General features: G+C 60.6%; 48 protein-coding genes and 1 pseudogene. 31 read left to right on the forward strand and 18 right to left on the reverse strand.

Annotated elements, in window-relative coordinates; all coding sequences use genetic code 11:
• Positions 1-204 precede the first annotated feature (204 nt).
• The 9 genes from recC (at position 205) to ACP7EW_RS28645 (ending at position 14,953) form a co-directional block, all read left to right on the forward strand.
• Positions 205-3,657, forward strand: coding sequence for an exodeoxyribonuclease V subunit gamma (gene recC, locus ACP7EW_RS28605; RefSeq protein WP_426221492.1), 3,453 nt, complete (start codon positions 205-207; stop codon positions 3,655-3,657).
• Complete coding sequence (gene recB, locus ACP7EW_RS28610; protein ID WP_426221495.1) at positions 3,654-7,328, forward strand: exodeoxyribonuclease V subunit beta; 3,675 nt, start codon at positions 3,654-3,656, stop codon at positions 7,326-7,328. Before recC ends, recB begins: the two co-directional genes overlap by 4 nt.
• Complete coding sequence (gene recD / locus ACP7EW_RS28615; RefSeq protein WP_426221497.1) at positions 7,325-9,394, forward strand: exodeoxyribonuclease V subunit alpha; 2,070 nt, start codon at positions 7,325-7,327, stop codon at positions 9,392-9,394. The genes recB and recD overlap by 4 nt, the downstream gene beginning before the upstream one ends.
• A 142-nt stretch (positions 9,395-9,536) precedes the next feature.
• A complete protein-coding gene (locus ACP7EW_RS28620; RefSeq protein ID WP_038847144.1) occupies positions 9,537-10,112 on the forward strand; it encodes a YfiR family protein in 576 nt (191 codons plus the stop codon).
• Positions 10,109-11,371: a diguanylate cyclase domain-containing protein gene (locus tag ACP7EW_RS28625; protein ID WP_426221499.1), complete on the forward strand. Its 1,263-nt coding sequence runs from the start codon at positions 10,109-10,111 to the stop codon at positions 11,369-11,371. The genes ACP7EW_RS28620 and ACP7EW_RS28625 overlap by 4 nt, the downstream gene beginning before the upstream one ends.
• A gap of 4 nt (positions 11,372-11,375) precedes the next feature.
• Positions 11,376-11,867, forward strand: a complete 492-nt coding sequence (locus tag ACP7EW_RS28630) for an OmpA family protein (RefSeq protein WP_177059864.1) — start codon at positions 11,376-11,378, stop codon at positions 11,865-11,867.
• 289 nt (positions 11,868-12,156) lie between these two features.
• Complete coding sequence (locus ACP7EW_RS28635; protein ID WP_426221502.1) at positions 12,157-13,104, forward strand: TauD/TfdA family dioxygenase; 948 nt, start codon at positions 12,157-12,159, stop codon at positions 13,102-13,104.
• Between the two features lie 53 nt (positions 13,105-13,157).
• Positions 13,158-14,006 (forward strand): EamA family transporter, encoded by an 849-nt coding sequence (locus ACP7EW_RS28640; RefSeq protein ID WP_426221504.1) that lies wholly within the window; start codon positions 13,158-13,160, stop codon positions 14,004-14,006.
• A complete protein-coding gene (locus tag ACP7EW_RS28645; RefSeq protein ID WP_426221506.1) occupies positions 14,006-14,953 on the forward strand; it encodes a LysR substrate-binding domain-containing protein in 948 nt (315 codons plus the stop codon). Before ACP7EW_RS28640 ends, ACP7EW_RS28645 begins: the two co-directional genes overlap by 1 nt.
• 45 nt (positions 14,954-14,998) lie before the next feature.
• Here the strand turns inward: ACP7EW_RS28645 and ACP7EW_RS28650 are convergent, their stop codons facing one another.
• Both ACP7EW_RS28650 and ACP7EW_RS28655 read right to left on the reverse strand, forming a co-directional pair.
• Positions 14,999-15,289, reverse strand: a complete 291-nt coding sequence (locus tag ACP7EW_RS28650; protein WP_426221508.1) for a DUF3077 domain-containing protein — start codon at positions 15,287-15,289, stop codon at positions 14,999-15,001.
• A gap of 314 nt (positions 15,290-15,603) precedes the next feature.
• The gene (locus ACP7EW_RS28655) at positions 15,604-16,551 is read right to left on the reverse strand and encodes a LysR family transcriptional regulator (protein WP_426221510.1); all 948 of its coding nucleotides are present in this window, start codon (positions 16,549-16,551) and stop codon (positions 15,604-15,606) included.
• A 129-nt stretch (positions 16,552-16,680) separates the two neighbouring features.
• Here ACP7EW_RS28655 and ACP7EW_RS28660 point away from each other — a divergent pair, with 129 nt between their 5' ends.
• Positions 16,681-18,198 carry a CoA-acylating methylmalonate-semialdehyde dehydrogenase gene (locus tag ACP7EW_RS28660; RefSeq protein ID WP_426221512.1) on the forward strand — a complete coding sequence of 506 codons (1,518 nt, stop codon included), beginning with the start codon at positions 16,681-16,683 and terminating at the stop codon, positions 18,196-18,198.
• 15 nt (positions 18,199-18,213) lie between these two features.
• A complete protein-coding gene (gene mmsB, locus ACP7EW_RS28665; protein ID WP_177109957.1) occupies positions 18,214-19,101 on the forward strand; it encodes a 3-hydroxyisobutyrate dehydrogenase in 888 nt (295 codons plus the stop codon).
• 47 nt (positions 19,102-19,148) lie between these two features.
• On the opposite strand, the gene ACP7EW_RS28670 is transcribed toward mmsB, so the two are convergent.
• Positions 19,149-19,859, reverse strand: coding sequence for an SIR2 family NAD-dependent protein deacylase (locus tag ACP7EW_RS28670; protein ID WP_426221515.1), 711 nt, complete (start codon positions 19,857-19,859; stop codon positions 19,149-19,151).
• 153 nt (positions 19,860-20,012) lie between these two features.
• Here ACP7EW_RS28670 and ACP7EW_RS28675 point away from each other — a divergent pair, with 153 nt between their 5' ends.
• Both ACP7EW_RS28675 and ACP7EW_RS28680 read left to right on the forward strand, forming a co-directional pair.
• Positions 20,013-20,549: an N-acetyltransferase gene (locus tag ACP7EW_RS28675; protein ID WP_426221516.1), complete on the forward strand. Its 537-nt coding sequence runs from the start codon at positions 20,013-20,015 to the stop codon at positions 20,547-20,549.
• 39 nt (positions 20,550-20,588) lie between these two features.
• Positions 20,589-20,759, forward strand: coding sequence for a hypothetical protein (locus ACP7EW_RS28680; protein WP_178951242.1), 171 nt, complete (start codon positions 20,589-20,591; stop codon positions 20,757-20,759).
• 63 nt (positions 20,760-20,822) lie between these two features.
• On the opposite strand, the gene ACP7EW_RS28685 is transcribed toward ACP7EW_RS28680, so the two are convergent.
• A complete protein-coding gene (locus ACP7EW_RS28685) occupies positions 20,823-21,167 on the reverse strand; it encodes a cupin domain-containing protein (RefSeq protein WP_010206533.1) in 345 nt (114 codons plus the stop codon).
• A gap of 240 nt (positions 21,168-21,407) precedes the next feature.
• Between ACP7EW_RS28685 and kynB the strand changes: the two genes are divergently transcribed.
• Entirely contained in the window at positions 21,408-22,058 is a 651-nt protein-coding gene (gene kynB / locus ACP7EW_RS28690) for an arylformamidase (protein ID WP_426221519.1), read from the forward strand.
• Positions 22,055-22,912, forward strand: a complete 858-nt coding sequence (gene kynA / locus ACP7EW_RS28695; protein WP_016974893.1) for a tryptophan 2,3-dioxygenase — start codon at positions 22,055-22,057, stop codon at positions 22,910-22,912. Before kynB ends, kynA begins: the two co-directional genes overlap by 4 nt.
• Before the next feature lie 144 nt (positions 22,913-23,056).
• On the opposite strand, the gene ACP7EW_RS28700 is transcribed toward kynA, so the two are convergent.
• The 4 genes from ACP7EW_RS28700 to antA form a co-directional block, all read right to left on the reverse strand.
• Positions 23,057-24,457 (reverse strand): amino acid permease, encoded by a 1,401-nt coding sequence (locus tag ACP7EW_RS28700; protein ID WP_426221521.1) that lies wholly within the window; start codon positions 24,455-24,457, stop codon positions 23,057-23,059.
• A gap of 71 nt (positions 24,458-24,528) precedes the next feature.
• Complete coding sequence (antC, locus tag ACP7EW_RS28705) at positions 24,529-25,536, reverse strand: anthranilate 1,2-dioxygenase electron transfer component AntC (protein ID WP_426221523.1); 1,008 nt, start codon at positions 25,534-25,536, stop codon at positions 24,529-24,531.
• Positions 25,537-25,673: 137 nt separating this feature from the next.
• The gene (antB, locus tag ACP7EW_RS28710; protein WP_426221525.1) at positions 25,674-26,165 is read right to left on the reverse strand and encodes an anthranilate 1,2-dioxygenase small subunit; all 492 of its coding nucleotides are present in this window, start codon (positions 26,163-26,165) and stop codon (positions 25,674-25,676) included.
• Positions 26,165-27,556 (reverse strand): anthranilate 1,2-dioxygenase large subunit, encoded by a 1,392-nt coding sequence (antA, locus tag ACP7EW_RS28715; RefSeq protein WP_426221527.1) that lies wholly within the window; start codon positions 27,554-27,556, stop codon positions 26,165-26,167. The genes antB and antA overlap by 1 nt, the downstream gene beginning before the upstream one ends.
• Before the next feature lie 310 nt (positions 27,557-27,866).
• Here antA and ACP7EW_RS28720 point away from each other — a divergent pair, with 310 nt between their 5' ends.
• Complete coding sequence (locus ACP7EW_RS28720; protein WP_426221529.1) at positions 27,867-28,853, forward strand: helix-turn-helix domain-containing protein; 987 nt, start codon at positions 27,867-27,869, stop codon at positions 28,851-28,853.
• Here the strand turns inward: ACP7EW_RS28720 and ACP7EW_RS28725 are convergent.
• Entirely contained in the window at positions 28,850-29,725 is an 876-nt protein-coding gene (locus tag ACP7EW_RS28725; protein ID WP_426221531.1) for a LysR family transcriptional regulator, read from the reverse strand. The genes ACP7EW_RS28720 and ACP7EW_RS28725 overlap by 4 nt on opposite strands.
• A 114-nt stretch (positions 29,726-29,839) precedes the next feature.
• Between ACP7EW_RS28725 and ACP7EW_RS28730 the strand changes: the two genes are divergently transcribed.
• From ACP7EW_RS28730 to catA, 3 genes are read left to right on the forward strand one after another with little or no spacing between them, the layout of a single operon-like run.
• Positions 29,840-30,967 (forward strand): muconate cycloisomerase family protein, encoded by a 1,128-nt coding sequence (locus ACP7EW_RS28730; protein WP_426221533.1) that lies wholly within the window; start codon positions 29,840-29,842, stop codon positions 30,965-30,967.
• 12 nt (positions 30,968-30,979) lie between these two features.
• Entirely contained in the window at positions 30,980-31,270 is a 291-nt protein-coding gene (gene catC, locus ACP7EW_RS28735; protein ID WP_426221535.1) for a muconolactone Delta-isomerase, read from the forward strand.
• 41 nt (positions 31,271-31,311) lie between these two features.
• On the forward strand, positions 31,312-32,241 hold the full coding sequence (gene catA, locus ACP7EW_RS28740; RefSeq protein ID WP_426221537.1) for a catechol 1,2-dioxygenase: 930 nt from the start codon (positions 31,312-31,314) through the stop codon (positions 32,239-32,241).
• A gap of 122 nt (positions 32,242-32,363) precedes the next feature.
• On the opposite strand, the gene ACP7EW_RS28745 is transcribed toward catA, so the two are convergent.
• A complete protein-coding gene (locus ACP7EW_RS28745) occupies positions 32,364-32,837 on the reverse strand; it encodes an Lrp/AsnC family transcriptional regulator (RefSeq protein WP_016974903.1) in 474 nt (157 codons plus the stop codon).
• Positions 32,838-32,981: 144 nt separating this feature from the next.
• Between ACP7EW_RS28745 and kynU the strand changes: the two genes are divergently transcribed.
• Positions 32,982-34,232: a kynureninase gene (kynU, locus tag ACP7EW_RS28750; RefSeq protein ID WP_426221539.1), complete on the forward strand. Its 1,251-nt coding sequence runs from the start codon at positions 32,982-32,984 to the stop codon at positions 34,230-34,232.
• A 49-nt stretch (positions 34,233-34,281) separates the two neighbouring features.
• Positions 34,282-35,688: an amino acid permease gene (locus ACP7EW_RS28755; protein ID WP_016974905.1), complete on the forward strand. Its 1,407-nt coding sequence runs from the start codon at positions 34,282-34,284 to the stop codon at positions 35,686-35,688.
• Here ACP7EW_RS28755 and ACP7EW_RS28760 read toward each other — a convergent pair.
• The gene (locus tag ACP7EW_RS28760; RefSeq protein WP_426221542.1) at positions 35,634-36,524 is read right to left on the reverse strand and encodes a LysR substrate-binding domain-containing protein; all 891 of its coding nucleotides are present in this window, start codon (positions 36,522-36,524) and stop codon (positions 35,634-35,636) included. The genes ACP7EW_RS28755 and ACP7EW_RS28760 overlap by 55 nt on opposite strands.
• Before the next feature lie 82 nt (positions 36,525-36,606).
• Here ACP7EW_RS28760 and ACP7EW_RS28765 point away from each other — a divergent pair, with 82 nt between their 5' ends.
• The 5 genes from ACP7EW_RS28765 to ACP7EW_RS28785 all read left to right on the forward strand — a co-directional run bounded on the left by ACP7EW_RS28765 (position 36,607) and on the right by ACP7EW_RS28785 (position 41,646).
• Positions 36,607-37,371, forward strand: coding sequence for a sulfite exporter TauE/SafE family protein (locus ACP7EW_RS28765; protein WP_426221544.1), 765 nt, complete (start codon positions 36,607-36,609; stop codon positions 37,369-37,371).
• Positions 37,372-37,491: 120 nt separating this feature from the next.
• On the forward strand, positions 37,492-38,082 hold the full coding sequence (locus ACP7EW_RS28770) for an NAD(P)H-dependent oxidoreductase (RefSeq protein ID WP_426221546.1): 591 nt from the start codon (positions 37,492-37,494) through the stop codon (positions 38,080-38,082).
• A 30-nt stretch (positions 38,083-38,112) separates the two neighbouring features.
• Positions 38,113-39,009, forward strand: a complete 897-nt coding sequence (locus ACP7EW_RS28775) for a LysR substrate-binding domain-containing protein (protein WP_426221548.1) — start codon at positions 38,113-38,115, stop codon at positions 39,007-39,009.
• A 103-nt stretch (positions 39,010-39,112) separates the two neighbouring features.
• Positions 39,113-40,006 carry an NAD-dependent epimerase/dehydratase family protein gene (locus tag ACP7EW_RS28780; protein WP_426221550.1) on the forward strand — a complete coding sequence of 298 codons (894 nt, stop codon included), beginning with the start codon at positions 39,113-39,115 and terminating at the stop codon, positions 40,004-40,006.
• A gap of 194 nt (positions 40,007-40,200) precedes the next feature.
• Complete coding sequence (locus tag ACP7EW_RS28785; RefSeq protein WP_426221552.1) at positions 40,201-41,646, forward strand: SulP family inorganic anion transporter; 1,446 nt, start codon at positions 40,201-40,203, stop codon at positions 41,644-41,646.
• A gap of 4 nt (positions 41,647-41,650) precedes the next feature.
• On the opposite strand, the gene ACP7EW_RS28790 is transcribed toward ACP7EW_RS28785, so the two are convergent.
• Complete coding sequence (locus ACP7EW_RS28790; RefSeq protein ID WP_016976197.1) at positions 41,651-42,031, reverse strand: lysozyme inhibitor LprI family protein; 381 nt, start codon at positions 42,029-42,031, stop codon at positions 41,651-41,653.
• 248 nt (positions 42,032-42,279) lie between these two features.
• Here ACP7EW_RS28790 and ACP7EW_RS28795 point away from each other — a divergent pair, with 248 nt between their 5' ends.
• Genes ACP7EW_RS28795 through ACP7EW_RS28810 form a run of 4 tightly spaced genes read left to right on the forward strand, consistent with a single transcriptional unit; the run spans position 42,280 to position 46,365 of the window.
• Positions 42,280-43,629, forward strand: a complete 1,350-nt coding sequence (locus ACP7EW_RS28795) for a gluconate:H+ symporter (protein WP_038842258.1) — start codon at positions 42,280-42,282, stop codon at positions 43,627-43,629.
• 12 nt (positions 43,630-43,641) lie between these two features.
• Entirely contained in the window at positions 43,642-44,502 is an 861-nt protein-coding gene (locus ACP7EW_RS28800; RefSeq protein ID WP_033896183.1) for a MurR/RpiR family transcriptional regulator, read from the forward strand.
• 1 nt (position 44,503) lies between these two features.
• On the forward strand, positions 44,504-45,967 hold the full coding sequence (locus ACP7EW_RS28805; RefSeq protein WP_426221555.1) for an N-acyl-D-amino-acid deacylase family protein: 1,464 nt from the start codon (positions 44,504-44,506) through the stop codon (positions 45,965-45,967).
• A complete protein-coding gene (locus ACP7EW_RS28810; protein ID WP_426221557.1) occupies positions 45,967-46,365 on the forward strand; it encodes a glyoxalase superfamily protein in 399 nt (132 codons plus the stop codon). The genes ACP7EW_RS28805 and ACP7EW_RS28810 overlap by 1 nt, the downstream gene beginning before the upstream one ends.
• 639 nt (positions 46,366-47,004) lie before the next feature.
• Here ACP7EW_RS28810 and ACP7EW_RS28815 read toward each other — a convergent pair.
• From ACP7EW_RS28815 to ACP7EW_RS28825, 3 genes and pseudogenes are all read right to left on the reverse strand, one after another.
• Positions 47,005-47,868: a methyl-accepting chemotaxis protein gene (locus tag ACP7EW_RS28815; RefSeq protein WP_370636473.1), complete on the reverse strand. Its 864-nt coding sequence runs from the start codon at positions 47,866-47,868 to the stop codon at positions 47,005-47,007.
• Positions 47,860-48,924, reverse strand: a pseudogene (locus tag ACP7EW_RS28820) (methyl-accepting chemotaxis protein); the annotation flags it as partial. The gene ACP7EW_RS28815 and the pseudogene ACP7EW_RS28820, both read right to left, overlap by 9 nt.
• Positions 48,925-49,093: 169 nt before the next feature.
• Positions 49,094-54,766, reverse strand: a complete 5,673-nt coding sequence (locus tag ACP7EW_RS28825; protein WP_426221559.1) for a membrane-targeted effector domain-containing toxin — start codon at positions 54,764-54,766, stop codon at positions 49,094-49,096.
• Between the two features lie 178 nt (positions 54,767-54,944).
• Here ACP7EW_RS28825 and ACP7EW_RS28830 point away from each other — a divergent pair, with 178 nt between their 5' ends.
• On the forward strand, positions 54,945-55,562 hold the full coding sequence (locus tag ACP7EW_RS28830) for an FKBP-type peptidyl-prolyl cis-trans isomerase (protein WP_017531131.1): 618 nt from the start codon (positions 54,945-54,947) through the stop codon (positions 55,560-55,562).
• A gap of 60 nt (positions 55,563-55,622) precedes the next feature.
• Here the strand turns inward: ACP7EW_RS28830 and ACP7EW_RS28835 are convergent, their stop codons facing one another.
• The 3 genes from ACP7EW_RS28835 to ACP7EW_RS28845 form a co-directional block, all read right to left on the reverse strand.
• On the reverse strand, positions 55,623-55,880 hold the full coding sequence (locus ACP7EW_RS28835; protein ID WP_003194088.1) for a hypothetical protein: 258 nt from the start codon (positions 55,878-55,880) through the stop codon (positions 55,623-55,625).
• A gap of 161 nt (positions 55,881-56,041) precedes the next feature.
• Positions 56,042-56,383, reverse strand: coding sequence for a zinc ribbon domain-containing protein YjdM (locus ACP7EW_RS28840; RefSeq protein WP_008022504.1), 342 nt, complete (start codon positions 56,381-56,383; stop codon positions 56,042-56,044).
• Between the two features lie 116 nt (positions 56,384-56,499).
• The gene (locus ACP7EW_RS28845) at positions 56,500-57,468 is read right to left on the reverse strand and encodes a polyprenyl synthetase family protein (RefSeq protein WP_005791318.1); all 969 of its coding nucleotides are present in this window, start codon (positions 57,466-57,468) and stop codon (positions 56,500-56,502) included.
• Between the last annotated feature and the right edge of the window lie 42 nt (positions 57,469-57,510).

Below are 57,510 nucleotides of genomic sequence, written 5' to 3' on the forward strand. Positions count from 1 at the left end.
ACGATGCATCGCCGATGGTAGTGTGGGGTTTCCCCATGTGAGAGTAGGTCATCGTCAAGATTAAATTCCGAAACCCCATTTGCGAAAGCAGATGGGGTTTTGTTTTGGGCGGTCGAAAAGACAGCTAACATCCCAATTCCGCCAACAACTGCCCACAGTGCTAAAGTCGCACCCTCGATTTTTGCTTTTCCCAAGGAAGCCGTTATGCCGGATGCGACGTCCCTCAGCCCTGGATTCATGGTGGTTCACGGCAACCGCCTGGACGAACTGCGCAGCCTGGTGGTCAGTTGGATGCGCCGCTATCCCCTCGCGCCCCTGGAAAACGAAATCGCCCTAGTCCAAAGCAACGGCATCGCCCAGTGGCTCAAGCTGGCCCTGGCTGAAGATCCGGAAGACGACGACATGGGCGGTTGCGGCATCGCCGCAGCAATCGATGTTCAACTGCCCGGCAGCTTTATGTGGCAGCTCTACCGCATGGTCTTAGGCAAAGATGAAATTCCGCCCAAGTCCCTGCTCGATAAAGCACCGCTGACCTGGCGCCTCATGCGCCTGCTGCCGGAGCTTATCGATCAACCGCACTTCGAGCCGCTGCAGCGCTTTCTCACCCACGACACCGATCTGCGTAAACGCTACCAACTCGCCGAGCGCCTGGCTGACCTGTTCGACCAATATCAGGTCTACCGCGCTGATTGGCTCGAAGACTGGGCTGCCGGCCGCCACCAACTGCGCAACGGTCGAGGCGAATTCAAACCGCTCAATCCGGCCAATTGCTGGCAAGCCGAACTATGGCGCGCACTGCTGCTGGATGTCGGTGAAGAAGGCATGGCCGAAAGCCGCGCCGGCGTTCACCAGCGTTTTATCGAGCGCATCAATACACTGGAAACAGCGCCCTCGGGCCTGCCATCCCGAGTCATTGTTTTCGGCATCTCTTCGTTGCCCGCCCAGGCACTGGAAGCCCTCGCCGGCCTCGCGCGATTCAGCCAAGTCCTGCTCTGCGTGCACAACCCCTGCCGTCACCATTGGTCTGACATCGTCGCCGATAAAGACCTGCTACGTAACGAATACAAACGCCAAGCGCGTAAAGCCGGCATGCCGGTCACCATCGACCCACAAACCCTGCACCAGCACGCCCATCCGCTGCTGGCCGCCTGGGGCAAACAAGGCCGTGACTACATCAGCTTGCTGGACAGCTACGACGACCCCAACAGTTACCGCGCAGCATTCCGCGATGGCCGCATCGACCTGTTCAGCGACAGCGAGCCCACCACACTGCTCAACCAGCTCCAGGACGACATCCTGGAACTGCGCCCACTCAATGAAACCCGCGAGCGATGGCCTGCTGTCGACCTGGAACGTGATACCTCCATCCGCTTCCACATCGCCCATAGCGCCCAGCGTGAAGTGGAAATCCTGCACGACCAACTGCTCCAACGCTTCAGTGCCGACCCCTCGCTGCGTCCGCGAGATATCATCGTCATGGTCCCGGATGTCGACAGCTATGCGCCGCATATCCGCGCCGTGTTCGGCCAACTCGAACGCAATGACCCACGCTTCATCCCGTTCACCCTGACCGACCAAGGCCAACGCGGCCGCGACCCGCTGCTTATCGCCGTCGAACACCTGCTGAAACTGCCTGACAGCCGCTTCCCGGTGAGCGAGATCCTCGACCTGCTCGACGTGCCGGCCCTGCGCGAACGCTTCGCCATCCAGGAGCGCGACCTGCCGACGCTGCATCGCTGGATCGAAGGCGCCGGCATCCGCTGGGGGCTCAACGCCGAACAACGTGCCGGCCTAGGCCTGCCAGCAGAGTTGGAACAAAACAGCTGGCGTTTCGGCCTGCGCCGCATGTTGCTTGGTTACGCCGTAGGCACCGGTGCCGCGTGTGAGGGTATCGAGCCCTACGATGAAATCGGTGGCCTCGACGCAGCGCTCATTGGCCCTCTGGTCGCTTTGCTCGACGCGCTCAACGACGCACATCAAGCACTGTCGCTACCTGCGGCTCCTGCGCAATGGGGTGAGCGCCTGCAACGCCTGATGCAACTGTTCTTCCTGCCCAGCAGCGAACACGATGACTACCTCCTGGGCCAACTCGAACAACTCAGGGAAACCTGGCTGGAAACCTGCGAATCCGTCGGCCTGCAGGACGAGTTACCTCTGACTGTAGTCCGCGAAGCTTGGCTCGCAGGTCTGGACCAAGGTCGCCTCTCCCAGCGTTTCCTCGCCGGAGCTGTCAATTTCTGTACGTTGATGCCCATGCGAGCGATCCCATTCAAGCTCGTTTGCCTGCTCGGCATGAACGATGGCGATTACCCGCGCGCGCAACCCCCACTGGACTTCGACCTGATGGGCAGCGACTACCGCCCCGGTGACCGTTCACGCCGTGAAGACGACCGCTACCTGTTGCTCGAAGCGCTCCTGTCAGCCCGCGACCAGCTTTACATAAGCTGGGTGGGCCGCAGCATCCGCGATAACAGTGACCGCCCTGCGTCGGTACTCATCGGCCAACTGCGTGACCACCTCTCCAGCGGCTGGCACCACGCTAATGGCGATGAATCGCTCATCGACGCCATGACACAAGAGCACCCACTGCAACCGTTCAGCGCCCGTTACTTCCATGAGGGCGACGCGCTGTTCAGCTACGCCCGTGAGTGGCAATTGCTGCACGAAACGCCGGATGCGATCCAGAAAGAAGACGGACTCACGCCGCATCAACAGGACGAGCCCCTGAGTCTCGGCCAGCTTCAAGACTTCCTGCGCAATCCGGTCAAACACTTCTTCAGCCAACGCCTGAAAGTGTTCTTCGAGGCCGCCGAAGTGCCACTGGCCGACGAAGAACCCTTCGTTCTCGACGCCCTGCAACGCTACAGCCTGAGCGACAGCCTACTGAGCGCCGCACTCACCCAACCCGATCATCTCGACCAAACCCTGAACGCCCAGGCCCTGCGCCTGCAAGGCAGTGGCCTGTTGCCGATGGTCGGTTTCGGCGAATGCCTGCGCAACGAACTGATCGAACCGTTACCCGATCTGTTGCGACGCTATCAGCAACTGCTCGTCCTCTGGCCCACCCCGCACACCGGCGCCGAACCGGTCAGTTTTGAGCATAATGGCGTGCAGTTGGAAGGTTGGATCAGTGGTCTGCATCGACGCAGCGATGGTGGGTTGCTCAGCGTTACCACCATCCCCAACAGCATCGGCTCGATCAAGACCCGCAAGTGGCATCGCCTGATTCGCCCCTGGGTCAATCACGTGGTTGCCTGCGCCTGCGGCCTGCCGCTGAGCACCGGCTTGGTGGCCAGCGATGACACCCTGCTGCTGCCGCCCCTGGATAAAACCAATGCCCAGGAAATCCTCGGTAACCTATTGTTGGCCTGGCATACCGGCATGAGCCAACCCTTGCCCGTCGCCGTCAAAACCGCTTTCGCTTGGCTCAGCCAAACTGACCCCGCCAAGGCTCAGGCGGCGGCCAGCAAAGCCTACGAAGGCGATGGCCTGACTACCGATGGCGAACGCCGCGAAACCCCGGCGCTCACCCGGCAATTCCCCGACTACGCCACGCTCATCGCCAGCGAAGAATTCGAAGGTTGGTGCGAAACCCTGTATCGCCCGCTGCTCAACGCCCCGTGGCGATCACTTACAGGCGAGGAGGCCGGCACATGACCAGCAAACCCTTGGCCCTGGCCTTCCCGCTCAAAGGCAGCCAGCTGATTGAAGCCAGCGCCGGCACCGGCAAGACCTTTACCATCTCCGCCCTCTACCTGCGCCTGGTCCTCGGCCACGGTGGCGATGAATCAGGCTTCGGCCGCGAACTGCTGCCGCCGCAAATCCTGGTGGTGACCTTCACCGATGCCGCCACCAAAGAACTGCGCGAACGCATCCGCATCCGACTGGCTGAAGCAGCACGCTTCTTCCGCGAAGAAATTGAACAGCCCGACGCCCTGATCGCTGATCTACGCGACGAATACCCGCTCGAACAATGGCCCGCCTGCGCCAACCGCCTGGACATCGCCGCGCAATGGATGGACGAAGCCGCCGTCTCGACCATCCACAGTTGGTGCCAGCGCATGTTGCGCGAGCACGCGTTCGACAGCGGCAGCCTGTTCACCCAAACCCTGGAAACCGATCACAGCGACTTGCTCGGCGAAGTGTTGCGCGATTACTGGCGACTGTTCTGCTACCCGATGCACGACGACGCACTCAATTGGGTACGCAGCAACTGGGGTGGCCCCGCCGCATTGATGCCGCGAGTGCGCGCGTTGTTCGGCAGCGAACGGCCGACGGATGAAACCCGCGAGCCCGCAGAACTGATCACGGCCTGCCTGCAAGAGCGCCGCGAAGCGCTGACCGCCATCAAGGCGCCCTGGCAACAATGGGCCGCCGAGCTGCGCGACATCTGCCTGCAAGCCGTTGCCGCCAAAGCTGTCGACGGTCGCAAGATGCAAGCGCGTTACTTCGAGCCCTGGTTCGAAAAGATCAGCGCCTGGGCCGCTGACGAAACCCTCGAACAACTCGACATCGGCACCGGCTTCACCCGCTTGACGCCCGACGGCATGGCCGAAGCCTGGAAAGGCGAGCCGCCGCAGCATCCTGGCATCAACGCCATGGCTGGCCTCAAGGCGGCCCTTGATGCGCTACCAACTCCCGACGCCGCCGTGTTGCAACACGCGGCCGGCTGGGTCGGTAAACGCTTTGAAGAAGAAAAACGCCGTCGCGCCGAAATGGGTTTCGACGACATGCTCATCCGCCTCAACGCTGCACTGCAAGCCGACGGCGGCGAACGCCTGGCCAGTGTGATCCGCGAGCAATTCCCGGTAGCCCTGATCGACGAGTTCCAGGACACCGACCCGGTGCAATACGCCATCTTCGACAGCATTTACCGCATCGAAGAAAACCACCTCGACAGTGGCCTGTTCCTGATCGGCGACCCCAAGCAAGCGATCTACGCCTTCCGTGGCGCCGATATCTACACCTACCTGCGCGCCCGTCAGTCCACCACTGGCCGTCATCACACGTTGGGCACCAACTTCCGCTCCAGCCACGCGATGGTCGAGGCGGTGAACCACGTGTTCCAGCGAGCGGAAACAGGTCGCGGCGCATTCCTGTTCCGCGAGCCCAATGGTGAAAACCCGGTGCCGTTCCACTCGGTACTGTCCCAGGGGCGCAAAGAACAGTTGCAGGTAAATGGCCAAACGCTACCAGCCATGAACCTCTGGCACTTGCCTACTGACCAGCCGGTTTCCAACGTGCTGTATCGTCAGCAACTTGCGGCGGCCTGTGCCACGCACATTGTTGAATTGCTCAACGGCGGGCAGCAGGGCAGCGCAGGCTTCTTACAACCGGACGGCAGCTTCAAAGGCGTGCGTCCGTCAGACATCGCCATTCTCGTGCGCGACGGCAAGGAGGCCCAGGCCGTGCGCGCCGAGTTGGCCGCCCGTGGCGTGCGCAGCGTCTACCTGTCCGACAAGGACTCGGTCTTCGCCGCCCAGGAAGCCCACGACCTGCTGGCCTGGCTCAAGGCTTGTGCCGAGCCGGATGTGGAACGTCCGCTGCGCGCCGCACTGGCTTGCGTCACCCTGAACCTATCACTGCCGGAACTGGAACGTCTGAACCAGGACGAACTGGCGTGGGAAAGCCGCGTCATGCAGTTCCGTGGCTACCGTGCGATCTGGCGTACTCAAGGCGTGCTGCCGATGCTGCGTCGTCTGCTTCACGACTTCAAACTGCCGCAAACCCTGATCGCGCGCAGTGATGGCGAACGTGTTCTGACCAACCTGCTGCACCTCAGCGAGTTGCTGCAACAGGCCGCATCGGAACTGGACGGTGAACAGGCACTGATCCGCCATCTGGCCGAACACCTGGCACTTTCTGGTCAGGCGGGTGAAGAACAAATCCTGCGCCTGGAGAGTGATGAGCAACTGGTCAAGGTCGTGACCATCCACAAATCCAAAGGCCTGGAATACGACCTGGTTTTCCTGCCCTTCATCTGCTCAGCCAAACCCGTGGATGGCAGCCGATTGCCCCTTCATTACCATGATGAAACCGGCAAATCCCAGGTCAGCCTGCGTCCTACGCCTGAGCTGATCGCAAAGGCAGACAATGAGCGTCTGGCCGAAGACCTGCGCCTGTTCTACGTCGCCCTGACACGCGCCAAGCACGCCTGCTGGCTAGGCATCGCCGACCTCAAGCGTGGCAACAGCAACAGCTCCGTGCTGCACCTGTCGGCGCTGGGCTACTTGCTCGGTGCAGGCGCCTCGTTGGGTGAGTCCGCCGGCTTGGCACGCTGGCTCCTGGACCTTCAAGAAGGTTGCACCGCCATCAACTACGCCCAGGTGCCCGAAGCGCAAGACATCCTTTTCCACCCACCGCGCAACGAAGCCACGCTACGAGCGCCGCTCCTGCCCAAGCGCAAGGCTGCGGAAAACTGGTGGATCGCTTCCTACAGCGCCTTGCGCATTGGCGACAGCATGAGCGCCGCCCCGCTCGAAGCTCCGGAAAGTCCACAGGCCCAGAAGTTGTTCGATGACGAACGCCTCGACCCCGATGCACCCCGCGAAGTGGCGGCGTCCGGCGGCGATATTCACCGTTTCCCACGCGGTCCTAACCCAGGGACCTTCCTCCACGGCCTATTGGAATGGGCAGGGGAGGACGGCTTTAACGTTACGCCCGAGGCCATCGAAAAAGCCGTGGGCGCCCGCTGCAACCGGCGCAACTGGGAAGGCTGGATCATCACCCTCAGCAGCTGGCTCGGCCATCTGCTGCAAACGCCGCTGCCTGTGGATAACGGTCACGTCTCCCTCAGTGGTTTGCAGCAGTACCAGATCGAGATGGAGTTCTGGTTCGCCAGCCACAAGGTTGACGTACTCGCCGTCGACAAGTTGGTGTGCCAATTCACCCACAACGGCGCTTCCCGCGTTGCCGCCGAGCCTGTACTGCTCAACGGCATGTTCAAGGGCTTCATCGATTTGACCTTCGAACACGATGGCCGCTATTACGTGGCCGACTACAAATCCAACTGGCTGGGCCCCGACGATTCGGCCTACACCTTGGATGCCATGGAGCAGTCGATCCTTGATCATCGGTACGACCTTCAATACGTACTTTACCTACTGGCCCTGCACCGCCAACTCAAGGCGCGCCTGCCGGACTACGACTACGACCGCCATATCGGCGGCGCGCTGTACATTTTCCTGCGGGGCACGCAGTCCGCGAGCCAGGGTGCGTATTTCACCCGACCGCCGCGGGAACTGATCGAAGGCCTGGACCTGCTGTTCCAGGGCAAGCCCATCCCGCCCAAGGTTGAGCCCGCCTGGGAACAAGGAGTGTTGTTATGAGCCTGTCGCCGCTACCGCTGGAGGCGCTGATGCCCCTCAGCCGCGCCGCTGACCTGGTGCAACTGCTGGAGCGCTGGGTCGATCGTGGCTGGTTGCGTGCCTTGGACAAAGCCTTCGTGGGTTTCCTGCACGAGCTTGACCCTCAGGCCGACCCGCTGGTGCTGCTGGCCGCCGCGCTGACCAGCCATCAATTGGGCCATGGTCACGTCTGCCTCGACTTGTTCGAAACCCTCAAGGCGCCGGATTTTGCCCTGTCCTTGCCGCCAGAGGGCGATCTGCAAACCGGCGCCATGTTGTTGCCGTCGCAGTTATTGGAAGGCCTGGACGGCGCCCACTGGTGCCACGCACTGGCCGCCAGTCACCTGGTGGCGCTGGCGGTCGATGGCAGCGAATCCGCGCAGAGTCGTCCTTTGGTACTGTCCGGCAAGCGTCTGTACCTGCGCCGCTACTGGACTTACGAACGGCGCATCGACAGCGCCTTGCGCCTGCGTCTTGCCACCCAGGAAAACGTGGCCGTCGATTTGCCGCAGCGCCTCAACAGCCTGTTCGATCAACCGCCGCCTGACGGTGTGATCGACTGGCAAAAACTCGCCTGCGCCCTGGCCACACGCGGCGCATTCAGCATCGTCACCGGCGGCCCTGGCACTGGCAAAACCACCACCGTGGTGCGCCTGCTCGCGCTGTTGCAGGCGCCGGCTGTGGAATCCGGCAGCCCATTGCGCATTCGCCTGGCCGCCCCCACCGGTAAGGCCGCCGCACGCCTCACCGAGTCCATCAGCCAACAAGTGCTGTCGCTGAAAGTGCCGGACAGCGTGAAGGAAAAAATCCCGACCCAGGTCACCACCGTCCACCGCTTGCTGGGCAGTCGCCCAGGCACACGGCATTTTCGTCATCACCTCGGTAACCCATTGCCCTTGGATGTGCTGGTGGTGGACGAAGCCTCGATGATCGACCTGGAAATGATGGCCAACCTGCTCGACGCCTTGCCGCGCCATGCACGCCTGGTGCTGCTGGGTGACAAGGACCAACTGGCGTCGGTAGAGGCGGGCGCCGTCCTGGGTGACTTGTGCCGCGACGCCGAAGCCGGTTTCTACAACGCCGACACCCGCCAATGGCTGCAAGCCGTCAGCGGCGAAGACCTCAGTGCCAGCGGCCTGCAGGAAGACCTCGACGGTAGCCACCCCCTGGCCCAGCAAGTGGTGATGCTGCGTTACTCGCGACGTTTCGGCGAAGGCAGTGGCATCGGCCAACTGGCGCGCTGGGTCAACCAGCAAAACGCTGAAGAAGCCCGCAAGCTACTCGCCGCGCGCAGTCACGCTGATCTGTTTTGCGTCAGCCTCAAAGGCGAACACGATCACGCCCTCGAACGCCTGGTGCTGGACGGGCAGGGTGACGGTGCAGAGGGCTATCGCTATTACCTCAACTTGTTGCAGAGCGCCCGCCCGTCGCCGGATACGTCGCGTGAAAGTGAGGCCTGGACCCACTGGGCGCAACAACTGCTGCAAGCCTTCGACGCGTTCCAACTGCTCTGCGCGGTACGCAAAGGCCCGTGGGGCGTGGAAGGCCTGAACCTGCGCATCACCGCCGCCCTGCGCAAGGTGCGGTTGATCGAAGGCGACGAGCAATGGTACGAAGGCCGCCCGGTGCTGATGACCCGCAACGATTACGGCCTGGGTCTGATGAACGGCGACATCGGCATCGCGCTCAAACTGCCCGAAAGTGACGGCGGCCCTCAGGTGCTGCGCGTGGCCTTCCCACGCAACGACGGCCAAGGCGGTGTGCGATTTGTGCTGCCCAGCCGTCTGAACGATGTGGAAACCGTGTACGCCATGACCGTACACAAATCCCAAGGCTCGGAATTCACCCATACCGCGCTGATCCTGCCGGATGCGCTGAACCCGGTGCTGACCAAAGAGCTGATCTACACCGGCATCACCCGGGCCAAGCGCTGGTTCAGCCTGATCGAGCCCCGAGGCGGCGTGTTTGAGGAGGCCGTCAGGCGCAAGGTCAAGCGTTTGAGTGGGTTGATGCTGGAGCTGGGTCACGAATCGGAAAAAACTGACTGATAGGTCATGCCAGATTTCTGGTTCAGTCGCCTGATTTTTCTGGAAAAATAGCCGCCCCTGCGAAGACCTACTCTTCGCGGGGTTTTCCGCCGCTGTGCTATCGTTGCGGCATCATCTAAAAAACACCTGAGAGAATCGCTGCATGAACGTGGCTGTCTCGCCCACAGAGCGCAGTTTGAGCTGGAGACGCATGCTGCTGGTGGCGTTCCTGTGCGTGTTCGCGCCACACGCTTTCGCCCAGGCGCCCGACCCTGCGGGCCTTGCCGCCCAGCGTGCGCAGGCCGTCACCCAAGTGGTGCTGGGTATCCTCAGTTATGCGCGCTGGCCGGTAGAACCTGCGCAATTGCGCCTGTGCATCGTTGGCCCGACCCAATACACCGACGACCTGATCAAGGGCACCACCCAGGCCACCGGTCGCCCAGTGGTGGTGCAGCGCCTGCTGGCCAGCCATCCCGATATCGTCAATGCGTGCGACGCGGTGTACATCGGCAAGCTCAGCGCCGATGAGCGCAGCCAGTTGTTCACCTCGTTGATCGGCCATCCGGTGCTGAGCATCAGCGAAGGCGGCGACCAATGCACCGTGGGCAGTCTGTTCTGCCTGCGGGTGAGCGATGAGCAGGTGTCGTTCGAGGTCAACCTCGACTCCGTCGCCCGCAGCGGCGTGCGCATTCACCCGAGCGTGCTGCAGTTGTCCCGCCGCCGAGCGCCTGCGTCATGACAGCCGTCAAAGCGCGGCCGACCCTGCGTTCCGTCATTGGCCGGGGGCACATGATCCTGGCGCTGGTGGCGGTGACGCTGGCAAGTGTTTCCCTGACCCTGCTTGGCGTACTGGCGCTGCGGGTCTATGCCGAGCACAACCTGCACCTGATCGCACGCTCCATCAACTACACCGTGGAAGCGGCGGTGGTGTTCAACGACAGCGCGGCGGCCACTGAAGCCCTCAGCCTGATTGCCTCCACCGAAGAAGTGGCCGAGGCCGAAGTCTTCGATGCCAATGGCAAGCTGTTGGCGAAGTGGATACGCCCGGAAACCGGCATGCTCTCGCGGGTCGAGTTGGAGCTGGCGCACACCCTGCTCGAACAACCCATCAGCCAGCCGATCCTGCATCAAGGCAAAGCCATCGGCAGCATTCATCTCACCGGCCACGGCGGTAGTCTGCTGCGCTTCCTGCTCAGCGGCCTGGCCGGGATCCTCATCTGCACCGCGCTTAGCGCGTGGATTGCCCTACACCTGGCGCGACGCCTGTTGCGCGGCATTACCGGCCCGCTGCAAAGCCTTGCCGCCGTGGCCCACGCCGCCCGCAGCGAGCGCGACTTCGACCGCCGCGTGCCGCCGGCGCGTATCGCCGAACTCGACAACCTGGGCAGTGACTTCAATGCCTTGCTCGGCGAAATGGAAGCCTGGCAAAGCCACCTGCAAAGCGAGAACGAATCCCTCGCCCACCAGGCCAACCACGACAGCCTGACCGGCCTGCCCAACCGTGCGTTCTTCGAAGGCCGTTTGATCCGCGCCCTGCGCAGCGCGGCCAAGGCCAAAGAACAGGTGGCGGTGCTGTACCTCGACAGTGATCGTTTCAAAGAGATCAACGACAGCTTTGGCCACGCCGCCGGCGACGCCGTCCTCGTCGCCGTCGCCGAGCGCGTGCGTGCGCAATTGCGTGAAGATGACCTGGTGGCGCGCCTGGGCGGCGATGAGTTCGCCATCCTGCTGGCGCCGCTACACAAGGCGCAAGACGCCGAGCGCATTGCCGAAAAGATCATCGCCAGCATGGACCTGCCCATCCCCGTGCCCGGCAACACCCAGGTATTGACCTCCCTCAGTATCGGCATTGCGATCTACCCCGATCATGGCGCCACCCCTGGCACCTTGCTCAACGCCGCCGACGCGGCGATGTACCAGGCCAAGCGTTTATCCTCGGGCGGCCAGCAAACGGCGGAGTCGGATAACCCCGTCGTCAACGTTCAACACAGGAGTTGACCCCTTGTTCACGACCGCACGCTTCATGTTTATCACCCTGCTGGTGGCACTGCTCGCCCTCGGCGGCTGCCAGACGCCGCCCCCCAAAGGCCTGACCCCGGCGCAAGTGGCCGTCCTCAAGCAACAAGGCTTTGAGCTGACCGACGAAGGCTGGGCATTCGGCCTGTCCGGCAAAGTGCTGTTCGGCAGCGACGTCGAGACCCTCAACCAACCCAGCACCGACATCGTCCAGCGCATCGGCAAGGCCTTGCTGAGCGTCGGCATCGAACGCGTGCGCGTCGACGGCCACACCGACGCTTCCGGCAAGGAAACCTACAACCAGCAACTGTCCCTGCGCCGCGCAAAAAGCGTGGCGGCGGTGTTGACCGGTGTGGGCATGAAGGAAGAGAACATCCAGCTGCGCGGGCTGGGTAGCAGCGAGCCGGTGGCGCCGAACACCACGGTGGCGGGGCGCACGGAGAATCGTCGGGTGTCGATTGTGGTGATTGCGGACTGAACCCGTCCCGCAAATCTCAATGTGAAACCCAATCAACTGTGGGAGCTGGCTTGCCGGCGATAGCGGTGTCTCAGTACCGGATGTACTGACTGACATACTGCCATCGCTGGCAAGCCAGCTCCCACAGTTGGTTTTGTGGTGTGCCTGAAACAGCGTTTGCTAAGTAACTTCTCCGTAGGAAAGCGCTGCCATGACGAATTTTGATGGCTAGGCTGATGAGGTTTCGCTTTTTTGCAAATGGTGGGCTTAGTTAAATGAACGCTCCAACTAACCAGCGTAAAGGATTGCGATGAACATAAACGTCAGTGATTTCCGGCAAGCAGTTTCCAAAGTTAGACTTTCAAAATTTGCCTTCGATGAACTTTTGAGCGCAAGAGAGTTGCTAGTATCTGAAAGTCAGGGGGCTCGATTCGATACCAAGACTGCCTACATCAATTCTCTACAATCATCCGTCTTGAGTGAGGAGCTAGATAGAATCCGAACCATGATCGACCATGAATGCCATGTCTTGATTCTTGATGGTTTTAAGGTCGAGAAACTTGAAACCTTTAAATCACTGATATGGACATTTGGTTCGCTACTCGGCGTACCCCTGGTGCAGAATCATCTGGGTCACAAGGTGATTGAGGTTTATGACAGAGGCGGTAAGAGTATTGAGGAGGGGGCGAGATACCATCAAACCCGTCAAGGTGCGTACGTACACAACGATGGAGTGAGCGATCCGCTACCTATCGATTACTTGATCCTGGCTTGCGGACAGCAAGCGCTTTTGGGCGGCGAGAGCATCCTGATTGATGCAAGCGCCGTATACGCGGAGCTGATGGCGTTTCCAGAAATATTGGAAGAGCTTAAATGCAACTTCTTTTTTGAAAACCGCGGTATGTCAGATGAAGAGCAGCTTTTCAAGGCGCCCATTCTGAGCTTTTCCAATGAAGGCATTCCACTGATCAGATACTTTCGGGTCTACATTGAATCCGCCCACATCAAGGCGGGAGTGCCGTTAACGGTGACTCAATGTCAAGCGCTGGACTTTCTGGATACTGTTCTCGATCAGTCATCCGTTCAGCAGCGAGTGCTGCTGGAACCAGGGCAGGTACTTATTTCGGCCGATAATAAGTTTCTTCATACTCGCACGCACTTCATTGACAGGAATACGCCACGTTGTGCGATAGATGATGCTGAGTCTTTGAGCGATCTAAATCACTACATGCTACGGATGTGGTTGCGCAAACAATGATACCTCGATGCCCATAGCGTACATTCTCTACTATCCGCCACAAGCCGAGCCCCATGGACAACTCCGATATCGCGATCACGCTGGTCTTGATCTCAGCCTTCATGCACGCCACCTGGAACGCTGTCGTCCGCGCCGGCAGCAGTCGCTTCATGACCTTGGCCATGGTGGATGGCACCGCGCTGGTGATATGCCTGTTGGCGTTGCCGTTTGTCAGCGTGCCGAGCCTGGAGGTGTGGGGCTACATCCTCGTCTCCGTGGGACTCAATACGGTCTATCGGTTATTTCTGATCAAAGCCTACGAAACGGGTGATTTCGGGCAGGTGTACCCGGTGATGCGAGGGATTCCGCCCGTATTGGTCGCGCTGTTTTCCTACTTTATGTTGCATGAGCAATTGTCACGCGAGGCGCTGGCGGGTGTGGTGTTGATTTGTGTGGGCATCATCAGCCTGACATGTGTGCGCAGGATGACGGCGCAGATGCTCAAGCCGATCCTGATGGCGGTGTGTGCCGGGGCGTTTATCGCGGCTTACACGGTGGTGGACGCCAAAGGCGTGAGAGCCAGTGAAACGGTGTTGCAATACATCATCTACCTGACGGTATTCCAGAGCATTCCGATCCCGGTGCTAGCGTTTTCCAGGGAGCGTTTGGCCTTGATGCGTGCGATACGTGGGCATTGGCGAGTCGGCCTGTTGGGCGGTGTTTTTTACCTGGCGTCTTACGGATTGGTGTTGTTTGCGTTGTCGCTGGACGCGGTGGCCAAGGTCTCAGCGCTGCGGGAAACCAGTGTTATTATCGGCGCCATTATTGCCGCGCTGTTCTTTCACGAACGGTTCGGTTGGCGACGTATGCTGTCGGCATTCGTCATTGTTTGCGGGATCATCTTGATCAAAGTGAGCACCTGATGGCCCAGCGTCCGCCTCCCACTCCGATGCTTCAAGCGTTCGTCAGCGCTGCGCAAACCGGTAGCTTTGCGCGTGCGGCGTCGCAGCTTAACCTCACCGCCAGCGCCATCAGCCATCAAATTGCAGGCCTGGAGGAGTGGTGGGGCGTGCAGTTGTTTGAGCGGCATTCGCGCGGCGTCAAGCTGACGTCCGCAGGGCAGGCTTTGTTGCCGGTCACCGACGGATTTTTCAAGGCGCTGGATGGGGTCTTGCATTCACTCAACCCCGCAAAATCCCGACCGCTGTACCTCTCATGCACGTCCTCGCTCTGCTCGACATGGCTGATCCCCAGGATGCACGGCTCTCACACTGAGGCCTCATTCAACCTCGATCTGGTGTTGACCAGTGCTGACATCAACCGCACTAGTCTGGAAGCGCATCAATACGATGTCGCGGTGGTGATGGGGTATGGCGATTACCCGGATCATCATGTTGAACTGCTGATGCGTGACGCGGTGTTCCCCGTCTGCTCGTCGGAATTTCTACGGTTGAAGGGGGATATCGCGCCGGGGGATGTGGCCCAATACCCGCTGATTCATCGGGTGGACGATCAGGTGTGTCCGGGGTGGGAAAGCTGGTTTGCGTTTCAGGGCCTGCCGACGCCGCCTTATCACCATGGGCCGCGCTTTCCGGATTCGAGCCTGGCGATCAGTCTGGCGGTAAAGGGCACAGGGATTGCGCTGGGCAGGACTGCGTTGGTGTATGACCAATTGGAAAACGGTGCATTGGTTGCGTTGAAAAGCCCCGTGATGATGTCCCCAGCGGCCTACTACATCATTTGTCGAAATGGGCGACAGTCAGAGCCGGATATTGCGCGTCTGATTGAATGGCTCAAGACCCGTGCGGGTGAGTTCCTGCGCGAAGTTCGGGCTCGGTATCCACAAATAGCCGGGACCACCGCCGTTTAAATGTTGGGAGGAGCAGGGCTCCTCCCGCATTCGAGCGGTGATCGCTTAACGGCTTGGCGTCATCGCTTGCGTCAGGTCATCGACCACGGCTTTGCCCATCTCACACAGGTAATGCGCGGCCCACGCGTATTGCTCGTCGCGCACATCCATGGCGGCTTCCATCGCGAGTTTCTTGGAGTAAAAAAGCAGCGTGGAGGCGTGCTCTAACGCTTCCTCAATGGGCATGCCGGCGTTGACGCGGAACAGGGGTTTTTCGTTTTCGCCGTAATCGCCGAAGGTGACGACGCCGAGGGTGGTGATGGAAGAAAGCGGTGGGTCGGGGACGATTTTAGTCATGATCTATACCTGGGAGTTTAGGGAGCCACCCACTCATGTCGCTAAACATGAAAGGGTGGCAGCTGTACGCAGGTTAGCGAACCGGACCCAGGACCCGGCAGACCCGAAGGTCTCCCACGCACAGCCGCCATAACACGACAACGACGAGCATGAAGCGCTTGCCGTTGGAGGCTGTGTCCGGGTTCGGGTCGCTAAACCCGTTCGCTGATGTCAGCGAAGTACGGAGGCTAATGACTCGAACCCTAAGGCACAATAGGCCGGAGATTCTCTAGGAAACGTCCTGCAAATTAAAGCGAATCATCGTTGATGGCCCTTTAATCCGCGAACCTGATCTCCCTGGTCTCCCCCATCAACAACCCCTGATTCTGCTCCGTCACTTCCCTGATGTAGTCCCACAACAACGTAATCCGCTTCAACTTCCTCAAATCCTCCCGGCAATACATCCAGAACTGGCGAGTGATGGAAATCTGCTCCCCCAGCATCGGTAACAACCGTGGATCCTGCGCCGCCAAAAAACACGGCAATATCGCCATCGACCGCCCTTGCTGCGCCGCCACGTACTGCGCGATCACGCTGGTACTGCGCAGGCTGGCGCTGGCGCCGGGGACCACGTTGGCCAGGTACAACAGCTCCGAGCTGAAGGCCAAGTCATCCACATAGCTGATAAACGGATGCTCGGCCAAATCCGCCGGTTTGCGGATTGGAGGGTGTTGGTCGAGGTATTCCTGGGTCGCGTACAGCTGCAATTTGTAGTCGCACAATTTGCAGCACACATAGGGCCCGTGTTCCGGGCGTTCCAGGGCGATGACGATGTCGGCTTCGCGCTTGGACAGGCTGATGAAGTGCGGCAGGGGCAGGATGTCTACCGAGATGGCGGGGTAGGTGTCGACGAAGTGGCTCAATTGCGGGGTGACGAAAAAGCTGCCGAACCCTTCGGTGCAGCCCATGCGTACATGGCCCGACAGCGCCACGCCGGAGCCGGAGACTTGCTCGCAGGCCATGTGCAGGGTGCTTTCGATGGACTCGGCGTAGCCCAGCAAGCGCTGGCCTTCGGGGGTGAGGACGAAGCCGTTGGTCCGGGACTTTTCGAACAGCAACGTACCGAGTGACACTTCCAATGAACTGATGCGCCGCGACACCGTGGTGTAGTCCACCGCTAGGCGCTTGGCGGCCACGCTGGCCTTGCGGGTACGGGCCACTTCGAGGAAAAACTTCAGGTCATCCCAGTTCAGGGAGCCCAGCGACGTGATGTTTTTTTGCATATTGGTCCGGCTTTTATGTGCGTTCTTATTAGAGATTTGCACATCTATACTCGAAAAACAGTCCGAACGCCTCATTTCCAAGGCGATTCACGCGCCTTGTCTCTGCATAACTACAAGATTGGAGACCACATGAACGCTTCTGCCGATATTTCCGTGCAACAGGTCAAGCTGCTGATCAATGGTGAATGGGTCGAGTCAAAGACCACCCACTGGCAAGACATCGTCAACCCGGCCACCCAAGAGGTGCTGGCCAAAGTCCCGTTCGCTACCGCCGATGAAGTCAACGCTGCCATCGACGCCGCCCATCGCGCCTTCCAGACCTGGAAGCTGACGCCGATCGGCGCACGCATGCGCATCATGCTCAAGCTGCAAGCCTTGATCCGCGAACATTCCAAGCGCATCGCCGTGGTGCTCAGCAACGAGCAGGGCAAGACCATTGCCGATGCCGAAGGCGACATTTTCCGTGGCTTGGAAGTGGTGGAGCACGCCTGCTCCATTGGCACCCTGCAAATGGGCGAGTTTGCTGAAAACGTTGCCGGTGGCGTCGACACCTACACCCTGCGCCAACCCATCGGCGTGTGCGCTGGCATTACGCCGTTCAACTTCCCGGCGATGATTCCGCTGTGGATGTTCCCGATGGCGATTGCTTGCGGTAACACCTTCGTGCTCAAGCCGTCCGAGCAGGACCCGTTGTCGACGATGCTGCTGGTGGAGCTGGCGCTGGAAGCTGGCGTGCCGGCTGGTGTGCTCAACGTGGTCCACGGCGGCAAGGATGTGGTGGATGCGCTGTGCACCCATAAAGACATCAAGGCCGTGTCCTTTGTCGGCTCGACCGCCGTGGGCACTCATGTGTATGACCTGGCCGGCAAACACGGCAAGCGTGTGCAGTCGATGATGGGCGCCAAGAACCACGCCGTGGTGCTGCCGGATGCCAACCGCGAACACACCCTCAATGCTCTGGTCGGCGCCGGTTTCGGTGCGGCAGGCCAGCGTTGCATGGCCACCTCGGTGGTGGTGCTGGTGGGCGCGTCCAAGCAGTGGTTGCCGGACCTGAAAGCGCTGGCGCAAAAGCTCAAGGTCAACGCGGGCAGCGAAGCGGGCACCGACGTCGGCCCAGTGATCTCCAAGCGCGCCAAGGCACGTATCCTGGAACTGATCGAAAGCGGCGTGAAAGAAGGCGCCAAGCTGGAACTGGACGGCCGCGACATCAAGGTGCCGGGCTTCGAGCAAGGCAACTTTGTCGGCCCGACCCTGTTCTCGGGCGTGACCACCGATATGCAGATCTACACCCAGGAAATCTTCGGCCCGGTGCTGGTGGTGCTGGAAGTGGCGAACCTCGACGAGGCCATCGCTCTGGTCAACGGCAACCCGTTTGGCAACGGCACCGGCCTGTTCACCCAGAGCGGCGCGGCGGCGCGCAAGTTCCAGAGCGAAATCGACGTAGGCCAGGTCGGTATCAACATCCCGATCCCGGTACCGGTGCCGTTCTTCAGCTTCACCGGTTCGCGCGGTTCAAAGCTTGGCGACCTCGGCCCGTACGGCAAGCAAGTGGTGCAGTTCTATACCCAGACCAAAACCGTCACGAGCCGCTGGTTCGATGACGACACGGTCAACGATGGCGTCAACACCACCATCAACCTGCGCTGATCCCGGGAGACGACCATGAAGATTGCATTTATCGGCTTGGGCAACATGGGCGCACCCATGGCCCGCAACCTGATCAAGGCCGGCCATGCGCTGAACCTGTTTGATTTGAACCAAGTGGTGCTCAAGGAGCTGGCCGAGCTGGGTGGCACCATCAGCGATTCACCGCGTGATGCGGCCACCGGCGCTGAGTTGGTGATTACCATGCTGCCCGCCGCCGCCCATGTGCGCAGCGTGTGGCTGAATGAAGACGGTGTTCTCGCCGGCATCGGCAAAGGCATACCGGCGGTGGATTGCAGCACCATCGACCCGCAGACCATCCGCGACGTAGCGGCTGCGGCGGCCAAGCAAGGTGTGACCGTGGCTGACGCCCCCGTTTCCGGCGGCACCGGCGGCGCCGCAGCCGGGACGCTGACCTTCATGGTCGGCGCCACTCCGGAACTGTTCGCCACCCTGCAACCGGTGCTGGCGCAGATGGGCCGCAACATCGTGCATTGCGGTGAGGTCGGCACTGGGCAAATCGCCAAGATCTGCAACAACCTGCTGCTGGGGATCAGCATGGTCGGCGTCAGTGAGGCCATGGCGTTGGGCGATGCGCTGGGCATCGACACGCAAGTGCTGGCGGGGATCATCAACAGCTCCACCGGGCGTTGCTGGAGTTCCGACACCTACAACCCATGGCCGGGCGTGATCGAAACCGCGCCGTCGTCGCGGGGGTACACCGGTGGGTTTGGTGCCGACCTGATGCTCAAGGATTTGGGCTTGGCCACCGAAGCGGCGCGTCAGGCCAAGCAACCCGTGATTCTGGGCGCTGTGGCCCAGCAGTTGTATCAGTCGATGAGCCAGCGTGGGGAAGGGGGCAAAGACTTCTCGGCGATTATCAATAGCTATCGCAAGCCCAAATAGGGGCGTTTTCCGGGAGCCGGCTTTGGGTGGCTCCCGGTTTTTTGCAATTAGCGAGCCTTTTGACCTTTCAGCCAGCATCCCACCACATAAGGCACCAGACTTGATGCCTTCCCTCGCATGAATTCGTAGCCGTAGGGCTTACGCGAAACGGCCAATCCAATCAGGACCTTTTCGGCAGAATGCCTGGCTTTTGTAACCAGTCCTGCGGCCGGCTGAGTGGTCAGTGATGTGCCCACGACCAGCACTTTCTCTGCGTTTTTAAAGTGCTGCAGCGCCTTGTCGATATTCGGCACATTTTCGCCATACCAGACGATATGGGGGCGTAATTGGCTGCCTTTTTCACAGGTGTCACCGAGCAAGATCGGCTTATCGTCGATCTTGTAAATCAGTTGCTCGTCGACCGTGCTTTGCGCCAGGTTGATTTGACCATGCAGATGCAGAACGCACGTGGACCCAGCGCGCTCGTGCAGGTCGTCGACGTTTTGCGTGATCACCACGACATCAAACTGCTGTTCCAACTCTGTTATGGCGCGGTGCGCCGCATTGGGCTGCGCAGTCCACGCCTTGTGTCGCAACGCGTTATAGAACGCCAGCACGTCTGCGGGGTGCCTATGCCATGCCTCGGGCGTAGCCACGTCTTCGACGCGATGGTCCATCCACAGTCCGGTTTCGTCGTTGAACGTGTCCAAGCCACTTTCGGCACTGATGCCGGAGCCGGTGAAGATGACGATTTTTTGCCTGCCGAACTCAGCCTTCATGGCGAGGGCTCCATTGCTCGTGGCGAATATGCCTGAAAAATCTTGAATTCATCGTTGGCCCAAGGCTACACCCGATCTTGCTACCGTTTGCGCCCTTTCGCTGTTAACGCGACTTTCTGATCTTTCCACAACACTCATAAGAATCTGATCGTAATGGCACGTCGATACTCGAACTCCCTCAAGTACCTGATCTTCCAGTCTCAATCGAGGAAGGCGGCGCTGGCTTCATTCATCGAACAGTGGACAGCGTTGGGGCATCAATGGCTCGATGCTTCGAGAGTTCGCTTCGATGTTATTGATGGTCGGGCCATAGAGGCGTTTTACCGCTGGGGAGGTGACGCTCAATTTCCCTGGGAGGATGTTCCAGCCTGGAGAGCCTTGGACGCCAAAGGGTTTGATTTGTCGATTTGGTACGATGAGCAACTCTGTGGCCTTTGTTACGCAACGCCTCGTGACAGTAAAGTCACGATCAAGATTGTGCTTCTCGAAGGCAACTCAGATAACGAACATCCTTTGAAAGGCTTGATCGCAGCGCTTGCCCTCGGCGCCATCGACGCATATGCACGCGTCATCGGGTGCTCTCGTATCGAAATTCAGGAACCACGACCGGATGTCGTACAGACTTATGAGCGACTTGGCTTTAGCTATGACGAAAAGCAGCGTCTTGTGATTTCAGTTGAGCACACCTAGTATGGGCCGCATATACAAGGCTTACAGAGGCTTGGTTTGATGAAAATTACTACCCAGAAAACAAAAGCGAAATTGGTTGAGATGTTTTGCGCCGAAGCTAAAAAGCTTGGTGGAGAGACGTCTGCCAATCAAAAAAGGTTTTTCAGCGTTGCTATTGAACACGGCAAGACCATGGAGCCGGCAGGGCCCTTGGCTGGCCTGAGCCGCTAAGCCGCACAGCAAAAAACCGCCCTTTAGGGCGGTTTTTATTTGTGAGCCTGGGTGGTCGCTAGCTCACGCAAACACAAAATACTTACGCACCGTCTCGACCACTTCCCACGTCCCCTTCATCCCCGGCTCCACCACAAAGATATCCCCAGCCCGCAAATGAATCGGCTCCAGGCCTTCTGGGGTGATGATGCAGTAGCCTTCCTGGAAGTGGCAGTATTCCCACTTCACGTAGTCCACGTACCACTTGCCCGGGGTGCAGATCCAGGTGCCCATGATCTTGCTGCCGTCTTCGCTGGTGTAGGCGTTGAGGTTGACGGTGTGCGGGTCGCCTTCGAGCTTTTCCCATTTGCAGGCGTCCAGGACCGGCAGGGGATGGGTGTCGCGCAGTACGGTGATGGGCTTGGACATGATGTCTCCAGGGCAGGGAATGGAAAGGTCCACCCTAAGGCCTCGGGCGTTGTGTCAGTGGTCTGAACTCGACATCGGGATGCCCAGAAGCGCAGCGGTGTTTATTTGATATAACCCATCACCAATCCGCCATTTCCTCGCAGTAAGTGCGAAAGATTTCCCGCTTCACGCCAGAATTCGCAAGAAAATTCGCAGCAGGCCCTCGTATCATTCACCCCAGTAACCGCCGAGAGCCTTGAAATGAACCCAATAAAAACGTGGTGGGATATCAGCCCGCCCTTGAGTACGGCGACCCCGACCTGGCCGGGGGATACGCCGTTCCAGGAAGAGCGCGTGTGGCAGTTTGGCCCGGAGTGTCCGGTGAATGTCGGGCGTATCACGTTGTCCCCCCATACCGGCGCCCATGTGGACGCGCCGCTGCATTACAGCGCGGACGGCGCGCCGATTGGCGAGGTGTCGCTGGATGTGTACATGGGCCCATGCCGGGTGCTGCATTGCCTGGACAGCGGCGCGCTGGTGCAGCCGCATCAGTTGGAAGGCCGTGTGGATAACTTGCCGGAGCGCGTGCTGCTGCGCACTTATCCACAAGCGCCGCTGACTGAATGGGATTCGAATTTCACCGCCATCGCTCCGCAAACCATCGAGCTGCTAGCCAGCCTGGGTGTGCGCTTGATCGGCATCGATACGCCATCCCTGGACCCGCAGCAGTCCAAGACCATGGATTCCCACAACGCCGTGGCCCGTCATGGCATGGCGATTATCGAAGGCATCGTGCTCGATGACGTACCCGAGGGCGACTATGAATTGATCGCACTGCCTCTGCGGTTTGCCAACCTGGACGCGAGCCCGGTCCGCGCCATTCTCCGTCCGCTCAAGGAGCCCACGCGATGAGCCAATGTCCCTTCTCTGCCGATTACCAACCGCCCGAAGAATGGCATAACGCCGAACTGAATTTTTCCGAGTCCATGAGCTACGGCGATTACCTGGACCTGGGCAAAGTCCTCAGCGCCCAGCATCCGCTGTCGCCGGACCACAACGAAATGCTCTTCATCATCCAGCACCAGACCTCCGAGCTGTGGATGAAACTGATGCTCCACGAACTCAAGGCCGCCCGTGAACACGTGCGCCTGGGCGAGTTGCCGCCGGCGTTCAAGATGCTGGCGCGGGTGTCGCGGATCTTCGATCAACTGGTGCACGCCTGGGCGGTACTGGCGACGATGACGCCGTCGGAGTACAAGTCGATCCGCCCGTTCCTGGGGCAGTCGTCGGGGTTTCAGTCGTTCCAGTACCGTGAGATCGAATTTATCCTCGGCAATAAAAGCGCGGCGCTGTTGCGGCCCCACGCCCATCGGCCGGAGTTGTTGAACGAGTTGAAAGTGGCGATTGCCACACCGTCGCTGTATGACGAGGCGATCAACCTGATGGTCAAGGCGGGTCTGGCGATTGATCCGAAACGTGCCGAGCGTGACCCGACGGCGGCGACGGTTCACGATGAATCGGTGGAGGCGGCGTGGCGTGAGGTGTATCGCGATCCGAGCCGCTACTGGGATTTGTATCAGTTGGCCGAAAAGTTTATCGACCTGGAGGACTCGTTCCGTCAGTGGCGCTTCCGCCATGTGACCACGGTCGAGCGGATCATCGGCTTCCAGCCGGGAACCGGTGGCACCGAAGGGGTGGGGTATTTGCGCAAGATGCTAGATACCGTGCTGTTCCCAGAGCTGTGGCGAGTACGTTCCACGCTCTAAACAAAAAGCCCCGGATCACCGGGGCTTTTTCATTTGGAATGCATTCAAAACTGTGGGAGCGGGCTTGCTCGCGAATGCGCTGGGTCAGCTAAATATTCATCTACTGATCCACCGCATTAGCGAGCAAGCCCGCTCCCACATTAGTTACTGCGCCACAGCTACTTTCGCGTTTCTCATGCGCAACCGATACGCCACATAGATAATCCCAACCCACACCGGCATCGCATACACCGACTCGCTGATGCCCGGAATCGCCAGCATCACGCTGATGATCATCATCATGAACGCCAGGCACAGGTAGTTGCTGAACGGGAACCAGAAGGTCCTGAACGACGGCGTCAGGCCTTGTTCGCCCATGGCTTTGCGGAACTTGATGTGGGTGATGCTGATCAGCGCCCAGTTGATCATCAGTGAGGCAACCACCAGCGCGAACAGCAGTTCCAGCGCGCTCTGCGGTGCCACGTAGTTGACCACCACGCACAGCATCGTCACCAGCGCTGAAATCGCCAGGGCGCGGATCGGCACACCTTGCTTGTTCAGCTTCATCAGCGATTTCGGTGCATCGCCTTGCTCGGCCAGGCCGAACAGCATGCGGCTGTTGCAGTACACGCCGCTGTTGTACACCGACAATGCCGCGGTCAGCACCACGAAGTTGAGGATGTGCGCGGCGGTGTCGTTGCCGATCAGCGAGAAGATCTGCACGAACGGGCTACCGCTGTAGGCATCGCCCGAGGCGCCGAGGGTTTGCAGCAACTGGTCCCACGGGTACAGCGACAGCAGTACGGTCAGGGCGCCGACGTAGAAAATCAGGATCCGGTAGACCACCTGGTTGATCGCCTTCGGGATCACCTTGCGCGGCTCGCTGGCTTCGGCGGCAGTGATGCCCACCAGCTCCAGGCCACCGAACGAGAACATGATGAACGCCATGGACATCAACAGCCCCATGCCGCCATTCGGGAAGAACCCGCCGTGGCTCCACAGGTTGCTGACCGAGGCCTGCGGGCCGCCGGTGCCGCTGAACAGCAGGTAGCAGCCGAGCACGATCATGCCGACAATCGCCACCACCTTGATGATCGCGAACCAGAACTCGGCCTCACCAAAGAACTTCACGTTCAGGGTGTTGATCAGGTTCACCGCGACAAAGAACACCAGCGCACTGACCCAGGTCGGGATCTCCGGCCACCAGAACTGGATGTACTTGCCCACCGCCGTCAGTTCGGCCATGCCCACCAGCACGTAGAGTACCCAGTAGTTCCAACCCGCCAGGAAGCCCGCGTAGCCGCCCCAGTATTTGTGCGCGAAGTGGCTGAAGGAACCGGCCACCGGCTCTTCAACGATCATTTCGCCGAGCTGGCGCATGATCAGGAACGCGATGAAACCGGCAATCGCGTAGCCCAGGATCATCGACGGCCCCGCCGACTTGAGCACCCCGGCCGAGCCGAGGAACAACCCCGTGCCGATCGCCCCTCCCAAGGCGATCAGCTGAATGTGCCGGTTCTTCAAGCCACGCTTGAGGCCTACCGGGTTAACCATGTCATCCGCCATTAACATTCCCTTCTACTTGTTGTTCTCAGGGTTGAGTGCACGCCGCATCTGCCCCTCAGAAGTACTGAGGGTCAGATATTACTCTGCGTAAACTTTTCGTAATACAGCTGAACGCCATCAAGTGCCTGATCCGCCAGCCATTGCTGGATGGATTCGACCATTGGAGGGGGGCCGCACAGGTACATATCCGCCGAACTGTCCCGCAATTCGGCCAGGTCAAAATGCTCGGTGAGGTAGCCGCGCTTGCCGGGCCAATCCTCTGAAGGTGCGCTGAGGACTTCGGTGTAGCGAAAGCCCGGAATTTTTGCAGCATAACCCTGGATACGCGCCGCTTCGCACAAGTCTTCGGCACCGCGCACGCCGTAATACAGGTGCACCGGTTGGTCACACCCCTTGGCGGCCAGTTCATCGAGCATGCCCAGCAAGGCCGATAACCCCGTGCCACCCGCCACCAGTACCAATGGCTGGGTGACGTGGCGCAGGTAGAAGGCGCCGAGGGGTGCTTCCATCAACAGCTCATCGCCCACTTGGCAGCGCTCGCGCAGATAGTTGCTCATCACCCCATCGGGCAACAGGCGCACTAAAAATTGCAGGTGATTGCCCGGCAGGTTGGCGAAAGAATATGAGCGCCAACTGTCCGTGCCAGGCACCGCTAGGCGGGCATATTGGCCCGGCAGAAAATCCAGTGCCTGATCCAGTTGCACCTGCAGGATCGCCGTGCTGGCCGACACCTGCTCCACCGCGCTCACGCGGCCCTTGAGCTGAACCGGCCCTGGCGCGTTGCACAGGCTCGAATCAAAGTCGAAATAGAACGTCGCGTCGGACTTCACCCGCGTTTGGCAACTGAGCATCTTGCGCTGTTGCAGGTCGAGGCTGGACAGGGCTTCTTCGTCGACATAGTCCTGGCTGTAATCGCCGGATTCGCAACGGCCCTGGCAGGTGCCGCAGACACCCTCACGGCAATCCAGTGGGATCTTGATGCCGTTGCGCAGCGCTGCATCCAGCAGGATTTCATGGGAGCCCACCGGGAAAAACAGGGTTTTGCCGTCGGCAAAACTGAAGGCTACTTTGTGATTCATCCACCGTTCTCCATGGATTTGATAACGGTAGTGAGCGGGCTTGCCCCGCGTTGGAGTGCGCAGCGCTCCCAAGCTTTTGGGGCCGCTGCGCAGCCCAGCGCGGGGCAAGCCCGCTCACTACAAGTCACAGTCGGCTGTCAAAGGTGATAGAAATCCAGCACCGAGTTGATGGTGTCGTTGAGCAGCAACGCATGCTTGCGGGTGATCAACCAGCTGTCGCCATTCGGCTTGAGGCTGTATGTGGCATGCCCGTAAAACTGCTCCGACATGGCCAATCGATAGAACAACGTGTGCCAGTTCAATTTCACCTCCAGCGTTCCCTCCGCCTGCTCCGCCACGCGCACGTTATTGATCAGGTGCAAGGTGCGCGGCATCGGTGTCGCCGACGCGGCTTTGCCGGTGCGCAAACGGAACACACGGTCTTCCAGGCCCGAGCGGTTGGCGTAGTAGATCAACGACATCTCGCGCTTGGGATCACGGGTGTAGACGTGTTCCGAGTCCCACTGCGGCAGGTGGAACTCGCTCTGCGGGTCGAACAGCTGCACATAGGCGTCCCAGTCCTGGGCGTCGCACAGCTCGGATTTGCGGTAGAAGAACTGCTCGATCTGGTACTGCAGTTGCGCATTCATCACTTCACCTCCCGCAATGTCAGTGCTTGGTTGTCCAGGCCCTTGAGCAGGAACTGCTGCCAGTTGCGATGCTGGTTCACATAGAGGCCTTCATGGGTGAATTCGGTGCCGGTCATGGCCGGTTGGATGCCGATGGCTTCGCTGTTGGGCGTGGGGCCGGTTTCCCAGCGGTGGCTGCCCCGTGAGATGTCGCTCCAGCGTTCCAGGCGGCCCTGGAAACCGCGCTGGGCCTCGCGAAATTCCACCAGGTCATCTGGGGTGCCCATGCCCGACACGTTGAAAAAATCCTCGAACTGGCGAATACGGTTTTCGCGGTCCGCGTCGGATTCGCCCTTCACGCCCAGGCACTGGCTGATGATTTCGGTCTTGTTCCACGCCACCGGGCGGATGATGCGCAGCTGCGAGCTGATCTGGTCGAGGAAGAACAGGCTCGGGTAGATATTCAGGTTGCGCAGGCGGTGCATCATCCACTCGGCCTTTGGCTGGCCGTGTTCTTCCACCAGGCGCGGCATGATGGTGGCGTAGCCGGAGCGCACGCTGGGGTTGGGCATGTCGCTGAACAACACGCTGTGGCCATTGTTGAAGGCAAACCAGCCGTCATCGGTGTTGGCGTCACCCGCGCCAAGCTTGCCGTAATCGAGGGTGCTGCCTGCGCCGGTACCGTTCTCGGTGTTCACCTGCTGGCGATGCTGCACCGTGGCCACGTAGTTGTAGTGCACGGTGCTGACGTGATAACCGTCCAGGCCGTTCTCGTTTTGCAGCTTCCAGTTGCCGTCGTAGGTGTAGGCGGATTTGCCTGGCAATACCTCCAACTCACCGGTAGCGGACTGGGCAACCATCATGTCGAAGAACACTTTGGCGTCGCCCAGGAAGTCTTCCAGGCTGTCGGTGCCTGCCACATCCAGGCTGATGAACACGAAGCCTTTGTAGCTCTCGATGCGTGCCTTTTTCAGGCCACGCGTCGCCTTGTCGAAACCCTCCGGGTATTCCCCCGGCGCCTTGACCTTCACCAGCCGGCCATCGCTCTTGTAGCACCAGGCATGGAACGGGCAGGTGAAGGTGGACTGGTTGCCCTTGCCGACCCGCGTCAAGGTGGTGCCGCGATGCTGGCAGGCGTTGATCAGCGCGTTGAGTTGGCCTTCGCCGTCGCGGGTGATGATCATTGGCTGGCGCCCGGCGCGCATCGTCACGAAGTCGTGGTTATTCGCCAGTTCGCTTTCGTGGCAGGCGTAGATCCAGTTTTTTTCGAAGATCAGTTCCATCTCCAGATCGAACAGTTGCGGCTCGGTGAACATGTCACGGGCGATGCGGAACACTGCATCCGCCGGGCGAAAATCCAGACAACCTTCGATAAATGTTTTCCACTGCTCGACGCTTCTTGCACCACTCATGGGAGGCACCTTTTGATAGGGCTAATCGGTGGTTTATTAGAGGCAGCGGGGCAGGGCGCGGGCTATCCGCTTAGTGGGGGAACCTGCGCCGGATAATTGGGCAGCAAATACCCAACCCGGTGCGCAGCGGTGACGGGATGCGCTACTGTCTGGCAAGGCAATGGCCGCAAAAGTCGGCGGCTTATCCACTTAGTCGACCCTTGCTATCCACCCGCTGGTGATTGCGCCGGCGTGGCGCATTATTTGCTGTCAAACAACAACGACGCGCCGCCAGAGCGCGCAACAGCCTAACCGCCGTGGGTGCACCCTGATGAGCAGCCAAACGATTCAACGCTTCGACCTGGAAGGCGCACGCAGCTGGATGTCCGGCATCTGCGGGCCCCATCGCCTGGCCACCGCCACGCCCGAGCGCCTGCGTTTCCACCACAGTGCCAACATGTTCAAGTCCCGCGCCACCACCTTGGGCGTCATCGAATACGGCACCGACGTGACCATCGACATCGAAGACGCCGAGCACTTCAGCAGCTACAGCCTGAGCCTGCCGTTGGTGGGCGAGCAGGAGTTGAGCAAGAACGGTGAGCGCCTGAGCTCCAACCGCGACCAGGGCGTGATCATCTCGCCCAACGAGCATCAGGTGCTGGCGATTTCCGGCGACTGCCGCAAGTTGCAGGTGGTGATCACGCGGGCGGCGATGAGTGAGTCGCTGGAAGGTTTGCTGCAACGGCCGATTGAGGCGCCGCTGCGCTTTGAGTCGGTGATGGACGCGGTGGACGGCGCTTCGGCGGCGTGGTGGCGCATGGCGCGCTACTTCATTGCGGAGTTGGAACACGGCAGTGAATTGTATGAGCAACCGGCGTTTACCCGTGACCTGGAAAGCTCGCTGATCAAGGGCCTGATCCTGGCCCAGCCGAACAATTACTCCGAAGAGCTGCGCGATGTCCTCGGTGTGAAACTGCCGCATTACCTGATCCGTGCGCGCCAGTACATCCACGACAATGCTCGGGACGCCGTGCATCTGGAAGACCTGGAGGCCGCGGCCGGCGTATCGCGGTTCAAATTGTTCGATGCCTTTCGCAAATACTTTGCGCTGTCACCGATGGCCTATTTGAAAAAGCATCGGCTCTCTGCGGTGCGCCAGGCCATCCTTGAACAGGGCTCCACCTGCACCATCTCCGAGATCGCCCTGGGCTGGGGTTTTACCCACCTTGGGCGGTTTTCGGCGGAGTATCGCAAGCTGTTCGATGAGTCTCCGAGCCAGACCCTGCAGCGCAATGATGCGCGGCGCCTGCGTGGCTAGATCAACTCTTCCACCAGTTGCAGGCAATGACTGAGCCCTGGCGACTGGTCATTCACCCGTCGGCTGAGGATGATCGGCGAGGTTGCCGTGGCCTCCACCACCGGCGTGTAGCCGATGTCCGCGCGGTGCAGCACCTGCACCGAGGCAGGCACCAGCGTCACGCCCATGCCGGCGCCGACCAGGCCAATGGCGGTCTGCAATTCGTTGGTCCACTGCGCCACCTTGAGGCTCAAGCCATGGGCGTCGAACAGCGCGATCACATGGTCGGCGTAGCTGGGGCGTGGGTTGCCGGGGTAGAGCACAAAAGGTTCGGCGGCCAGTTGGGCGAGGGTGGCGGGCGCATCGAGCAACGGGTGGCCGGCCGGCAGCACGGCGACCAGCCGATCCTCCACCAGCACGCGCTGGACGATGGCCGAGTCGTCGATGCGAATCCGCCCGAACCCCACATCGATACGCCCGGCCTTGAGCGCTTCGACCTGCTGCAAGGTGGTCATTTCCGACAGCCCCAACTCCAGCTCCAGCGCCTCATGGGTGCGCAGCCGGCGGATCAGTTCCGGCAGCACGCCATACAGGGTCGAGGGCGCAAAACCGATGCCCAGCCAAGTCTTCTCGCCTTGGCCGATGCGCCGGGTGTTGTCGCAGACCTTGCTCAGTTGTTCCAGCAGCACGTTGGCATGCTCATAGAAGAAACGCCCGGCTTCGGTCAGCCGCAACGGTCGGCCGCGCTCCAGCAGGATCACCCCCAACTCATCTTCCAATTGCTGGATCTGCCGGCTCAACGGCGGCTGGGCGATGTGCAAACGTTCGGCGGCGCGGGTGAAGTTGAGGGTTTCCCCCAGCACCTGGAAATAGCGCAGATGACGCAATTCCATAACCACTCCTTTCATACCTTGAGGGTATTGCTTCAGACCCATTCTATATTGGAAGCCTTTAAAAATACGGCACAGAATCGGCTCAAACCTAAAAAGAACCCAACGGGTATAGCCATGCCGATTTGCGCCATCGAGTCGATCGACACGATCATCGTCGACCTCCCCACCATTCGCCCGCACAAGCTGGCGATGCACACGATGCAAAACCAGACCTTGGTGATCATCCGCCTGCGTTGCGCCGACGGTATCGAAGGCATCGGTGAAGCCACCACCATTGGCGGCCTGAGCTACGGCAATGAAAGCCCTGATAGCATCAAGGTCAACATCGACCGCCACTTCGCGCCGCTGCTGATCGGCCAGGACGCGAGCAATATCAACGCGGCCATGGTGCGCCTGGAACGCAGCATTCGCGGCAACACCTTTGCCAAGTCCGGGATCGAAAGCGCCTTGCTCGATGCCCTGGGCAAACGCTTGAACCTGCCGGTCAGCGAACTGCTCGGCGGCCGTGTGCGCGATGCCTTGCCAGTGGCCTGGACCCTGGCCAGCGGCAACACGGAAAAGGACATTGCCGAAGCGGAAAAGATGCTCGACCTGCGCCGCCACCGCATTTTCAAATTGAAGATCGGCGCCGGTGAAGTCAGCCACGACCTGGCCCATGTGATCGCGATCAAAAAAGCCCTGGGCGACCGCGCCAGTGTGCGCGTCGACGTCAACCAGGCCTGGGATGAGGCGATGGCACTGCGTGCCTGCAAGGTGCTCGGCGACAACGGCATCGACCTGATCGAACAACCCATCTCCCGCAACAACCGGGGCGGCATGGCGCGGCTTAATCTGTCGAGCCCGGCGCCGATCATGGCGGATGAGTCCATCGAGTGTGTCGAAGATGCCTTCAACCTCGCCCGCGAAGGTGCGGCCTCGGTGTTTGCGTTGAAGATCGCCAAGAACGGCGGCCCGCGCGCCGTACTGCGTACGGCCGCCATTGCCGAAGCGGCGGGCATCGGCCTGTACGGCGGCACCATGCTCGAAGGCGGCATCGGCACCCTGGCCTCGGCCCATGCCTTTCTCACGTTGAACAAATTGGCATGGGACACCGAGTTGTTCGGCCCGTTGTTGCTCACTGAAGACATCCTCACCGAACCGCCGGTGTACCGCGATTTCCAGCTGCATGTCTCCAACGCACCGGGCCTGGGCCTGGCCATCGATGAAGAGCGCCTGGCGTTCTTCCGTCGTGACAAACACTAAGAGGCGCCTGCCATGTTGTTCCACGTAAAAATGACCGTGAACCTGCCCCTCGATATGAATTCCGAGCGCGCTGCTGCGCTCAAGGCCGAAGAAAAAGCCTTGGCGCAGCGCCTGCAACAGGAAGGCAAATGGCGCCACCTGTGGCGCATCGCCGGGCATTACGCCAACTACAGCGTGTTCGATGTCGACAGCGTGCAGGACCTGCACGATGTGTTGATGCAACTGCCGCTCTTTCCCTACATGGCCGTCGAAGTGAATGCCCTGTGCCGTCACCCGTCGTCGATCCATGAGGATGACCGCTAAGCCGGTTTTCACCCTAATAACTACAAGATGAGGAATGCACCATGTCCATCCGACTGTCCCAGACTGCCCATGCCCAACAGTTTCTCGAAGAAGCCAGCGGCAACCTCAATGACGCCGGTAACCCGCGTACCAAGGCGCTGATCTACCGGATCCTGCGCGACACCGTGAACATCATCGAAGACCTGGAAGTGACCCCGGAAGAGTTCTGGAAGGCGGTCAACTATCTGAACGACTTGGGCAAGAACCAGGAAGCCGGCTTGCTCGCTGCCGGGCTGGGCCTGGAGCATTACCTGGACCTGTTGATGGACGCCGCCGATGAGGAGGCCGGCAAATCCGGTGGTACGCCGCGCACCATCGAAGGCCCGTTGTATGTGGCCGGTGCGCCGCTGTCGAAGTATGAGGCGCGACTGGATGATGGCAAGGACGACGCGGTGCCGCTGTTCATGCGCGGTCAAGTGCGTGACACCGAGGGCAAGCCGCTGGCGGGCGCGATTGTGGATGTGTGGCAGGCCAACACCGGTGGCACCTATTCGTGGTTCGACCCGACGCAATCGGAGTTCAACCTGCGCCGACGCATCGAGACCGATGCCCAGGGCAACTACCGTTTTCGCAGTATCGTACCGTCGGGCTACGGCTGCCCGCCGACCGGGCCGACCCAGCAACTGCTCGATCAACTGGGGCGCCACGGGCAGCGGCCGGCGCATATCCACTTCTTCATTTCGGCGCCAGGGCATCGGCACCTGACCACGCAGATCAACCTGTCGGATGACCCGTACCTGCATGATGATTTTGCCTATGCGACGCGGGATGAATTGATTGCCGAGATTCGCTTCAGTGAAGATCCGCAGCTGGCGCGAGAGTTTGGCGTGGAAGGGCGGTTTGCGCAGATTGATTTTGACTTTGAGTTGCAGGTGGCGGATGCGCCGGTAGAGCAAAAGCGTATGCAGCGCGTGCGTGCTTTGGAAGACTAAACGCGGTAAAAAATGTGGGAGCGGGCTTGCTCGCGAATGCGGTGTATCAGCCAGCATATCCGGCAACTGATGCACCGCATTCGCGAGCAAGCCCGCTCCCACAGGGTTTTGTAGTGTTGCCGCTATTTGCGGATGACCAGATCCAACACCTCATCCCTATCCTTGATCTTCTGCAACACAATCTCCGAGCGTATATCCATCACCCCCGCCGTGCGGTTCAGGTGGTTCACGATAAAGTCCGAAAAATGCTTGAGGTTGCGGGCCTGCACCCGCAGCACATAGTTGCTGGCGCCGGTGATCACGTAGGCGCTGGCGACTTCCGGCCAGCCCTGCACTTTCTTGATGAACGTCTCGTGCCAATCCTCCACATCCTGGCGTAACGACAGGTGGACGATGGCCTCCAGCTCGATCCCCAATTGCTCCGCATTCAGCACTGCGCGGTAGCCGCTGATGATTCCCTCGCTCTCCAGCAAGCGCAAACGGCGCAGGCAGGCGGACGGCGACAGCGCGACTTTTTCCGCCAGTTCCTGGTTGCTGATGCGGCCATCCTGTTGCAGGAAATGCAGGAGGCGCAGGTCGGTGGCGTCGAGAATCATGGTTAGAATAAATCCGCGTGTTTGGGGGTTAAATTCGAATTTCCTACAGCTTAATTAGCCTGTTGCTACTCACTTTGCACGAAAATTCTCTAAAACTTCGTTCATTATTTGGTCCATTCTTACTTATAAAAACCAGGACCGCCCATGACCTCTCGAAGCCATTGCCAAGCCCTCGACGCCCAGGACCCGCTGGCACCGTTGCGCAGCCAGTTCGCCTTGCCGGAGGGCGTGATCTACCTCGACGGCAACTCGCTCGGCGCCCGCCCGGTGGCGGCGTTGGCGCGGGCGCAGGCGGTGATTGCAGAAGAGTGGGGCAACGGGCTGATCCGCAGCTGGAACAGCGCCGGTTGGGCGGATTTGTCCCAGCGCCTGGGCAATCGCCTGGCGCCCTTGATTGGCGCGCGTGACAACGAAGTGGTGATCACCGATACCACCTCGATCAACCTGTTCAAGGTGCTGAGCGCCGCATTGACCGTGCAGCGTCAACGCCAGCCGCATCGCAAGGTGATCGTCAGCGAGGCGAGCAACTTCCCCACCGACTTGTACATCGCAGAAGGCTTGGCTGAACTGCTGCAACAGGGCTATTCCCTGCGCCTGGTGAACAGCCCGGACGAACTGCCCCAGGCGATCGATCAGGACGTGGCGGTGGTAATGCTCACCCACGTCAATTACAAGACCGGCTACATGTACGACATGCAGGCGCTGACCGCCTTGAGCCATGAGTGTGGCGCGTTGAGTATCTGGGACCTGGCGCATTCGGCCGGCGCGGTGCCTATCGACCTGCATCAGGCCGGCGCCGATTATGCGATTGGCTGCACCTACAAATACCTCAACGGCGGCCCGGGTTCCCAGGCGTTTGTGTGGGTCAACCCGGCGTTGGTGGATGTGGTGCGTCAGCCGTTGTCGGGCTGGTTCGGGCATACCCGGCAGTTCGCCATGGAATCGACGTACGCCCCGAGCGCGGGCATCGCTCGCTACCTGTGCGGCACCCAGCCGATTACCTCGTTGGCCATGGTGGAGTGCGGCCTGGAGATTTTTGCCCAGACCGATATGGCGAGTTTGCGCAGCAAGTCCCTGGCGTTGACCGACCTGTTTATCGCGTTGGTCGAAGCCCGTTGCGCCGCCCATGACTTGAAGTTGATCACCCCACGCGAGCACGCAAGGCGCGGCAGTCATGTGAGCTTCGAACACCCTGAAGGCTACGCGGTGATCCAGGCCTTGATCGCCCGCGGGGTGATCGGTGATTACCGTGAGCCGCGCATCATGCGGTTTGGTTTTACGCCGTTGTACACGAGCTTTACCGAGGTGTTTGACGCTGTGGAAATCCTTGGCGACATCCTCGACAACCACACCTGGGACCAGCCGCAATTCAAAGTCCGCAACAGCGTCACCTGACACACCTACCGACCACCTGTGCAATCACAATAATAAAGGGGCACACCACGTGACCACGCCAGACAACGGCTTTGCAGAGATCACCCACCGCGAACTGGGCCTGCGGCGCCAGCTCACTTCCGGCCAGATGAGCATGATCGCCATCGGCGGCGCCATTGGTACCGGGCTGTTCATGGGCAGCGCCTACGCCATCGGCTATGCCGGGCCCAGCGTCTTGGTGAGCTACGCCATCGGCGCGTTGATCACCTTGCTGTTGATGGGCTGCCTGGCGGAGATGACGGTGGCCCACTCCACCTCAGGCTCCTTCGGTGCCTATGCCGAGTTCTACATCAGCCCGCTCGCCGGGTTCCTGGTGCGTTATGCCTACTGGGCGGCGATTGTGTTGGCGGTGGGCGCCGAGGTCACGGCGGTGGCGATGTACATGAAGTACTGGTTCGCCAACGTGCCGGAATGGGTGTGGATCGTGTCGTTTTCCAGCGTGTTGATCCTGCTCAATGCGATCAGCGTGAAGACGTTTGGCAACTTCGAATACTGGTTTTCGACGATCAAGATCAGTGCGATTGTCGGCTTCATCATCCTTGCCGTGTACGTGGTGTTCGGCTCCGGCAACCCGGAGTATGGCGTGCAGAACTACACGGCCCACGACGGCTTTTTCCCCCATGGCCTGAGCGGCATGTGGATGGCGGTGATCGTGTCGATTTTCAGCTATTTGAGTGTGGAGATGATCGCCGTGGCCGCCGGTGAAGCCGCCGACCCGGAACAGGCGGTGAAGAAAGCCTTCCGTGCGACCATCGTGCGCCTGGTGGTGTTTTACCTGCTGACCCTGGCGCTGATGTTGGCCATCGTGCCGTGGAACCAGGCCGGGCAGACCCAGAGCCCGTTCGTCACGGTGATGCAGACCATCGGCATTCCCGGTGCGACCGGCGTGATGAACTTCGTGATCCTGATCGCCGCGCTCTCGGCGATGAACAGCCAGCTCTACATCACCACCCGCATGATGTTCAGCCTGTCCCGCGCCGGCTTTGCGCCCAAGTCCATGGGCGCGTTGAGCAAGAGCGGCATCCCGTTGAACGCGTTGCTGCTGTCCAGTTCGGGCATTGCGCTGGCGACGTTGCTGAACGTGGTGTACCCGGAAAGCTCGTTCACCCTGATGATGGCGATCTCGATGTTTGGCGCGATCTTCACCTGGTTCATGATCTTCCTCACGCACCTGTTCTTCCGGCGCTACCGCAAGCGTCACGGTGGGCCGAAATTGTCGTTCCAACTGCGGCTGTTTCCCTACAGCACGTTGCTGGGGCTGGTGCTGATGGGCGCGGTGATGATCACTACGTATTTCACCGACGCGTTCAAGATGACACTGGTGTTTGGCGTGCCGTTTCTGCTGATTCTGTCGGCGGTGTATTACGGGTTCTTCCGCAAGGGCAGGGCCAAGGCCTCGAACAAGGCCTTGGCATAACCGGGCAGCTGTTCGAACGAGCGCGCACATAACAGCAGCTTCCGACAGGCCCACTCCTCTTGCAGGGGGTAGGCCTTGAAGCGGCGTTCCTGCGGCCAACGTTCCAGCGCGGCCTGGGGCACGATACCCAGGCCAGCGCCGCGGGCGACCATACGGATCACCCCGTCAAAGCCCTCGGCACGGATGCGTGTTTGCAGGCGGAAACCCGCGTGCAATGCCTGTTCTTCGAGGTACACCGTCAACGCGCTGTGAGTGGCGAGGCCGACGAAGTCGTGTTGCAGGCTATCGACAAAGCTCCCTGCGGTGAACGGGTGATCCAGCGGCGCGATCAGCACCAGCGGGTCGTCGCGAAAGGGCAGGGTCTGCAGGCCGTGGGTGTCCACCGCGTCGGAAATGATCCCAATATCCGCCGTGCCTTGGCGCAAGGCCTGGGTGATACGCAGGCTCGGCAGCTCCTGCAGGTCGATATCGAGGTTGGGATGCTCGCATAGAAAGTCCGCCAGCAGTTCCGGCAGGTATTCGCTGAGGGCGGTGGTGTTGCACAGCAAGCGCACCTGGCCTTTGATGCCGTTGGCGTATTCTGCCAGGTCCTGCTGCAGGTGTTCGGCTTGTTGCAGCAACAAGCGTGCGTGGCGGGCCAGGGCTTTGCCGGCGGGCGTTGGGGTGACGCCTCGACGGTTACGCTCCAGGAACTCGATACCCAACGAAGCCTCCATCGCCCGGATACGCGCACTCGCGGCGGCCAGGGACAGGTGGCTGCGCCCGGCACCGGCGGTGATGTTGCCGGTGTCGAGGATGTGCAGATAGAGGCGCAGGTCGATCAAGTCAAAGTGCATGGCACCAGCCTAAGGGAAAACAAGAGTCTGTCTCAGTATATGGCGAATTTTCGGCGTCACCGAAAAGCCGCACAATCCCCCCATGAATACCTTCCTCGCGTTCTATCAAGAAATCGGCCCCGCCCTGACCCTGCTGGTGATCGGCACCTTCGTGCTGGCCGGCACTGTCAAGGGTGTGATCGGCCTGGGCCTGCCGACAGTCTCCATGGGCTTGCTCGGCCTGGCTATGTTACCGGCGCAGGCTGCGGCCTTGCTGATCATCCCTTCGACGATCACCAACCTGTGGCAACTGGCGTTCGGCGGGCATTTGAGTGCGCTGCTCAAACGCCTGTGGCCGATGTTGCTGCTGATCTTCCTCGGTACCGGGTTGGGCACCTTGTGGCTGGGCATGAGCGGGGGAAGCTGGGTGGGGCATGCGTTGGGCGGTGCGTTGCTGGTGTATGCACTCAGCGGATTGTTCCTGCCGACGTTCAAGGTAAAACCTGAGACTGAACGTTGGCTGGGTCCTATGTGCGGCATCGTCACGGGAGTCATCACTTCAGCGACCGGCGTGTTCGTGATTCCCGCGGTGCCCTATCTGCAAGCCTTGGGCTTGAACCGTGATCAGTTGGTGCAGGCGCTGGGGCTGTCGTTCACAGTTTCCACCCTGGCATTGGCGGCGGGGCTGGCCTGGCGTGGCACGCTCGGTGGCGGGGAGGTCAACGCCTCGCTGTTGGCGCTGGTACCGGCACTGCTGGGCATGTGGCTGGGCCAGGCGGTGCGGCAGCGCATCAGTGCCGTGTTGTTCAAGCGCGTGTTTTTCGTTGGCATGGCCTTGCTGGGCGCGCATCTGCTGATCAGCGGTTAACAATGGGTGGTGCATTCGTGCTTTGCGGTCAAATGTATTTTGCCGTGCCGCCGCTTATTCCGAGGGGCCAATGTCGATAGCCTGCCGGCAGACATTTTTAACCCTTCCGGATGCCCTCCCATGAAAAAAATCCTCCTGCTCAACGGCGGCAAAAAATTCGCTCACTCCGATGGCCGCTACAACACCACCCTGCATGATGCCGCCGTGGCCGTGCTGGACCGTGCCGGTATCGACGTGAAAGTCACTCACATCGACGAAGGCTACGACGTGGCCGAAGAAGTGGCGAAATACCTCTGGGCCGACGTGATCATCTACCAGATGCCCGGTTGGTGGATGGGCGCGCCGTGGATCGTCAAGAAATACATCGACGAAGTCTTCACCGAAGGCCACGGCAGCCTGTACGCCAGCGACGGTCGCACGCGCTTCGATGCCTCGCAGAAATACGGCAGCGGCGGCCTGATCCAGGGCAAGCAGTACATGCTCTCGCTGACCTGGAACGCGCCGCAGCAAGCCTTCGACGACCCGACCGACTTCTTCGAAGCCAAGGGGGTGGACGCGGTGTACTTCCCGTTCCACAAGGCCAACGAATTCCTTGGCATGACCGGCCTGCCGACCTTCCTGTGCGTGGACGTGATGAAGCGCCCGGCGATCGAGGCTGACGTGGCGCGCTACGAGCAGCATCTGGCGCAGGTGTTCAATTTCTCGGTGTAAGCTGCTGTGAACCGATAACGAGGAGCGCCTGTGAAAGCCCGATCCGATGAGCTACAGATCTTCGTCAGCGTGATTGAATGCGGTTCGATTTCCGCTGCCGCAGAACAGGTCGGGCAAACGCCCTCGGCGGTCAGCCGCACCTTGTCGCGCCTGGAAGCCAAGCTCGATACCACGCTGATCAACCGCACCACGCGACGCATGGACCTGACGGAGGAGGGCAAGTACTTCTTCGAACAGGCCAAGGTGATCCTGGCGCAGATGGATGAGCTGGAAGAGCGCCTGTCGTCGCGCCAGAAAAAACCGGCGGGGCGCCTGCGCATCAATGCGGCGGTGCCCTTTATGCTGCATGGGATCGTGCCGTACATCGCGGAGTTTCGCAGCCTTTATCCGGATATCCAGCTGGAGCTGAACAGCGATGACCTGATCATCGACCTGTTGGAACAGAGTACCGATATCGCCATCCGCATCGGTGCGTTGGCCGACTCCACCCTGCACGCGCGCGCGCTTGGGTGTACGCCGCTGCATATCCTCGCCAGCCCCGACTACCTCAAGCAGTACGGCACACCGACTACGGTCGCCGAATTGGCGAACCACACGTTGCTGGGGTTCACCCAGACCGAAACCCTCAACCACTGGCCGCTGCGCCATGTGGAGGGCGACCGTTGGCTGATCCAGCCGGGCGTGGCCGCGTCCAGTGGCGAGACCGTGCGCCACCTGGCGCTGGAAGGGCAGGGCATCTGCTGCCTGTCGAACTTCATGACCATCGACGACATCGAAGCCGGGCGCCTGGTGCCGGTGCTGGAGGCGTTCAACAGCGGTTACCGCCAGCCGATCCACGCGGTGTTTTACCGTAACTCGCAGCTGGCCTTGCGCATCCAGTGTTTCCTCGACTTCATGCAAACCAAGCTGGCGCGGTATGCCTGCTGATTCGTGACCTTCGCGCAAGAGTGAATTGGGCAATAGGGGCTTATTCGTCAGGGATCGGCCCTTGATACTTGTCCTATCACTTACCCATTCAGGAGCAGTCTCCATGAACGTATTCGTTACCGGCGCAGCAGGTTTTATCGGGGGTTCCATCGCAACCGGCCTGGTCAAGGCTGGCCATAGCGTGACCGGCCTGGTGCGCAGCGCCGAGCAGGCGGCCGAGATGACCGCATTGGGTATTACCCCAGTGATCGGCACCCTGGATGACGCCGCTGTATTGACCGAGCAAGCGCAAAAGGCCGATGCGGTGATCAATGCCGCGAGCAGCGACCATCGCGCTGCCGTGGAAACCCTGCTGGCAGCCTTGAAGGGCTCGAACAAGCCATTCCTGCACACCAGCGGTTCAAGCATTGTCGGTGATGCGTCGGGCGGCAAGTCCAGCGATGTCATCTACTTTGAAGACAAACTGCCGGAGCCGACCGTCGACAAGGCGGCACGCGTTGCCATCGACAACTTGATCCTGGCGGCGGCCAACGACGGCGTGAACTCGGCGGTGATCTGCAACACCCTGATCTACGGCCACAGCCTGGGCGTGAAGCGCGACAGCGTGCAATTGCCACGTCTGCTCAAGCAGGCGCGCAAGAGTGGGGTGGTGCGCCATGTGGGCAGTGGGCAGAACATCTGGTCCAACGTGCATATTGAAGACGTGGTGGCGCTGTACCTGCTGGCACTGACTCAGAACGTACCGGGCACCTTCTACTTCGTGGAAAGCGGCGAGGCGGCGTTTATCGACATGACCACCGCCATTGCCGAAGCCCTGAACCTGGGCAAACCTCAGGATTGGCCATTGGCCGACGCCGAAGCCGAGTGGGGCTATGAAATGGCCAACTATGGCCTGGGCTCCAATAGCCGGGTGCGGGGCAAGCATGCCCGTGAACTGCTGGGCTGGGCGCCGAAGCGGACTTCGGTGGTGGAGTGGATTCGCAACGAGATGGTGTGATGTTCGCTTGATACCGGGGCGCTTCTTTCGCGAGCAAGCCCGCTCCCACACTGACTGCATTCCAAAGCTGGAACTCGGTCAAATGTGGGAGCGGGCTTGCTCGCGAAGGGGACGATACGGTCTTCGAGACTAGCCCCATTCCCTTCAATTCCGTACCATTCCCCGCCTTATCCCCCGCATTACCCTGGTACTTCATGAACCTCACCCGTCTACGCGCCGATGCTCTGGCTGGCCTCACCACGTCGTTTGCGTTGCTGCCCGAATGCATCGCCTTTGCCTTGGTGGCCCACCTCAACCCGCTGATGGGGCTCTATGGCGCTTTTATCATCTGCACACTGACCGCATTGTTTGGCGGCCGCCCCGGCATGGTGTCCGGTGCGGCGGGCTCGATGGCGGTGGTGATCGTGGCGTTGGTGGTGCAACACGGCGTGGAATACCTGCTGGCGACGGTGTTGCTGGGCGGGATGATCATGGTCGCCTTTGGCCTGCTGCGCCTGGGCAAGCTGGTGCGCATGGTGCCGCATCCGGTAATGCTGGGGTTCGTGAATGGCCTGGCGATCATCATCGCCCTGGCGCAGCTGGAGCATTTCAAGAGCGGTGAACACTGGCTCAGCGGCACGCCGCTGTACGTGATGATCGGCCTGGTGCTGGTGACCATGGCCATCGTCTACCTGCTGCCGCGCATCACCCGCGCGGTGCCGCCTGCATTGGTGGCGATCCTCGGCGTGGGCCTGGCGGTCTACCTGCTGGGCTTGCCGACCCGCACCCTGGGCGACATGGCTCACATCGCCGGCGGCTTGCCGACCTTTGCGTTGCCGCAAATTCCCTGGACCCTCGACACCCTCGGCATCATCGCGCCGTACGCGTTCCTGATGGCCATGGTCGGCCTGCTGGAAACCCTGCTGACCCTCAACCTCACCGATGAAATCACCGAGACCCGTGGCTACCCGGACCGCGAAAGCGTGGCCCTGGGCGCGGCGAATATGGTCTCGGGCCTGTTTGGCGGCATGGGCGGCTGCGCGATGATCGGGCAAACCGTGATCAACCTCAGCTCCGGCGGGCGCGGGCGCTTCTCCGGCGTGTTGGCCGGGGTGATGATCCTGTTGTTCATCCTGTTCCTGTCGCCGTTTATCGAGCGGATCCCGCTGGCGGCGCTGGTGGGTGTGATGTTCGTGGTGTCCCAGCAGACCTTCGCCTGGGCGTCCTTGCGGGTGATCAACAAAGTGCCGTTGAATGACGTGTTGGTGATTATCGCGGTGACGGTGATCACAGTGTTCACGGACCTGGCCACGGCCGTGCTGTGCGGGATCGTGATTGCGGCGCTGAACTTCGCCTGGCAACAGGCGCGCGAGTTATACGCCGATGAACACCTGGAGGCCGATGGCAGCAAGCTCTATCGCCTGCACGGCACCTTGTTCTTTGCCTCGACCACGCCGTTCCTCAACCAGTTCGACCCGGCCAACGACCCGCCCCAGGTGACGCTGGATTGCCGTCACCTGAGCTTTGTCGACTATTCAGCGATTGCGGCGCTGATGACCCTGCGTGAGCGTTACACCAAGGCCGGCAAGCACCTGCGGGTGCTGCATTTGTCGGAGCGCTGCAAGAAGCTGCTCAAGCGCGCCCGGGTCCATCATGAGTAAGTGATCACGGCCCGACCAGGTCTTCCAACTCCTGAGCGCGGGTCTGGGTCATGTCCAGCAGGCAAGCGGAGCCGTTGACCTGGTCGATGGTGCCACCGGTCGCGGAGCCGGCGAAGCCGCAATTGGCATCACGGTATTTTATCCACAGGCGCTGCACGTCTTGCAGTTGCTGCTTGCGCGCACCTTCCTGAGCGGCGAGGGCAGTCTTGTAGGCCTTGTTCAGGCGCGTGTCCTGCACCTTGGCTTCCTTGGCGTTGCAATTGACCATGTCCGCGGTCGTGTTGGCGCTGTCCATGCATTTTTTCAACGCCGCGTTATCGGCGGCCGACGCAGTGCCGCACAGGGCGAGAAACAAAGCGCTGACGGCGAGGGAGGTGCGAATCATGGTCGATTTTCCTGGGCATGAGGGGAGGCGCATTCTATGACTCGATGGCGGCGTTTGAGTTTCCAGCATCTTCTGATCTTCATGTAAGAACACCCCTCGAATTTTCATGGGCGACCGTTGGGCATATCCCAACGCGACAGCGCTTATCTGTGGGCGAAAATTACTTTCATAAAAATTGAAAATACTCCTCGGTAATGATTTATGAGTTTCACAACCAATTCGACGTGACCCTTTCCGAGGAGTACCGCATGGCCGCATCACCGGGCTTCGGGCTATTGGCATACGCTGCCATCGCCATCATTGCTTTGATCGTGCTGATTGCACGTTACCGGCTCAACCCGTTTATCGTCATCACCTTGGTGTCCATTGGCCTGGCGCTGATGGCCGGGATGCCGGCGGACACCATCATGGGCTCGTACGAAGCGGGCGTCGGCAAGACCTTGGGGCATATCGCCCTGGTGGTAGCGCTGGGCACCATGCTCGGCAAGATGATGGCCGAGTCCGGCGGCGCCGAGCAGGTGGCGCGCACGTTGATCAACCGTTTTGGCGAGCGTAACGCGCACTGGGCCATGGTGTGCATCGCCTTCCTGGTGGGGCTGCCGCTGTTTTTCGAGGTCGGTTTTGTGCTGCTGGTGCCCATTGCCTTTACCGTGGCGCGGCGTGTGGGCGTATCGATCCTGATGGTCGGTTTGCCGATGGTCGCCGGCCTGTCGGTGGTGCATGCGCTGGTGCCGCCGCACCCGGCGGCGATGATGGCCGTGCTGGCGTACAACGCGTCCGTGGGGCAGACCGTGCTCTACGCCATTCTGATCGGTATCCCCACGGCAATCATCGCCGGTCCCGTCTACGCCAAATTCATCGTGCCGCGTATTCATTTGCCCGCAGAGAATCCGCTGGAACGCCAGTTCATTGACCGCGAACCGCGCACCCGCTTGCCGAGTTTTGCGCTGACCATGGGCACCATCCTGTTGCCGGTGGTGCTGATGATGATCGGCGGTTGGGCCAATGTGATTTCCACGCCGGGCACCGGTTTCAATCAGTTCCTGTTGTTTATCGGTAACTCGGTGATCGCGCTGCTGGTGGCGACTTTGGTGAGCTTCTGGACCTTGGGGATCGCCCAAGGCTTCAACCGCGAATCGATCCTCAAGTTCACCAATGAGTGCCTGGCGCCGACCGCGAGCATCACCTTGCTGGTAGGGGCTGGCGGTGGCTTGAATCGCATCCTGGTGGATGCTGGGGTGACCAACGAAATCCTCGGCCTGGCCCATGCTTTCCATCTGTCGCCGCTGGTGATGGGCTGGCTGTTTGCGGCGCTGATGCGTATTGCCACGGGCTCGGCCACCGTCGCCATGACCACCGCGTCCGGCGTGGTGGCGCCGGTTGCGATGGGCCTGGGTTATCCACACCCCGAATTGCTGGTGCTGGCCACCGGCGCGGGTTCGGTGATCTTTTCCCACGTGAACGACGGCGGCTTCTGGCTGATCAAGGAATACTTCAATATGACGGTGATCCAGACCTTCAAGACCTGGACCGTGCTGGAGACTCTGATATCGGTGGTCGCCTTCGGTCTCACCTATGGTCTGTCCTGTATCTTGTAACCCGGAGCCCCCATGGACATCCTCTACCAGATCCGCGCCCGCCAGGACTCCTTCAGCGCCGGCGAAGGGCGTATCGCCAAGCTGATGCTCGATGACGTGGGCTTTGCCGCGTCGGCCAGCCTGGAGGCGTTGTCCCAACGGGCCGAGGTCAGTACGGCCACCTTGTCACGCTTTGCGCGCAGTGTGGGTTGCCGGGACCTGCGGGATTTACGCCTGCAATTGGCCCAGGCCAGTGGCGTCGGCAGCCGCTTCCTCGACCCTGCGGGGTTGCCGGAGCAATCGGCGTTTCATCGGCAGATCCTGGGCGATATCGAGGGGACCTTGCGTCAGCACTTGTCGGGGTTCAACCAGGCGAGTTTCGTCGATGCGGTCAACCTGCTGGGCAAGGCGCGGATGATCCATGCGTTCGGCATGGGCGGCCCGTCGAGCCTGTGCAGCGATGAGTTGCAGGTGCGCCTGGTGCGCTTGGGTTATCCGATTGCCGCTTGCCATGACCCAGTGATGATGCGCGTCACGGCGGCAACGCTGGGGCCCGAGCATGCGCTGATTGTGTGCTCCCTGACCGGCCTCACCCCTGAGCTGCTCGACGTGGTGACGCTGGCGCGCAACTACGACGCGCGCATCGTCGCCATCACCCTGGCGGATTCGCCCTTGGCGCAGTTGGCGGACGTGCTGCTGCCGCTGCAACCGGCCGAAACCAGTTTTATCTACAAGCCCACCGCAGCGCGCTACGGAATGCTGTTGGCCATCGACCTGCTCGCCACCGAGCTGGCCTTGGCCCTGCCGGACGACAACCAGGAGCGCCTGCGCCGGATCAAGCTGGCCCTGGACGATTATCGCGGCGGCCCCGACAGCCTGCCGCTTGGAGACTGATATGAAGTACGACACGTTGATCCGCCAGGCGCTGATCATTGATGGCAGCAACACCCCCGGCTACGTGGCCGATGTGGGACTGCGGGAGGGACGCATCGAGACGATCGGCGACTTATCGACGGCTGTGGCCGAGCATGAAATCGAAGCGTGCGGACGTGTACTGGCGCCGGGGTTTATCGACGTGCATACCCACGATGACACCGTGGTGATCCGCCATCCGCAGATGCTGCCCAAACTGAGCCAGGGTGTGACCACGGTGATTGTCGGCAACTGTGGCATCAGCGCGTCGCCGGTGACGTTGCGCAGTGATCCGCCGGATCCGATGAACCTGCTGGGCAGCGCTTCGGCGTTTGTTTATCCGCGCTTCAGCGACTATCGAGCGGCGGTCGAAGAGGCTCATCCGGCGGTTAACGTCGCCGCGTTGATCGGCCATACAGCGTTGCGCAGCAACCATATGGACGACCTGCATCGCACTGCCTCAGCGGATGAAATTGCCGCCATGCGCGTGCAGCTGCAAGAGAGCCTCGAAGCCGGTGCCCTCGGCTTATCCACAGGCCTGGCCTACGCCAGTGCGTTCAACGCCGAGACCGATGAGGTGTTGCAACTGAGTGAAGAGCTCACCGCGTTCGGTGCGGTGTACACCACCCATTTGCGCAGCGAGTTCGAGCCGGTGCTGGAGGCGATGGACGAGGCGTTCCTGATCGGCCGGCACGCCAAGGCGCCCGTGATCATTTCCCACCTCAAATGTGCCGGCGCCGGTAACTGGGGGCGTAGCCCGCAGCTGTTGGCGTCGCTGGAGCTGGCGGCGAAAACCCACCCGGTGGGCTGTGATTGCTATCCCTATGCGGCGAGCTCTTCGACCCTGGACCTCAAGCAGGTGACCGACGCGTTTCGGATCACCATCACCTGGTCGACGCCGCATCCCGAAGTGGGCGGGCGTGATTTGCAGGATATTGCCGCTGAGTGGGATGTTGCGTTGATCGACGCAGCCCGTCGGCTACAACCGGCAGGGGCGGTGTACTACGGGATGGATGAAGAGGATGTACGACGGATCCTGGCGCATCCATTGTCGATGGTCGGGTCGGACGGGTTGCCGGAGGATCCGTTTCCGCATCCGCGCTTGTGGGGGGCGTTTCCACGGGTGTTGGGGCACTTCAGCCGGGATGTGGGGTTGTTCCCACTGCACACCGCCGTGCACAAGATGACGGGGTTGTCGGCGGCGCGGTTTGGCTTGGCTGAGCGGGGAGAGATTCGTGAAGGGCACTGGGCCGACCTGGTGCTGTTCGACCCGTTGCGCGTGCGCGATGTGGCGGACTTCAAGGAGCCGCAGCGCGCGGCGGAAGGCATTGATGGGGTGTGGGTCAACGGCGTGTTGAGCTACAGCGACGGGCAGGCTAACGGTCAGCGGCCGGGTCGGTTCCTGGCGCGCAGTGGGGATTTGCGTCGGGGTTTTTCGTCTCTATAGTGGGCGCTCAATTATACGGAGCGGTTGCCATGCACTTAGGAAAAGTCATCCCCATCCTGCGGATTTTCGACGAGGCCAAGGCGTTGGAATTCTACGTCGATTTTTTGGGGTTCAAGGTGGATTGGCAGCATCGTTTCGAGGCGAATTTTCCGCTGTATTTGCAGGTTTCGCTGGGCGAGTGTGTGTTGCATCTGACCGAGCATCATGGTGACGCATCGCCGGGCGCGGCGGTGCGGATTCAGGCGCAGGGTGTGGACGCTTACCAGCAGCAGTTGCTGGGCAAGGATTACCGGTACGCCAAGCCAGGGGTTGAGGAAATGCCGTGGGGCTCGCGGGAGATGAGCATCAAGGATCCGTTTGGGAATCGGGTGGTGTTTGTTGAGGAAGGCGAGGGTTGAGAGGTAAATCGCAGGCAATAAAAAACCGCCTTAGTAGGGCGGTTTTTTTTGCAAACCCAGTTAGTGGCTGGGGGTGCGATCTCAAAGATGCGTTGACCCGCAGGCGGATACTACCGCCAGTCAATTTATCGCGCAAGGTTAGGCGATGGTCGGCACTGATGATCTTGAGCATTTCATTTTGTCGATTTCCGCTGCAAAAGTTTGCAATAGATCTTCGAAACAAATACCGGGTGTTTAACCACTGTCTGTCACACCTTCTTGGCGGATTTTGGTTAAGCTTCACCCCGTTCTGCGTTGGTTGCTTTTAGGTGAGCCGGGTACGCGCGCGCGAATTTTTGGACTGATCGCCACGGGCTAGTAATCCGTGCCGGATTCATGCGAGATGCCCACTAGCCCGGCCGCCTCAAAGATGCGATGACCCGCGTCCAAAGGCTCACATGTTCCGGTAAGTGCGCTGGAGGTAAGGCCCAACTTAAGGAGGGCCGAGTATGTCTAAGTTTGCACGACGTACGTGGAACCTCGTAGTGAACTGCCTGCTTGCTTATCACGTCTGGAAGTTCCTGCGGGACAGCTTCGATGACCGCTAAGGCCTGAGAAGTGGAGCCGCCCCGGTTTAGGCTGAGGCGGCTTTTTGGTTTCTTACACCCGGAAATGGCTGACCATCTGCTGCAACTGGCTACCCAACCGTGCCAGTTCAACACTCGACTTGGCGGTCTCGTCACTTGCCGTAGCGGTCTGCTCCGACACATCCCGCACATTCACAATGCTGCGGCTGATCTCTTCAGCCACGGCGCTCTGCTGCTCGGCGGCGGCGGCGATCTGCTGGTTCATCGACTGGATGTTCGACACCGTACGGGTGATGTTCTCCAGTGACACACCGGCCTTGCGCGTCAACTCGACACTGCTGTCGGTGAGGCTGCGGCTGTTGTTCATCACGTTGGCCACTTGCTGGGTGCCGTTCTGCAAACCGGCGACCAGGCCTTCGATTTCCTCGGTGGATTTTTGCGTGCGCTGGGCCAGGCCGCGCACTTCATCAGCCACCACGGCAAACCCACGGCCTGCTTCACCGGCACGTGCCGCTTCGATGGCCGCGTTGAGGGCCAGCAGGTTGGTCTGTTCCGCGACGGCCTTGATCACGTCCATCACGCTGCCGATCTTGTTGCTCTCTTGTTGCAGGTGCGTCATGGCGTCGGTAGAGCGCGCCACTTCAGCGGCCAAGCGCTCGATCTGCGCGATGGCCTCCGCCACTACCTTGTCACCTGCGCGGGCTTGGCCATCCGCATCGGCGGCAGCCAAGGAAGCCTGCTCGGCGTTGCGCGCCACTTCCTGCACGGTGGCCGTCATTTCGTGCATCGCCGTGGCCACCTGGTCGGTCTCGATTTTCTGGCTGTTCACACCGGCGCTGGTCTGTTCGGTCACAGCCGACAGTTCTTCAGCAGCGCTGGCGATCTGAGTCACGCCGTCGCGGATGCCGCTGATCAATTCACGCAAGGTCGTACCCATGCGCTGGATACCTTGTTGCAGCACGCCCAGCTCATCCCGGCGAGTGACCTGGATGTTGTGGCTCAGATCGCCGGAGGCAATGCGCTCCACCACGGCCAGGGTTTCCTGGATTGGGCGAGTGATCTGGCGGGTGATGACCCATGCTGCGATCACGCCCACCAACAGTGCCAGCAAGGTGCTGATCAATTGCAGGCTGCGGGCCTGAGCGCTCTCGGCGTCGCGGCGAGTCAGCTGGATGTCGTACAGTTTGTCGCTGATCGTGACGATATCAGCGCCTTGGGTGGTCATTTCGGCACGGGCGGTGACGATGTTGGCGTTGGCGGACTTGTAGTTCTGCACGGCGCTGCGGTAGGCACCCAGTGCAGTTTCCAATGCGCTCAGCGCGCTTTGCTGGCTGGCGCCAAAGGCTGCGCTGAGGTCTTTCAAACCGGCGATGGCTTTTTCAATCTGAGCGGCAGCGCGGGCTTCGGTTTCCGGGCTGACGTTGCCGGTGTAGCCACGCACTTCGTAGCGAGCCAACTGGAATTGCATCTTGGCGTCGGCCACCGCCTGGAACTGAGCCAGGTGCTCCGAACTGTCGGGCATCTGCTTAACACTGGTTTCCAGCGCGTTGATTTGTGCGTTGGCGATATCCGCCTTGTCGCCCATCACTTGGCGAGAGGCGTTGCCGTTGCGGTAGGCCTCGCGCATTTTATTCAGTGACTGCTGGTAAGCGGTGATGATGGATTTCTGCTCGTTGAGCAGCTTGAGGTTTTCCGGGCTCTTGAAGCTGTCGAGCAGTTTCTGTTGCTGGGCAGCGAAGGCATCCAGGTTGGTTTGTACGTTCTGGGCCACGGCTTCGTCGCCATTGGCGAGCATATATTGCAGGCGCACGATACGCAGTTTGGTCAACGAAGCATTGAGCTGAGTGATATCGCTCATCCAGTTGCTGCGGTCGATCAGGCCGCCCAGACTGGTCCAGCCGGTCAGTGCCAGGATCGAGGTAAGGACCAGCACCAGGCCGAAGCCCAGGCCCAGTTTGAGATTGACGCTGATGTTGCCGAACCAGCTATTCATCGAATGCTCCGCAAAGTTGATGTCTGTCTGCTGGACGGTGTTGTTGTTTGAGCCAGCCAAAGTGTGTAGGTGGGTATCGGCGGCGAGACGTGAATCTGAAATGGCTTTTTCAACGGTTGACGTAAACGTAGACCCTGCCCGATGAACGGGCAGGGTGGTGAACAGCCTGTCAGGTCAGTTGTGTCATCCCCATGCCAATGGGAGGACGGGCTTTGAGTACCTCGGTGAGTTGCGACAGGTAATAGAACCGCAGCGGTTTGAGAGGCTCCCAGCGCTCAACGAAAAACTGGCCTTTTTCATCTATCTGAATCGGCGTCACCAGGATTTCATTGCTGCGCGAGAAGTGCACCAGGTTGAGTTTACTGTCGGTCGGACGTTCGATGATGAACTGCCCGGGCGCCGTCAGTCGGTCGCGGCTCGGTGGCGGTGGTGCGCGGTGTATCGGCCGTCCGGCAATCCCCACTTCGATCTTGAAGTCGCTGCGCAAGGCCACCCCTGACTCTTCATCGATCGCTTGCCAGGTGGCGCTGTGCAGTGGCCGGGCCAATTCAGGCGCGGTATCGCGCACGTGCAGGCTGACAGCATCCTGCAACTGAGCGAGGCCCGGCACTCCCAGGTGCATATCGGTGTGAATGCTGCCGATGAAGGCGACCCACTTGTGCGGCCCCTGGGCAAGTTGGTCGGCCTTGATCACTTCATGGGCGAAGTAGCTGAACATTTCTCCGCGTACGTTCTGGCCCTTCAGCCCTTTGAGGTAATAGCTGGCGGTGCAATCAAGCGCGCGGATGCGGATCCCGTACTTATTGGCGGCCTTGAGCACATTGGTGAAGGTTAATGGCCCTTTGTAGAGCGGCATTTGGCCTAGGTCCAACTGGGCGAGATAGGTTGCCAAGTTGGGGGGGATTTTCGACGTGGCGTGGAAAGTGTCCAGTGCGCCTTGGTGAAGGTCGGTGAATAGGTGTTCTATATAAAGGGTTTTTACACCCTGTTTTTTCAAGGGTTTCATGTACTCGATCAACAGGCGCTTGCTGGACTGTGCCGAGTGCGCCTCACCGACCACCAGCCCCAGTTTCTGTGCATACACCCGCTCAATAAAGGCGGTTTCGCGGGTCGCCGTGCCGATGTCAGTGAGGGGCGTTCGTTGGGGCGGCGCGAAGTCGGCGAGAAAGGCTTTGGCGCGGGTCAGCAAGCGTTGACGGGTCTGGACGAAGGTTTGCAGGGCCGTGCTTGAGCTTTCGGAGCTATAGCGTGTATCCAGACCACGGTGCTCCATTCGCAGTCGGTCTATGTCGGCGCGCTGGGAGAACGGGATATCGAACTCGGCATAGTGCGTTGCGGCCGATACGGGCGGCACTGCCGCACCTGGTGCTTGCAGCGTTGCGTGAGCCGTCGGTATCGCCAGGGTGTAGTCGCCGCGTGATTGTGCGCTGGGGGCTGTGTCGGGCCACAGACCACTGCGCTGGCCAGGCGCTGCGTCTTCAATGCGCAGGGCCGGGGCGTTTTGCAGGTCTGCCAGACCGCTGACCTGCTCATAAGTCCCCAGGCGGTTCGAATCCACCAGCGCCAGCCAACCCTCGTCGGGATTGTTTTTCAGGGTTTGCTCAAGCACTGAGTGGGAGTAGAAGTTGCGCAGCTTGCTGCTGCGCGGAATAAAGCGTGGGCCATCACCCAGGGCCAATACGTGCTCCATGTGATAGGAGGCGCTCCCGTCGAGGCCATCGACGGCGATCTTCAATCGCTGGGCCTCCAGTAACAATTTGCGATAAGTAAACGGCGCATCCGCCGCGTACCCCAAGGCTTCATCCACGCGTTTGAGGTGTTGCTCGACCTGCTGCAGCGCGTGGGCCTTGTTGCCGCTGAGCTGGTTGTTGAGGATTTTCAGTTTGCGATGAAAAAGGTCGCGGGGCAGGTGCTCGATATACATGCGTTTAAGGCCCTGTTCGACCAGGCCGGGCAGTTGTTCGATCAGTAACTGCTTACTGGCGATGGAGGTGGGCTCGGCGCCGATGATCAAGCGTTTATTGCGGCTGAACAGGGCCTTGAGAATATCGGCGTGCGGCGCATCGGTCGCCAACCAGGGCAGCGCAGCTTTGGGCACCGGTGCGGGCAGCGCCTGGAAGTAGGCATTCGCACGTTCGGTCAGGCGTTCGACCTGTTTGACGTAGGCTGTGCGCAAGGGGGCAGATTGCGCCAGGGCATTGCCCTGGGCAGCTCCACTGTCGTCAGGCTCCATGCTCAGCAACCGTTGCTTGAACTCGGGGTCAAGCAAGGTACGGAAAGTCTTGGCCTGGTCTGGCGCCATGTTGAAAGCATCCAGCGGGCTGCTTTCATCGGCCAACAGTTTTTCGTATTTTTTGCGCCCGCCGCCTGCGACACCTGACCGTACCCATTGGCCCTCGGCATTCTGATTGACCAGCCGTGCAGTCGAGTGCAACTGACTGCTGACTGGGTCGTGGCGATACAGCAGATAGCGGCCCAGCGCATCCGGGGCTTGGGGCGCCCAATAGGGTTGCCCATCAAATAGCACGGGCTGCATGCCTTCTGGGTCCAGCACGTCCAGTTGGCTGACCCGTGCGCTGTCGACGGCCTGCGGGCCGGTGCGGAGGGGCGGGCGCAGTGATTTGAAAGCGCCTTTGAGCGCCGGCCGTACGTCGAACAACAACGCGCCGCCGAAGTTGGCGAGGTAGCCGATGTAGTGCTCCAGGGCCGCGCCCTTATTGTTCTGGTGGTAGGCGTTCAAGGCGAGCATCGCGTCCTTGAAGGCCAGCAACCCACCCAGCGTAAGGCTGAGCAGAGGGAAGGGCATCGTGGCCACGGCGGTCACCCACTCGATGCAGGTCCAGAGAATACCGGTGATCATCTGGGTACGGTTGACTGTCGTGGCCTGCACGTCGTCGATCTTGCGCTGCAGGTTCATGTTGTAGAACTCATGGCGCAGATCGGTGAGCGGCGAGATGTGCTGGATGCTGTCGTGTCGGGCGGGACTTGGAGTGGTGCGGTTGATGTCGTCCGGCAACCCCTGGGCAGCATTTCTGAGGAACAACCCGACTCGCGCTACGGACTGTAGCGGCACGCGCGCGCACCAGTAGGCGGGCATGCCCTCGATTTTTTTCAACAGGTAGTTGAAGAGCCGGGCTTCGCGAAAGCTGATGCCGTCGGGTGCGTCCGGGGTGTAGAGCAGCACCGGGTTGCTGCCATGGCTGAACAAGTAATTGCCTAGCACCCAATCGCCGTCGATGTATAGGCGGTGAACTTTATAGGTGTTGCGCGCGGTGGTGCCGCTGTCCGCCAGGCCGTCGATGGCACGCTCAAGCCAGGCCAGGTCGACACTGGCGATGTCGCCTTGAAGGCGCGATTCCAATGCGGCACTTTTCATCTGTAATTGTTGAATCGCCAGTACCGCATCACGGCGTTCGCCGTAGCCCGGACTGTCACTGTTTTGCAGGCGCCGGCGAACTTCATCGGTATATCGTTGGCCGATCCATACGCCGGTGACAGAGCGGGCAACCTTTTGTGCGGTGAGCGCGCTCAAATCGACGCCGGGCGGGCCACGGAAGGTGGCGGAAGCGGAAAACTTTTCATCGAGAAAACCCACACCGTCTGTGTACCCGTCACGGTACAGCGTGGTGTAGGACACGGACGGTGGTGCGCCGAGCAAAGGCTTGGACGAGTAGACAATGACACTGTCCGGGTCGACGTCGTTTTGTCGGCGGCCCAGGAGCGTATTGAGGCTGAGTTTGGCCTTCTCATACAGAAAACGTTCGAACGGCGGAAAATTGGCTTCGGCGTCGGGCCTGGCGTTGTAAGTTCGCAGGGCGCCGGCCGCGTCGTCCGCCAGGCTCGCCAGGCGCATGCGATCCGCTGCCGAGGCCGCTCGATACCAGGCCGGTGAGCTGAACTGATAGTCGTCCAACTGTACGGCCAGCCGATGTGCCGCCATTGCATCCAGGCAGTCGGTGTGGCTGCAGGGTTGGCCGAACGTTACCTCCAGATACTCTTGCGCGTCGGGGCGCAAACTGATGCCCCTCAGGAAATCGCGCATTTTCGCCTGAAAGCGCAGGGGCACTTGTTCAAATAGGTAGTCCCCGAGGGTTCGCCCATTGACGCGGGCCTTGTGCTCGGTCCAGCCGATGATATGGCTTTGGCATTCACGCAGGGTGTTGAATGCGAAGAACTGTTGATTTCTCGGCGCATCCGGGGTGCACAGCAACAAACGCTTGACCTGGCCGTCTGCATCATCTTCGCGCAGCAGCCACAGATCGTTGAGTTGTGCACCGTGGAGCAGGACCGTCTGTGCACACAGATGTGGGCGCGGGTGTTCGCGCAAGTCTTCGAGCCGTTGTAGATCGTCCTGGCTCAGATGGCCTTGAAGTGCGGCGACGTTGGCCATGGCCACAAGGCGTCGGTCGAAAAAGGTGCGTGCGGCCAGTTTGATTTCTGGTGCGCCCAGCATGGCTTTCTGGATATTGGCGAAGTCCAGGCGCGGTTGCAGGTCTTGCAGCAGGTTGAGCAAGTTTTGCACGCTGAGTTCTGCATAGGCTTCGTCGAGCGGTGCGTCGGCGTAGCTCAGTGTGCTGTTTTCCAGAAAGGCCGAGCCCGGCGTGCTATCGCCGGGGTGCAGGCCGCGCAGGGTCAATTCTACCAGTGAGCGCCGCTGGTCATAGGTGCCGACCTTTGCAACGGTACGCCGGGTGGTGATCTGCAGCAGCTCCGGGTCCAGGTCATAGATGTCCAGCTCGTCGGCCAGGTGTCCGGCCCATTGATGCCGGGCCAGGGCGTGGGGTGTAGCGGCAGGGCCGAACAGGTCGAGGAACGCCTGACGCGCCTGGTTGTAACCGTGCAAGTGCTGGTCGAGCGCGTTGCGTCGGGCCTTGGTCGCGCTGCGATACCAGTCGGGCAGGGCGTTGAACAGGTCGCGCTCCAGCAAGCGTTGGGTGCGAAAGTCCAGGCGCAGGCTCAGGTCCGGCAAGGCGGCCTGGATGGCCTGGTCGAGGTGTTGCTTGAGTTGTACAGCATCGAGTTGGTTGCTTTGCGCCAGGTTCAAGGCGTGGGTGATGTCGAGTGCGCGTTTGTCGAGCAGGGCTTGGTAGACGTGTTCGAACAGCGGCTGGTCCTTGATCGGCTGCAACTCCAACGGGAAAATGCCCATCGGGTCCAGGTGCTGGTAGCGCACCGGCAGATGGCGGTTGAACTCGGCCCGACCGGCGCTCGTCGCCAGTGTCGCCTGCAGGCCTTGGTCAAGGTCGCTGAGTGAGTCGAAGGGCTCCAGCCCGCGTGAAGGCGTGAATAACAACACTGGGCCGACTGGCGCAGTGGCGGTCAGGCTGTCGAGCGTGGGGCTGGCCTGGCGTGTCAGCACGAAGGCACCCGCGAATGCCACCCTGTGGTCCTGGTAGCTGAAGGTCAAGGCGTACATGCCGGGACGGAGCGTCGGCACGCGAGAGCAATCTTCAAGCATCAGCAAGTCGTCGGGCCGCAGCAGTGCGTCGTTGACGTTGAGGCGAGTCTCCTGCTCCAACGCCCTGATACCGGCGGTCGATGTCATGTAGGTCTTGCGGCTTTGGCCATTGACGGTGCTGGTCTCGTCCAGGCTTTGCAAATCGTTGTTCAGGCGGATGCTGAGGGCGGCTGTGTCCAGCCCTTCATAAAGGGCGCGGGCCTGGATCATGTAGGCGTTGTTGATGCGCTTGAGTGCAGCGTTCAGGGTGTCCAGTGCCAGCCGCTCGGCTGACAAGGGGACGGGGCGCCGGCTATGCGCGCGCAGCGTCGGGTCGATCTCCAGCAGATGACGATGGATCTGTTGCAGGGTGGGTAAGGCATGAGGGGAATTCGGCGTACTCATCGGCACGGCACCAGAGTGATGAATGGAATCATCAGCATGGCGAGCGGCGCAGCGTGCCCGGCTGTAGATACGTATGCGCCGGCACGCTCATCAAGGCCCTGTGTTGTGTGCTAGTCTGCGGGCCCTTTTAGATCTGGAGGGCACGGGGAATCGTGCCGTCCTACAGCGGAGCACCTTCATGTCCGAAGTTAATCTGTCCACCGACGAAACCCGCGTCAGCTACGGCATTGGCCGTCAACTGGGCGACCAACTGCGCGACAACCCACCACCGGGCGTGAGCCTGGACGCGATCCTGGCTGGCCTGACCGACGCGTTCGCCGGCAAGCCAAGCCGTGTGGACCAAGAGCAAATGGCCGCCAGCTTCAAAGTGATCCGTGAAGTCATGCAAGCCGAAGCGGCTGCCAAGGCTGAAGCGGCTGCTGGCGCTGGCCTGGCCTTCCTGGCTGAAAACGCCAAGCGCGATGGCATCACCACCCTGGCTTCCGGCCTGCAATTCGAAGTGCTGACCGCAGGTGACGGCGCCAAGCCAACCCGTGAAGACCAGGTACGCACTCACTACCACGGCACCCTGATTGACGGCACTGTGTTCGACAGCTCCTACGAGCGCGGCCAGCCTGCAGAATTCCCGGTAGGCGGCGTGATCGCCGGCTGGACCGAAGCCCTGCAACTGATGAATGCCGGCAGCAAATGGCGCCTGTACGTGCCGAGCGAACTGGCTTACGGCGCTCAAGGCGTTGGTAGCATCCCGCCGCACAGCGTTCTGGTGTTTGACGTCGAGCTGCTCGACGTTCTGTAAGACCTGCTGATTACCTGTGGGAACGAGCCTGCTCGCTCCCACAGTGTTTTACTGGTTTTTTCATGGATGGAACTTGCCATTCAGCTCAGTCGCCGGGCGCAACGCTCGGGCATAGCAGAACAGAAACAGATTGCGCACCACTTCCTTCAGCACGCCGGGTTCGCTCGAACTCAGCCCGTTGACGTCCAGGTCGCCCTGGTCCTGCAGTTCATTCAGCGCTTCTTCTTCCAGTACCGCACAGACTTCACCGGTTTCCCGATGCAGGATCCGCAGGTAAGGGTGTGGGCGGTCCAGCCAGGCATCTATCAAATAAGTCATGAGTCTCATCTCCTTGATGGGTTTCAATGAGAATAATTCTTATTCGTAGAATAGCAAGTGCCTATTGGCGGTTTCTGGGTTTTTCTGTGTGGATATTGCGCGGGATCAAACAAGAGGGCGAAACGCCATCCCGCGGCGGGCGCGGGATGGGGGCAGCCTATTCAGACTTTGCGCACGAACTCGGACTTGAGCTTCATCGGGCCGATACCGTCGATCTTGCAGTCGATATCGTGGTCGCCGTCGCACAGGCGGATGTTCTTGACCTTGGTGCCGACCTTGACCACCAGGGAGGTGCCCTTGACCTTGAGGTCTTTGATCACGGTGATGGTGTCGCCGTCCTGCAGCACATTGCCGACGGAGTCTTTTTTCACGGCGTCGTCGCTGGCCGCTTCGGCCTCGCCATTGGCGGACCACTCATGGGCGCATTCCGGGCAGATCAGCTGGGCGCCGTCTTCGTAGGTGTATTCGGAATTGCATTTCGGGCAGGGTGGCAACGTGCTCACTAAGGCTCCTTGAGAGTCAGGATGGCTAAAGGGCGCACATTATATAGGGTTTTGCGGTCTTACAGGTTGTATGAAATCTAAATGTGGGAGGGGGCCCTCCCACATAGGCCCGCGTTTTAGTGCGTACGCGCAACCGCGAACTCACTCAGCTCGACCAGGGCGTCGCGGTATTCGCTGGCGGGAAGGGCTTCCAGGCACTGGATGGCACGGGCCACGTAGTCACGCGCCAGTTGCGCGGTGTACTCCAGCGAACCCGAGGCTTCCACGGCGGCGCGGATGGCCTCCAGGTCTTCGATCCCGCCTTTCTGGATCGCCTTGCGCACCAGGGCGGCCTGTTCCGGCGTGCCTTCGCGCATGGTGTAGATCAGCGGCAGGGTTGGCTTGCCTTCAGCCAGGTCATCACCGACGTTCTTGCCCAGGGTTTCAGCGTCGCCCTTGTAGTCGAGCAGGTCGTCGACCAGTTGGAACGCTACGCCCAGGTGGTCGCCAAAGGTGCGCAAGGCTTCGGCCTGTTCGGCCGTTGCACCGCACAACGCAGCGGCGCTGTGGGTGGAGGCTTCGAAGAGCATCGCGGTTTTGCCGCGGATCACTTCCATGTAGGTTTCTTCGGTGGTGCTGGCGTCACGGACCTTCGACAGTTGCAACACTTCGCCTTCGGCGATGATGCGGGTGGCCTGTGAAAGAATCTTCATCACCGGCATCGAGCCGAGTTCAACCATCATTTCGAACGAGCGCGAGTACAGGAAGTCGCCCACCAGCACGCTTGGGGCATTGCCCCACATGGCGTTGGCGGTCTCGCGGCCACGGCGCATGCCGGACATGTCGACCACGTCGTCATGCAGCAGGGTCGCGGTGTGCAGGAATTCGATCGTGGCTGCCAGCAGACGCAGGTCATCGCCTTCGCGACCCAGGGCCTTGCCGCACAGCAGCACTAATAAAGGACGCAGGCGCTTACCGCCCGCCGACGTAATATAGTCGCCAATTTTGGAGACCAGCGGCACTTTAGACGTCAGCTGCTGCTTGATGATGCCGTCGACGGCGCTAAAATCGTCCGCGACCGCGCGGTAGAAAGCTTGGGGTTGCATCAGCGACAGTCGCTCCAGAAGGGTTGCGCGGCATGCTAGGAC

Origin of the sequence: Pseudomonas sp. DWRC2-2, from assembly GCF_049897885.1 — a bacterium.
In the GTDB taxonomy this organism is placed as follows: Bacteria; Pseudomonadota; Gammaproteobacteria; order Pseudomonadales; family Pseudomonadaceae; genus Aquipseudomonas; species Aquipseudomonas azotoformans_A.

Bases quoted from the DNA above. Each gene is read 5' to 3' on its own strand.
- ACP7EW_RS28675 (WP_426221516.1), top strand. From the start codon at position 20,013: ATGGCACGTCGATACTCGAACTCCCTCAAGTACCTGATCTTCCAGTCT.
- ACP7EW_RS28825 (WP_426221559.1), bottom strand. From the start codon at position 54,766: ATGAGTACGCCGAATTCCCCTCATGCCTTACCCACCCTGCAACAGATC.
- ACP7EW_RS28780 (WP_426221550.1), top strand. From the start codon at position 39,113: ATGAACGTATTCGTTACCGGCGCAGCAGGTTTTATCGGGGGTTCCATC.
- ACP7EW_RS28835 (WP_003194088.1), bottom strand. From the start codon at position 55,880: ATGACTTATTTGATAGATGCCTGGCTGGACCGCCCACACCCTTACCTG.
- ACP7EW_RS28670 (WP_426221515.1), bottom strand. From the start codon at position 19,859: ATGAAGGCTGAGTTCGGCAGGCAAAAAATCGTCATCTTCACCGGCTCC.
- ACP7EW_RS28685 (WP_010206533.1), bottom strand. From the start codon at position 21,167: ATGTCCAAGCCCATCACCGTACTGCGCGACACCCATCCCCTGCCGGTC.
- kynU (WP_426221539.1), top strand. From the start codon at position 32,982: ATGACCTCTCGAAGCCATTGCCAAGCCCTCGACGCCCAGGACCCGCTG.
- ACP7EW_RS28645 (WP_426221506.1), top strand. From the start codon at position 14,006: ATGGCCCAGCGTCCGCCTCCCACTCCGATGCTTCAAGCGTTCGTCAGC.
- ACP7EW_RS28660 (WP_426221512.1), top strand. From the start codon at position 16,681: ATGAACGCTTCTGCCGATATTTCCGTGCAACAGGTCAAGCTGCTGATC.
- ACP7EW_RS28800 (WP_033896183.1), top strand. From the start codon at position 43,642: ATGGACATCCTCTACCAGATCCGCGCCCGCCAGGACTCCTTCAGCGCC.
- ACP7EW_RS28830 (WP_017531131.1), top strand. From the start codon at position 54,945: ATGTCCGAAGTTAATCTGTCCACCGACGAAACCCGCGTCAGCTACGGC.
- antA (WP_426221527.1), bottom strand. From the start codon at position 27,556: ATGAGTGGTGCAAGAAGCGTCGAGCAGTGGAAAACATTTATCGAAGGT.
- ACP7EW_RS28760 (WP_426221542.1), bottom strand. From the start codon at position 36,524: ATGCACTTTGACTTGATCGACCTGCGCCTCTATCTGCACATCCTCGAC.
- kynB (WP_426221519.1), top strand. From the start codon at position 21,408: ATGAACCCAATAAAAACGTGGTGGGATATCAGCCCGCCCTTGAGTACG.
- ACP7EW_RS28680 (WP_178951242.1), top strand. From the start codon at position 20,589: ATGAAAATTACTACCCAGAAAACAAAAGCGAAATTGGTTGAGATGTTT.
- mmsB (WP_177109957.1), top strand. From the start codon at position 18,214: ATGAAGATTGCATTTATCGGCTTGGGCAACATGGGCGCACCCATGGCC.
- ACP7EW_RS28765 (WP_426221544.1), top strand. From the start codon at position 36,607: ATGAATACCTTCCTCGCGTTCTATCAAGAAATCGGCCCCGCCCTGACC.
- ACP7EW_RS28650 (WP_426221508.1), bottom strand. From the start codon at position 15,289: ATGACTAAAATCGTCCCCGACCCACCGCTTTCTTCCATCACCACCCTC.
- ACP7EW_RS28640 (WP_426221504.1), top strand. From the start codon at position 13,158: ATGGACAACTCCGATATCGCGATCACGCTGGTCTTGATCTCAGCCTTC.
- ACP7EW_RS28745 (WP_016974903.1), bottom strand. From the start codon at position 32,837: ATGATTCTCGACGCCACCGACCTGCGCCTCCTGCATTTCCTGCAACAG.
- recC (WP_426221492.1), top strand. From the start codon at position 205: ATGCCGGATGCGACGTCCCTCAGCCCTGGATTCATGGTGGTTCACGGC.
- ACP7EW_RS28625 (WP_426221499.1), top strand. From the start codon at position 10,109: ATGACAGCCGTCAAAGCGCGGCCGACCCTGCGTTCCGTCATTGGCCGG.
- ACP7EW_RS28655 (WP_426221510.1), bottom strand. From the start codon at position 16,551: ATGCAAAAAAACATCACGTCGCTGGGCTCCCTGAACTGGGATGACCTG.
- antC (WP_426221523.1), bottom strand. From the start codon at position 25,536: ATGAATCACAAAGTAGCCTTCAGTTTTGCCGACGGCAAAACCCTGTTT.
- recD (WP_426221497.1), top strand. From the start codon at position 7,325: ATGAGCCTGTCGCCGCTACCGCTGGAGGCGCTGATGCCCCTCAGCCGC.
- ACP7EW_RS28725 (WP_426221531.1), bottom strand. From the start codon at position 29,725: ATGGAATTGCGTCATCTGCGCTATTTCCAGGTGCTGGGGGAAACCCTC.
- ACP7EW_RS28815 (WP_370636473.1), bottom strand. From the start codon at position 47,868: ATGGGTACGACCTTGCGTGAATTGATCAGCGGCATCCGCGACGGCGTG.
- ACP7EW_RS28785 (WP_426221552.1), top strand. From the start codon at position 40,201: ATGAACCTCACCCGTCTACGCGCCGATGCTCTGGCTGGCCTCACCACG.
- recB (WP_426221495.1), top strand. From the start codon at position 3,654: ATGACCAGCAAACCCTTGGCCCTGGCCTTCCCGCTCAAAGGCAGCCAG.
- ACP7EW_RS28720 (WP_426221529.1), top strand. From the start codon at position 27,867: ATGAGCAGCCAAACGATTCAACGCTTCGACCTGGAAGGCGCACGCAGC.
- kynA (WP_016974893.1), top strand. From the start codon at position 22,055: ATGAGCCAATGTCCCTTCTCTGCCGATTACCAACCGCCCGAAGAATGG.
- ACP7EW_RS28730 (WP_426221533.1), top strand. From the start codon at position 29,840: ATGCCGATTTGCGCCATCGAGTCGATCGACACGATCATCGTCGACCTC.
- ACP7EW_RS28790 (WP_016976197.1), bottom strand. From the start codon at position 42,031: ATGATTCGCACCTCCCTCGCCGTCAGCGCTTTGTTTCTCGCCCTGTGC.
- ACP7EW_RS28635 (WP_426221502.1), top strand. From the start codon at position 12,157: ATGAACATAAACGTCAGTGATTTCCGGCAAGCAGTTTCCAAAGTTAGA.
- catC (WP_426221535.1), top strand. From the start codon at position 30,980: ATGTTGTTCCACGTAAAAATGACCGTGAACCTGCCCCTCGATATGAAT.
- antB (WP_426221525.1), bottom strand. From the start codon at position 26,165: ATGAATGCGCAACTGCAGTACCAGATCGAGCAGTTCTTCTACCGCAAA.
- ACP7EW_RS28770 (WP_426221546.1), top strand. From the start codon at position 37,492: ATGAAAAAAATCCTCCTGCTCAACGGCGGCAAAAAATTCGCTCACTCC.
- catA (WP_426221537.1), top strand. From the start codon at position 31,312: ATGTCCATCCGACTGTCCCAGACTGCCCATGCCCAACAGTTTCTCGAA.
- ACP7EW_RS28845 (WP_005791318.1), bottom strand. From the start codon at position 57,468: ATGCAACCCCAAGCTTTCTACCGCGCGGTCGCGGACGATTTTAGCGCC.
- ACP7EW_RS28700 (WP_426221521.1), bottom strand. From the start codon at position 24,457: ATGGCGGATGACATGGTTAACCCGGTAGGCCTCAAGCGTGGCTTGAAG.
- ACP7EW_RS28805 (WP_426221555.1), top strand. From the start codon at position 44,504: ATGAAGTACGACACGTTGATCCGCCAGGCGCTGATCATTGATGGCAGC.
- ACP7EW_RS28795 (WP_038842258.1), top strand. From the start codon at position 42,280: ATGGCCGCATCACCGGGCTTCGGGCTATTGGCATACGCTGCCATCGCC.
- ACP7EW_RS28620 (WP_038847144.1), top strand. From the start codon at position 9,537: ATGAACGTGGCTGTCTCGCCCACAGAGCGCAGTTTGAGCTGGAGACGC.